Raw genomic sequence first — 46,330 nt, 5'->3', positions numbered from 1 at the left:
CACGTCTTCAACCGGCATCAGGAAGGGCTGATCCACGGCGCGCGCAGGGGTCGGGATGTAGGTGTCGACCTCTTCCATCAGCTTGCGGATCGAGTTCTCGCCGATTTCCTCGTCACGGCCTTCCAGAGCGGCCAGGGCCGAACCGGGCACAACCGGGATGTCGTCGCCGGGATATTCGTAATCGCTCAGCAACTCGCGGATTTCCATTTCCACCAGTTCCAGCAGCTCTTCGTCGTCAACCTGGTCAACCTTGTTCATGTAGACGACCATGTGGGGGATGCCCACCTGGCGGCCCAGCAGGATGTGCTCGCGGGTCTGGGGCATCGGGCCGTCCGCGGCGTTCACAACCAGGATCGCGCCGTCCATCTGGGCGGCACCGGTGATCATGTTCTTGACGTAGTCGGCGTGGCCGGGGCAGTCGACATGCGCATAGTGACGCGCGTCGGTTTCGTATTCCACGTGGGCCGTCGAGATGGTGATCCCGCGGGCTTTTTCCTCGGGCGCGCCGTCAATCTGGTCATAGGCCTTGAAATCACCGAAATACTTCGTGATCGCAGCCGTCAGCGTCGTCTTGCCGTGGTCAACATGCCCAATCGTGCCGATGTTCACATGCGGCTTTGAGCGATCAAACTTTTCCTTTGCCATGATAGTGGCTCCTCTTTCTTTGTCTGGGCGGAATTCGTGTCTGCATTGTCAGTTGCTGTTTTGGGCTGCCTCTTTGTCGTAGGCTTCAGCAGCCTCTTTTCCGGCGCGTGCCACCGCTTGCTCGCATGCTAAACGGGCGCAATGCGTACGATACTTTCGCTCGGCCCGAAGTTCGGCACGACGGATCGCGGCATCTCGATCAGAGCTTTGAGTTGCGTTGGACTGCGAAGCCTCGGTGGTGGTTTGCGTCGTCGAATTGGAGGTTTTGTCCGCATCGCCAAACAACAGCCGCTCCACATCCGACACAAATCCTGCAACCGTGCTACGATAGTCATCATCTACCTGCTTGGTCAGCGCCACACCAATTAGCCCGCCAGGCGCATAGTTGCCCTTTGCGGTCCCCGCAATTTGAGTAGGTTCAAGCACCAGTTCGCCGGTTCTTGCATCCGTGACATTTATAATGCCCATGATGGTACTCACGCCACCTACTAAAAACGACTGCCCAGGCGAAACCAAATTCACAGAAGTGATCGACACCTTCAAATCCACAGGGGTTTCACCGCGACTACGAGCGCGCAACTTGTTGGTCAGATTTGCATCGATGTCCCTTGCAACTTTGCTTGGGGAAATCTCATTAACACGGCCTCGCACACCCTTTTTGAGCTGCACCGTATCGACGCTGACATCGCGCACGTTAAACGTATTGGCAGCGCCTTCTTCAAGAAGCTGAGTGTTCATGCAGCCGCAAAGTAACAAAGCAGCCAGAAGAACCCCGAATGGGCGAGGATTGAACATGTTAACCACTCCTTATTGTATCAACCCAGCCTGAATTCGAGCGAGATTTTGGCGCGCATCTAGGCAGAACAGCCACGGAAATCAAGCAAATCATGCATCTCCCCTGTGGTATCCGCGTCCTATCCTATTCCGTGGCGGGGGCCAGGGCGATATCAGGCTCGACAACGACGTCTTCGATCGCAGCGGCTTGCTCGGCGGGAGTCAATTCCTGATCCGCGGCCTGATCGACAGGTGTGTCCGTTGTGTCATCGGTTTCCTCGGTCAAAGCGGGCGTTTCGGCCGCCGCCGGTTCATCCGTTTCGGCGTCAGCGGATTCGAGCGCAGCGTCGGCATCTGCCTTGGCCTTCAGAGTCTCTTCTTCAGCCGCGATTTCGGCCGCGCTGCGCGGTTTGCCATCTGCCTCGAACCAGCCATTCTTGGCGTTTTCACGCACCAGCCAATTCTGGACCAGCTTGGCCGCGTTGCGGCTGAGGTTTCCCATCTGCTTCTCTTTAGACTGTGTCAGGCCTGACCCCAGCACCGTATTGGTCGAAAAACTCTCGATGACAGTAATCTGCTCGGGTTCTTCATTCAGTTTCTTGCCCGCAGCGTCATCCCAAACCGTGACCCTCAGGATCAACGCCGATTTCGGAGCGGCCACAATTGGCACACCGGTTACCGCAAGCACATATCCTTCAACGCTGATACCAAGGTGATAAAGCTTGTCGCCATCCTGCGGGCCAAAGCGTTCGTCAATGGCCAGTTTCATCGACTCGATCCATTCTTCCTTGGTCGCATCCCGCGAGGCGGGGCCCTTGGTCAGATTGGGGGCCACCACAACGTTATGGCCAAGACTGAAATTGCCCAGATAAACGGGTCCTTTATCCAGATCGTTCGGATTGGTACAAGCGGCCAGCATCAGGCCCGCCATCAGAAACGCAAAAAAACGGTGCATCATGTCCCCCTCAGGATTGTGCTGCGAGACCGGATAACGAAAACCACAGGCCTGCGCAACGATTTGCCGAGCCTCCACACAAGCCCTATCTAATCAGTGGAAAATAGGAGACATCCCATGGCGCCCACATCCCCCCCGGTTTTCGTGCCGCTTGTGACCGAACCCATGGGCATCTGGGCCAGCCTGCAGGCATCGCGGCGCAACCTGCTGAGCATCATTCCCCGGATTGCCGTTAAGCAGCCCATGGTGTCCGGACGGACGGGCAAGCGGTGGCATATGGTCATGGATCCTGGCGCGATCCGGAAAATGCTGCTGGAGAACCTGGATAACTACCCGAAATCGCTTGTTACCAAGAACCTGTTACGGCCAGCGATTGGGGATTCCCTGTTTATTGCCGAAGGCGCGCATTGGCGTTGGCAGCGCCGCGCGGCCGCACCGGTGTTTTCACATCGCAACGTCACCAACCTGGCGCCGATCATGTCGGCAGCGGCCGAGCGGAGTTGCCAGCGGATTGCTGCCGCTGGCCCGCGCGCAATTGATATGGCCGATGACATGGTGCGCACCACTTTTGACGTGATCAGCGAGGTCACGTTTTCTGGTGAAGGCGGGATGGAGGCCGAAGCGGTGCACAAGGCCATCGACGCCTATATCGCGGATGCGGGCAAGATCTCCCTGTTCGATATACTGGGCTTTCCCGATTGGGTGCCGCGCCCGGGCCGGGTGTTTTCCGGTCAAGGCGTCAAGACGATGAAAAAGGTCGCTGACGAGGCGGTTGAGGAACGACGCGCGCGCGGATCGAAAGATATACCTGATCTGCTGGATCTGCTGCTGGCCGGGGAAGACCCCGAAACCAAACGCACCATGAACACGGCCGAGCTGCGCGACAACCTTCTGACCTTCATCGTCGCCGGGCACGAGACAACCGCGCTGACATTGGCGTGGTCGCTTTACCTTTGTGCCTATGATCAGGACGTACAGGACAAGGCCCGCGCCGAGGCGCAATCGGTCTTGCAAGGCCGTGTTGCGACCGGCGAGGACGTGACCGACCTGCCCTATATCCGGATGATCGCGGATGAGGCACTGCGCCTCTATCCTCCGGCGGCGATGGTCTCGCGCACGGCGATGGTCGACGACACGCTGTGCGGCCGCGAGGTGCGCGCGGGCGACACAGTGATCATCCCGATCTATGCGCTCCATCGCAGCGAACTCCTTTGGAAAGACCCCGATATGTTCCGCCCGGAACGCTTTGCCGACCGCAAGGCGATTGAACGCTATGCCTACCTGCCCTTCGGGGATGGGCCGCGTATCTGCATCGGGGCCAGCTTTGCGCTGCAGGAGGCGGTGATCATTCTGGCGACGTTGTTTTCCCGGTTCCGGTTCAAGCCCGTCGCAGGACGTGATCCCGATCCCGTTCTGATCCTGACCTTGCGGCCCGAGGGAGGCGTTTGGCTGGAGGCCGAAGCCGTTTGAGGTGCTGCCAAAAGACCGCTTTATGCCAACAGTAAACCCGGCCCGGTTGACAGGCCTCAGGCCTTTCACAAAAAACTTTGCGGGTCGATATCGACGGACAGGCGCGTCTGGTTTGGCACCCGCACCTGCGCAACCCATGCGGCCAAAGCGTTTTGCAGGGCGACTCCTTTGGGCGCTTTGACCAGAAGGCGCACGCGATGGCGGCCCCGAATTCGGGCGATGGGGGCCGGGGCCGGGCCAAAGACCTGCGCGCCAACCTGGCGCAGGGGGGCATCGCGTTGGGCCAGAGCATTGCCCAGATCATGCACCTGTTGCAGGTCAGGCGAGGAAAGGATGATCCCGGCCATCCGCCCATAGGGGGGCACACCGGCCTGGCGGCGTTCCTCGGCCTCGGCACTCCAGAAGCCTTCTTCGTCGCCTGACAGGATGGCGCGGATCACCGGATGTTCAGGCTGGAAGGTTTGCAATAACGCGGTGCCGGGTTTGTCGGCCCGTCCTGCGCGACCGGCAACTTGGCGCATAAGTTGAAACGTGCGTTCCGCCGCGCGCAGGTCGGACCCTTGCAGGCCCAGGTCGGCATCAATCACCCCCACGAGCGTGAGAAGGGGGAAATTATGCCCCTTAGCCACCAATTGCGTGCCGATGATGATATCCGCGCCACCCTCGGCGATCTCGACAATCTGATCCTTCAGGGCACGCGCCGAGCCGAAGAGATCGGACGAAAGCGTGGCAATCCGCGCGTCGGGAAACAGCGCCTCAGCCTCTTCGCTGAGGCGTTCCACACCGGGACCCACGGCGGCCAGACGATCCACCGCCTCGCAAGACGGGCAGGTCTCGGGCATCGGTTTGCTTTCGCCACATTGATGGCAGACCAGCCGTTTCAGGAACCGGTGTTCCACCATCCGCGCATCGCAATGATCACAGCCGATCTGATGCCCGCAGGCCCGACAGAGCGTGGTGGGCGCATAGCCGCGACGATTGAGGAACAGCAACGATTGTTCGCCCTTGGCCATGCGCGCCCTCACCTGAGCGGCCAGACTGGGCGAGATCCAGCGGTTCGACGGCAGGGTTTCCCCGCGCATATCAATCGCGCCCAACGTGGGCATCACCGCCTTGCCGAAGCGATTGGGCAGGTCGAGGCGGATGTATTTGCCCGCCTCGGCATTGCTCCAGCTTTCCAAAGACGGTGTGGCCGAGGCCAGAACCACCTGCGCGCCACAGATCGAGGCACGCAGCACCGCCATGTCGCGGGCATTATAAAGCACGCCGTCTTCCTGTTTGTAGGAACTGTCATGTTCCTCATCGACAACGATCAGGCCGAGATTCTGAAACGGCAGAAATAGGGAAGAACGCGCGCCAACCACCAGCTGCGCCCCGCCCTGCCCCGCCATTTTCCAGATGCGGCGGCGTTCGGTCATGGTGACGCCCGAATGCCATTCGGCGGGGCGGGTGCCAAACCGGGCCTCGACCCGCGTCAGGAATTCCGCCGTCAGCGCGATTTCGGGCAACAGCACCAGCGCCTGCCGCCCCTGACGCAGGGTTTCGGCGACAGCCTCAAGATAAACCTCGGTCTTGCCCGAGCCGGTGACGCCGCGCAGCAGGGTGGTGGAATAACCTTGCGTCTTGGCCGCCGCGGCCAGTTGCGACACGGCGCGGGTTTGATCCTCGGTCAGGTCTTTGCCTGCTTTTGCGGGGTCGAGCTGCGGGTAAGGCAGATCGCGCGGCGCGTCTTCTTCGGCAACGACGCCCTGTTTCACGAGGCCTTTAACCACGGAAGAGGTAACGCCGGCCTGTTCGCTGAGCTCTTTCAGGGTGAAAGCCAGCCCGCCATAGTCGTTCAGGACCTCAAGCACCTTGCGCCGCGCGGCGGTATCACGATCAGGCGCGCCCTGTCCCAGCCGATAAATCTTGCGCATGGACGGCGGATCGCCCAGGCCCGGCGCGCGGGTAGCAAGGCGCAGCATCGCAGGCAGGGGCGTCAACGTGTATTCGCCCGCGCGGATCAGAAAACTTTGCATTTCCTCGCGCATGGGAGGGACATCCAGCACCCGGATAATGCTGCGCGCCTTGGACAGGTCGAACCCACCGATTCCCGGCCCCCAGACCACGCCAATCACCTTTCGCGGGCCCAACGGCACCTCGACAAACCCGCCCAGATGGCACCCGCCTTCGGGGGCCTTATAATCCAACGTGCTCTCAAGGGGCTGCGTGGTCAGCACGGCCACCAGATCGCCTTCGTTGAAAAAGGACTGGGTCACGGGGCAGCGGCTCCTTCATCAGGGGTTTCGGCATCGGCCCTCATGGGGTAAACGCTTGGACGACAAACGCCAACCCGAGCAAGGACCGCGCCGATGAAATTTTTCGTAGATACCGCCGAAGTTGATGAGATTGCCGAGCTGAATGATCTGGGCATGGTTGATGGGGTGACGACCAACCCGTCGCTGATCATGAAATCGGGGCGCGATATCTTGGAAGTGACCAAGGAAATCGCCGGGATGGTCGATGGGCCTGTGTCCGCCGAGGTTGTCGCCACCGAGGCCGATCAGATGATCGCCGAGGGGCGCAAGCTGGCCAAGATCGCTGACAACATCGCGGTGAAAGTGCCGCTGACATGGGACGGGCTGAAGGCCTGTAATGTGCTGACGGATGAGGGCAATATGGTCAACGTGACCTTGTGCTTCTCGGCCAATCAGGCGCTTTTGGCGGCCAAAGCGGGGGCGACCTTTATCAGCCCCTTCATCGGGCGTCTGGATGATATCAATCTGGATGGTATGGACCTGATTTCGGACATCCGCCAGATTTACGACAATTACGGCTATGACACGCAAATCCTGGCCGCGTCGATCCGGACGGTCAATCACGCCTATCAATCGGCCATGATCGGGGCCGATGTGATGACCGCCCCTCCGAAGGTGATCAAGCAGATGGCGCAACATGTGCTGACCGACAAAGGGCTGGCGGCGTTTTTGTCAGATTGGGAAAAAACAGGTCAACAAATCCTGTAAACCCATGTTATAAGAGCGCCAATTAATCAGAGGCGACAATGAGCAGTAAGCCCGAAATGAACGACACGCTGCGAGAGCGTATTATCTCGCAGCCTGATGTTATCCTTGAAGATCAAGACCTTATGAGGGCTCTGATCTCGGCCAACGAACGTGCGATGGGCGGCAATATCGTCGATCTGCGCGGCATCGCGATGGAGCGGCTTGAGGCGCGGCTGGACCGTCTGGAAGACACCCATCGCAGTGTGATTGCCGCCGCTTACGAAAATTTGGCAGGTACGAATCAGGTGCACCGGGCTATTCTGCGGATGCTGGACCCTGTGGAGTTTGAAAACTTTCTCAAGGATTTGGGCACGGATGTGGCCGCTATACTGCGGGTCGATACCGTCAAACTGGTGCTGGAAACGGTGCAGGAAGATGATGATCCGGCCGTGAAAAAGCTGGGTGATGTGCTGTCTTTGGCTGAACCGGGGTTTATCAAAGCCTATCTGAGCGATGGTCGCCGCCCCGAGGCACGTCAGGTCACGTTGCGCCAGATTCACGAGGGTGACATGCGCATTTATGGCCGCGACGCCGAATTTGTGCGCTCCGAGGCCTGCCTTCTGCTTGATTTCGGCGAAGGCCGCCTGCCCGGTATGTTGGTGATGGGGGCCGAAGACCCGCATATGTTCACCCCGCAACAAGGCACCGATCTGCTGGCGTTTTTCGCAGGTGTGTTTGAACGGGCCATGCGCCGCTGGTTGTCATGATCAGCCCCGCAGCCCGCGACGCGTTGCAGGGCTGGTTGAACGCGCAAAAGGCGCTGAAAGGCGCGTCCGAGAACACGATCACGGCCTATTCTCGCGATGTCGCTGATTTTCTAAGCTTCATGACCACGCACAAAGCCGAGTCCCAGGGGTTGGCCCCGCTGGCCCGCATCACCGTATCGGACATGCGCAGCTGGATGGCATATACGCGCGGCACGGATATTGGCCCAAGGTCGCTGGCGCGCAAACTGTCTGCCGTCAAAAGCTTTTATCGCTGGCTGTCCGAACGGGAAGGATTTGACCCCTCTGCGGTGCTGTCCACCCGCTCGCCCAAGTTCCAACGCAAACTGCCCCGCCCACTGGCCGAAGATGCCGCCAAGGAGATGATCGAGACGGTCGAAATGCAATCGGCCACACCTTGGGTCGCGGCGCGGGATCAGGCGGTAGTGACGCTGCTTTATGGCTGTGGCTTGAGGATATCCGAAGCCCTTGGCCTGACCACGAACGACCTCCCGCTTGGTGATACCATCCGTATTCTGGGCAAGGGCGGTAAAGAGCGTCTGGTGCCGGTGATCCCGGCGGCGCGCGCTGCGGTGAACCACTATCTGCGCCTGTTACCCTATGAGCTGCCCGAGGATGGCCCCCTTTTCATCGGCGTGCGTGGCCGCAAGCTGAGCCCGCGGATGGTGCAGAAGGTGGTTGAGAAAACGCGAATGCAGCTGGGCCTGCCGTCCAGCGCCACACCCCATGCCATGCGCCACAGCTTTGCCACACATCTGTTGAATGCGGGCGGTGATCTGCGCGCTATTCAGGAATTGCTGGGCCATGCGTCGCTGTCGACAACTCAAGCCTACACCGCCGTGGATACCGCGCGCCTGATGGAGGTTTATGAACGCGCCCATCCCAAGGCCAAAGCTGGGTCACGGTGAGCGCGCGCCAGTCGCCAGAGATGCAACAGTTTGATTGCACCCCCTTCGAATTTACGGCAAAGAGCGCGTCATGAGCAAATCCCTGAAAGCCTATGCCGTCCATCTGTTCACTGCGACAGGTGCTGTTTTCGCCATGCTGGCCATGCTGGCGGCCGTAGATGGCAAATGGGACATGATGTTCCTGTGGCTGGTGGTGGCCTTCGTGGTCGATGGCATCGACGGGCCACTGGCGCGCCGCTATCAGGTCAACAAATACGCGGCGAATATCGATGGCAATATCCTGGATATGATCATCGATTACATGACCTATATCTTCATTCCGGCCTTTGCCCTGTTCAAATCAGGGCTGTTGCCGGGCTGGACGGGATGGTTTGCGATCATCGTGATCACCTTTGCCAGCGCGCTATACCTGGTTGATACACGCATGAAAACAAAAGACAAATCCTTTTCCGGCTTTCCCGGATGCTGGAACATGGTGGTGTTGGTCCTGTTCGCGATTGAGCCCAATTTCTGGATTAGCCTGGTGTTGGTGGCGGTGTTGGCCGTGGCAATGTTCACACCGCTCAAGTTCATTCATCCGGTGCGCACAGTGCGCTGGCGGCTGCTGTCTTTGCCCATGGCGCTGGCCTGGACATTTTTTGCTGGCTGGGCCGCATGGGTCGAGTTCCATCCCGAAAGCTGGGCGCATTGGGGGCTGATCATCACCTCTGTCTATCTGTTGGTAGCAGGGGTGTTGCAACAGATCATCCCCGAGCGTGACGCCCACTCGAAGGTCGAATAAGCAAACCACCCTCTTGCCAATCCCGTCTGCACATGGTCTCGATTTCAGCAATTGCTTTTGATTGTAAGAAAATCGCCATGTCTCAGCCGCTCAAAATCATCGTCATCGGCGCCGGTATCTGTGGCCTGAGCAGCGCGATCTGGCTGCGACGGGCCGGTCATGACGTGACCCTGATCGACAAAGACGGCCCCGGCGCGGGTGCATCTTATGGCAATGCCGGGCTGTTGGCGCAATGGGGGATCGTGCCGATCAACACGCCCGGATTGGCGCGCACAGGTCTGAAATACCTGTTTGACTCCAACGCCCCGCTGTTCATGCAATGGGCGCATTTCCCGCGCCTGATCCCATGGTTGATGAAATTGCTCAGCCACGCCAATGACCGGGGTGTACAGCATATGGTGGGCGCCTTGCACACGCTGTTGAATGACAGCCTCAGCCAACATCAGGCGCTGACCCATGGCACCTCGGCCGCGAAATGGGTGACGCCCAGCGACTTCCTATATGCCTATGGCAACCGCAGTGAGTTTGAGGCCGACAGCTACACCTGGGCCAAACGCGGCGAGGTCGGGTATCATGTTGAGGTGATCGCAGGCCCTGCCGTTCAAGAGACCGAGCCTATTCTGGGGCCGAATGTGGGCTGCCTAGCCTTGACCAAAGGGCACGGGCATATCCTCAATCCGGGGGCCTATATGCAGGCGCTGGCGGATGTGTTGGTGGAGGAAGGTGGCAGTTATCGTCAGGCCGAGGTTCTGGATTTCGCCCTGAGCGATGGCAAGATCACCGAGGTGCAGACCGATCAGGGCGCCCTGCCCTGTGATCACGCGGTGCTGGCAGCGGGTATTTGGTCAAAACCTTTGATGAAGAAGCTGGGATTGAAAGTGCCGCTGGAGGTCGAGCGCGGACACCACCTGCAATTCACCAACCCGTCGCAGAAACCCAATACGCCGATGATGATCGCCAGGGGAAAATTCGTGGCAACGCCTATGGAAATGGGTCTACGCTGCGCCGGCACCGTGGAGCTGGGCGGACTGGATGCCACACCATCAAAAGCACCACTAGAGTTGATCCGTAAAGGGACGACATGGGCGTTTCCCGATCTGACTTATGATGGCGTTGAGGACTGGGTGGGCTTTCGCCCCTCAACACCCGACAGCCTGCCTTTGATCGGAGATATCAACGGTACCGGAATTTATGCCGCTTTCGGGCATCAACATATCGGGCTGACAGGCGGGCCTAAGACCGGGCGCTGGGTCGCCGACCTGATCTCCGGGAAGCGGCCCAACGAGGATCTGGCGGCATTTGATGCCAACCGGTTTGGCTGATTTCAGCCAACTTCCGTTTTGGCGATCACGCGGCGGCCTGCGGGTCCGAATGCGCAAATCAAGAGCGGGCGGCAAAATGCACCTATGATGCGCTAGCAGCCCAGTCCCAATAGAGATCGCGCACCCGGCGCGTGATTGGCCCGATCTGATACTGCCGGTCATCAAACGCTGTCACTGGCGTGACCTTCATCATGTTGCCTGACAGGAAGACTTCGTCAGCATCCTCGAAATCGGCGAAACTCATGACGGTCTCATGTACGCGAACCCCGTCGGCACGCAGGTTTTTGATATGGCGCGCGCGGGTGATGCCCGCCAGAAACGTCCCGTTGGGGACCGGCGTGAAAACCTCGCCATCCTTAACGGCAAACACATTGGCAGTCGCGGCTTCGGCCACATTCCCCAAGGCATCGGCGACCAGCGCATTGTTGAAGCCCTTGGCCTTGGCCTCGGCCAGCATCCGGGCGTTGTTGGGGTACAGGCAGGCGGCCTTGGCGTTGACCACCGCGTCCTCCATCACAGGACGGCGAAACCGCGTGCGGGTCAGGGTTGCCGAGTCTTCGGGCCGGGCCATGGGAATCTCTTCCAGGCAGATGGCAAAACCGGTTTCGCCGCCGTCTTTGGGCACGATCGCGGACAGACCCCCGTCCAGCGCCCAATACATCGGCCGGATGTAAACCGCCGCATCTTTTGGGTAGGCCTTCAACCCGTCCTTGACGATCTCCACCATCTCTTCGGTGCTGACGGTTGGTTCCACCATCAAGGCACGGGCCGAGGCATTCACCCGCGCGCAATGCTTGTCCAGATCCGGGGTCAGCCCATGCGCCATGCGCGCGCCATCAAACACGTTGCTGCCCAGCCACATGCCATGATCGGCAGCCTTCATCACCGCGATGTCACCCTCATGCCAGGTGCCATTGTAATAGGTGCGGATATTGGTGCCGGTTGCCATGCCTGCTCTCCTCATGGGGTGTCGGGCGCAACACTAGGCCCGGCGGGCTGGGCCGTCCAGAGGCGGATCAGTCGGGATCGCGGTGCAGTTCATGGCACGAGCAATGCACCCCGCCGCCGCCCAGTGCGAACATGTCATAGTCAATCGCCGTGACGGTGAAGTCCAAGTTTTCCAACTGGCGATTAACATTCACGTTATGGCTCATCGACAAGACGCGTTTGTTGCCCAAAGACACGACATTACCGCCCAGCTGAACGCAATCAGCATAGGCAACCTTGACCACGTCGGTCCCGTGCCGGTCTTTCAGATAGTCCAGCGCATAAGGCTGCAACGCGTCCTCACACACAAGTGCCAGGCCCTTTTCCAACATCACCACCACCGCATCCATATGCACGAATTGCGGCGGGATGGGTGTGACAAGAACCTCCCAATCCTTTTCGCGCAGCCAACCTGCCACCTGATCCGCCCCCTCCTTGGTCGAACGATCGCCGGACCATCCCAACAGGGCGACACCCGGTTTCAGGATCACAAAGTCACCACCTTCAAAATGCCCCGCAGTGACCCATTTCCAAATCGGGATGCCGACATCGTTGTAGAACCGGCTGGCCACAGCATAGTCACGCCTGCGCGGTGGTGTTTGGATCGAGGTGATCACGGCCCCCCACGGCGTCATGAAGCTGCTGTCACGGGTAAACACAGATGAAGGCAGCCCTTCATCGGCTTCGACAAAATGTACCTTCACACCATTTTGTTCGTACACCTCCACCATTGCACGGTGCTGCTTCTGCGCCAGTTGCGCATCAAAGCTGTGACCCATCTGTTCCATATTGGCGAACGTCACTGCGGAAATGGAATTCAGCGGCACCCAACGGAAATGATCGGGCTTGCCCAGCAGAACATCGGTGAGAACGCCGGTTTGTGCCGTAACGCCCCAACGGAGTTGATCAGTATCTGGCATCGCATGGCCTTTTCGCGTCATCCGGATAAAGCAGACCAGAGAAACGTTTCACAATCAACGCTAACGACATCATGTAATCTGCGCCAATGCGCCTTTGGCGACCTGCATCAAAACATTGCGCGGCAGGCCCGCTGCCGCCATCACCCGCAATCCGTGGTAACTCGCCTGTAGCGCAGCGGCCTCGTGTTCTCGCCCTGGCCCCAGGGCTTTCTTGAAGGCTTTGAGACTGGAACGCATCATCGCCTGAACGGCCTCATGCGTGGCCTCATCGCTTTGAGCCTGATCAATGCTGGCATTGCACATAAAGCACCCGCGCGGGTCGGCTTCTTTCGCGGCGGCGTAAAAGAGTGTTTCAAGTCGCTCGCGCAATGGCTCTGACGCTGCCAAAACCTTCGCCGCCGCCGTCATTTCCTCGCGCGCGTAGGACTGAAGGGCAGCGAGATACATCCGCCGTTTATCACCCCACTGGCGATAGAGGCTTTGTTTGTTCAGGCCGGTGGCCTTTTCAATGTCCTGCATCGAAGCCCCGTCATAGCCATTGGCCCAGAACAGGGCCTTTAGCTCCAGCAGGGTGTCGTCGGGGTCGAAAGAGCGTGGTCTTGCCATAAAGTTCCCATTTCCGTGAGGGCGATGAAATATGCGGATCAAGTTGTTGACCAATCGGTCCGTAACTTCATATGACATTCACATTCGGGATGCAACAGCTGCTCCCATTCAGACAGAAGACAACAGGAGATACACAATGCATCCCGTCCTCGAAACCCGCCCCTCACTGGCCGAACTGACCGAAATCGAACGCCTCGACTCAATCCTCGCCCGCCTGTCACGTCGTGCTGACAATGGCCCACGTGGGCTGGCGCATGCCGCTCTTGCGGCTGGGCTTTCAACCCAGTCACACGGCTAGCCTTTCTTTTACCCAGAATGTGACCGATCGGTCCGAAACTAACCTTAATCCGATATAAGGAACCCTGAAAATGACTGTTTTTGAAACCACAGCCCCCTCGCAATCCCGCCTTCTGGATGTGGTGGCCGACAAGGCCATCTTTGTCGCCCTTCCCATCGTCTTCCTTTGGTTCGGTGCCATGAAGTTCACTGCTTACGAGGCTGGCGCCATCGAAGGCCTTGTTGCCAACAGCCCGTTTCTTGCTTTGCTTTACAACATCTTGAGTGTTCAGGCCGTGTCGAACCTGATTGGTACGGTTGAACTGATCATCGCCGCCCTTTTGGCGCTGCGTTTTGTCGCCCCCAAGCTAGCTGCGATCGGGGCCGCCGGGGCTGTTGCCACTTTTGCCGTAACCTTCAGCTTCTTTCTCAGTACGCCGGGAGTTTTCATTCCCGAACACGGTACGCTGGCCATTTCGGTTCTGCCGGGTCAGTTTTTGCTGAAAGACATCGTTCTTCTGGCCGCATCAATCTGGGCGTTGCGCGACGCTCTGCGCGCTTGAGGCGTTAGTCTCCTGAGATGGCGCGTCGCCATGGCGACGCGCCTGCAATCAGGTCGCAATCACCATCTTTCGTCCACGGCCAAATAGCCCCCGGGCGAACCGCTTTGGTACTTTGGCCAGTTCAGCCCTGGTTGCTGACAAGAACGTCGTCCCTTGGCGCATCCGCAAACATCATCCCGCCGTCATGAGCGCATTCGAGAGTTTGTCGAAAGCCTGCTGCCAACCGCCTTCGCCGGGAGACCCCTCCGGGATACCGACATGGGTCATTTTCATATGCGTTCCCTCTTCGGTCGCTTTCAATTCGACAATGACCTCGGTGAAATCCGGCGTCCCCTCGGGCATCCCCATACTCGTCGGCGATATGAGTGTGCCGTCCGGCTGACACATGCTTTCGGTGTAAACCAACCTGAACGGCGGATCGATTTCCTTGTAAACGCCTGTGAACCACATCGACATGGTCTGACCCGGGCGGTCCAACTGCATACACACTTTCCGCGTGCCGCCGATCTTCACGTCCATCTGTGCGACAGGCACGCTCATCCCGTTGGGGCCAAACCACTTTTTGAACAGGCCGGGATCCGCCCACATCGCCCAGACCGCCGCCACCGGTGCGGCAAAGCGGCGTTCAATCGTTATCCATTGCGATGTATCAGTCATCGGCCTCTCCCCATGTTGTATTGCCCTTGGTAAGATAAAACGCGCTCAAAGGACAGCGCTAGAGAGGGGCAAACCACCGTTATGGGGAGGGGTATCAGGCCCCGACCATTCCCACGATTTCATAGGTCTTCTTCAGGATTGGTGCGGCAATCTCGCGGGCCCGCCCTGCGCCATTGGCCAGGATTCGGTCAATCTCGGTCACATCCTGCATCAGCCGGGCCATTTCGTCTGAGATTGGCGACATCTTGGCTACCGCCAGATCGGCCAGCATCGGCTTGAACTCGGAAAAGGCCTTGCCGCCCACCTCCGCCATCACCGCCTCGACGCTTTGTTCGCTCAACGCCGCGTAGATATTGACCAGATTACGGGCCTCGGGGCGGGTTTCCAACCCGTCAACTTCGCTGGGCAGGGGCTCGGGGTCGGTCTTGGCCTTGCGGATCTTCTTGGCGATCATGTCGGCATCATCGGCCAGGTTGATGCGGCTGAGGTCCGAAGGATCGGATTTTGACATCTTCTTCGATCCATCCCGCAGGCTCATCACCCGTGTCGCGGCACCCTCAATCACCGGTTCGGTGATGGGAAAGAAATCGACGCCATAATCGTGATTGAACTTGGTGGCGATATCGCGCGTCAGTTCCAGATGCTGTTTCTGATCCTCGCCCACCGGCACATGAGTGGCGTGATAGGCCAGAATATCGGCGGCCATCAGGGCCGGATATCCAAACAGCCCCAGCGAGGCGTTCTGCGCATTCTTACCCGCCTTGTCTTTGAACTGCGTCATCCGCTGCATCCAGCCCATGCGGGCGACACAATTGAAAATCCACGCCAGTTGCGTGTGCTCGGCCACCTGGCTTTGGTTGAACAGAATGGATTTCGCCGGATCAAGGCCACTGGCGATGTAACCCGCGCAGAGTTCGCGCGTGGCATGGCGCAGCTTGTCAGGATCCTGCCAGACGGTGATCGCATGCAGGTCGACCATGCAGTAGATCGTCTCGATCCCGTCATTCTGCATGTCGACAAAGCGCTTCATCGCGCCCAGGTAATTGCCCAGTGTCAAACCGCCCGAGGGCTGGATGCCTGAGAAAACGCGGGGTGTGTGGACCACCTCGGTCATGGGATACTCCGTCTGGATTAATTCATCCGCCTCGCTTACTTGTGGGTCAGAGCGGCGTCAAGGAGAGCGCGCATGAGCAGTGACGATCAGCACCACACACCCCCGGTCAGCCCGGTGAACGCGTTGCCGCCGGTGGTGGTGGCCTTGTTCCTGGTAATCATCGGTGTCGAGGCGATGTTTTCCTTTGGCGAACAGGGCCTGATTGGCGGCCCCGCCGCAGTGGGGTGGCGCAATAACGCCATTCAGGCCTATGCCTTTAACAGCGATGTCATGGCGTGGATGCTGGGCAACGGGATTTATCCGGCCGAGCATCTGCAGCGGTTCGTCACCCATATCTTCATTCATGGCGGGTTCACCCATGCGCTGTTTGCCGGCGCGATGGTATTGGCTTTGGGCAAGTTTGTGGGCGACGTGTTCAATCAATGGGCGACTTTGGCGCTATTCCTCATTTCGTCGGTAGTTGGCGCCGTGGTTTACGGGCTGATCGCCCCCGAGCAGCCCTGGCTTTATGGCGCGTTCCCCGGTGTCTACGGGTTGATTGGCGGGTTTACCTACCTGATGTGGTTGAAGCTGGGGCAGATGGGCGCGCAGCAATTCCGCGCCTTCACGCTGATCGGGTTTTTGCTGGGCATTCAACTGGTCTTTGGGCTGCTGTTTGGCGGGAACAGCTGGTGGCTGGCGGATGTGGCCGGTTTCGCCGCCGGTTTCTGTGCGTCCTTTATCCTGAGCCCAGGGGGCTTTCACAAGCTGCGTGAGAAGCTAAAGCGTCAATAAAGGCTTAGCGCCGAAACGCCTCGCGCAGCTCTCCCCGGCGGAAAGCGCCAAGCATCAGGCCCACGCCGAAATAGGTGCCCGCACCGATGGCGATCAACAGCAACAGGGCCAGCCAGCGCAGCACCGGGATCAGGATAAACGCGTTCAACGCAAGAGCCGCAAACCACAAAACCCCTCCCATGACCAACGAGGCAATGACAATCCGCCAGATGCGGCGGCGGAAACGGTCGTCGAACCGTGCAACCTCGCCAAACGGGCGCGCACCGCGCATCAACAGCCAGACCATCGCCCAGCCTGCCGCCGTGGTCGCAATAGCTGCCGAAACCCAGCCGATGTAGAAGGTCAGCCCAATGGCCAGCACCGCATTGATCACCATCGCCACCACCGCATAGCGGAACGGGCTTTTGGTATCTTCGCGGGCGAAAAACAGCGGCTGCAGGATTTTTTGCAGCACGAAGGCTGGCAGACCAAGGCCGTAGATTGCAACCGCCAGCGCCGTGGCCGCCGTGTCATCAACACCGAACGCGCCGCGTTCAAACAACACGGTGACCAGTGGGATCGGGATCACCATCAGGGCCACCGCCGAGGGAATGGTCAGGGCCAGTGAAATCTCGCCCGCCCGGGAAAACGCCTCGCGCGCACCGGTGTGATCTTCGACCTTCAGGCGGCGAGAGAGATCAGGTAGCAAAACGATGCCTACGGCAATGCCCACCACACCCAGTGGCAATTGATACAGCCGGTCTGCCGAATACAGCCAGCTGACCGCCTTGTCGTAATGCGAGGCCACCTGTTGGCCGACAAGCAGGTTAATCTGCATGACACCCCCGGCCAGTGCGGCAGGTATCGCGATGCGCACCAACTGTGCCATTTCGGGAGTCCAGCGCGGGCGCACCGGACCGATATGCAGGCCTGCTTTGCGCGCAGCAATCCAGACCAGCGCCAGCTGCGCCACCCCGGCGAAGGGAATGGTCCAGACCAGCGCCAGAACCACCTCGCCGCCCATGTACCACGCCACGCTCATAGCTGTCACAAGCATGATGTTCAGGATCACAGGGGCCGCCGCTGCAGCGGCAAAGCGCCCGGCGGCGTTCAGAACACCGGAAAACAATGCCGCCAGCGAAATGAAGAAAATATAGGGAAAGACAATGCGACCGAATTCAACGGTCATGCCAAACCGCGCATCGCCCGAAAACCCTTCGGCCGTGGCCCAGACCAGCGCGGGCATGAACACCATCGCCAGCCCTGTCAATGCCAACAGGATCAGGGCAAGACCCGACATCGCCAGCGAGGCAAACCCTTCTGCGTCCTCATCTGCCTCAAGCCGCTTGGAAAACATCGGCACAAAGGCGGCGTTGAACGCGCCTTCGGCAAAGAACCGGCGGAACATATTGGGCAGGCGGAAGGCAGCCACAAACGCGTCCATCGCGGCACCCGGTCCCAGCCAGCTTGCGATCAGAACATCGCGCAGAAAGCCCAGGATCCGGCTCATCAGCGTCCAGCCGCCGACGGTCAGAATGCTGGACAGCATGCGCACAGGTCTCATGAAACAGCCTTCGTCACAAAGTTACTGTGCGAGGGATAGCGGATTGACCGGAGGGTGGAAAGGGCCGGGTGCACTTGGTGATGTCGCTCCGAAGCCAGTGGGTCTGCTTCGGGCCTGAAGCGGCCATCACTGTAATGCGCCCAGCCGGTGAACAGCCGTGCAGCGGCCCGGCCAGAAATCTTTGAGGCGAACCAAAATCTCTATGCCCAGTTTCTAGGTAAACCGATTGTCCCGCGGGAATCCGCGCGGGGCCATTCGCCCGGCGCTGGCGCGTTTGCCTTGCCATTCGGCCAGTTCCGTCTCGGTGCGGGTGCGCCCTGCCGGGTCCAGCCAGCTCAGACCATCCTCGAGCGTAAAGGTGGTGGCATCTGACAGCCCACCGTCCTTATATTTCTGCAGGCGCACGCCCTTGCCCCGACCCATCTCGGGCAGCTCATCCAGGCCAAACAACAGCACTTTGCGATTTTCCCCAACGCAGGCTACGTGGGTGCCGGTGACCGGTTTACACACCTTGGCGCGCACATCTTCTTTGACGTTCAGAACCTGTTTACCCGTGCGGGTCTGGGCCAGCACATCGTCCTCGGGCACCACGAACCCATCGCCTGCCGATGACGCGACCAACAGCTTGCGCCCCTGCGCATGGATAAAGAGGTCGACAATCTCGCACTCGTTGGGCAAATCCACCATCAGGCGCAGCGGTTCACCCATGCCGCGCCCACCGGGCAGGTTCGACGCCGAAATCGTGTAGAATCGCCCGTTTGATCCAAACGCCAACAGGCGATCCGTGGTCTCGGCATGGAACATGAACCGGGGACCGTCGCCGTCTTTGAACTTCAACTCCCGGTCCAGATCAATGTGGCCGGTCATCGCACGAATCCAGCCCATCTGCGAGCAGACAACGGTAATCGGCTCGCGATCAATCATCGCCTCAAGCGGAACCTCTTCGACTTCGGCGGCCTCTTCGATCAAAGTGCGGCGCGCGCCGCCCTCGTAATCCTTGCCGAAGGTCTTCTTGACCTCCTTGAGCTGTGTCGCAATCGCGTCCCATTGCTGAGTCTCGCTCTCCAACAGGTCTTCAAGCCCGACGCGCTCTTCCATCAGGGTATCGCGTTCCTTGACCAGCGCATCCTCTTCAAGGCGCCGCAATGAGCGCAGGCGCATGTTCAGGATCGCCTCGGCCTGCACGTCCGACAGGCCGTTTTCGCGCCCGTCATAGCTGTGCGGGATGGCGCGGGTCTCGCCGCTTTCTTCCAGCACGCCGGTGGCCACGGCCCCTTCGTCGGCAACAAGGCGGAGGCTGTCCATATCCACCCCGTCCAGCGGCGAGACATAATCGGCCTCGTGCAACGCGCGGCTCAGCGTCTCTTGATGCGGGCGGCTCCAATCCTCGTACATCAGCGCCGCCTTGGGGTCATCGTCGTAGCGGATGATCTCGATCACGCGGTCGAGGTTGAGAAAGGCGGTGATCAGCCCCTGCAGCACCTCAAGCCGGTGGTCAATCTTGTCCATCCGGTGCCGGGCGCGGCGCACCAGCACGTCGCGCCGAAAATCGAGGAAGGCCCGCAACACTTCCTTCATCGAACAGACCTTGGGCGTCAGCCCGTCGATCAGCACGTTCATGTTGAGCGAGAAGCGGGTTTCCAGATCGGAATTGCGATACAGCATGCCCATCAACACATCCGGCTCCACGTTCTTGGAACGCGGTTCAAGGATCAGGCGGATATCATCGGCCGATTCATCGCGCACATCCGCAAGGATCGGGATCTTCTTAGTCTGGATCACCTCGGCGATCTTCTCGATCAGCTTGGATTTCTGCACCTGATAAGGAATCTCGGTGACCACGATCTGCCACTGCCCCCGGCCCAGATCCTCGACCTCCCATTTACAGCGTAGCCGGAAACTGCCGCGCCCCGTGCGATAGGCCTGCGCAATATTCTCGGGCGGTTCTACGATCACGCCGCCGGTCGGGAAATCGGGGCCCGGCACATAGTTCAGCAACGTATCGTCGCGGGCATCGGGCGTCTTGATCAGATGCAGGCAGGCATCGACCAGCTCGGCAATGTTATGGGGCGGGATATTGGTCGCCATGCCGACCGCGATCCCGGAGGAACCATTGGCCAGAAGATTCGGAAAGGTGGCCGGCAGCACGACCGGCTCGGTCAGGGTGCCGTCGTAATTGTCGCGGAAATCTACGGCGTTTTCATTCAGCCCTTCCAGCAGCGCCTCGGCCACGGCGGTCATGCGCGCCTCGGTATAGCGCGAGGCCGCCGGGTTATCCCCGTCGATATTGCCGAAATTCCCCTGCCCGTCGACCAGCGGATAGCGCACGGCAAAATCCTGCGCCAGACGCGCCATGGCATCGTAAATCGCCGCGTCGCCATGCGGGTGATAGTTGCCCATCACGTCGCCGCTGATCTTGGCGGATTTGCGGAAACCCCCTGTCGAGCTGAGCCTCAGCTCGCGCATCGCGTAGAGGATTCGGCGGTGAACAGGCTTCAGACCGTCTCGTGCATCCGGCAAAGCGCGATGCATAATCGTGGACAACGCATATGTCAGATACCGCTCGCCAATGGCGCGGCGCAGCGGTTCAGCCACTTCATCAGGGCCTATATTGGGGTCGTCGACCAAATCACTCATAGATGATGTGATACCCAAGCACGGATTCGGCGTAAATCCCCAAATACGCCTCTTCACATAAAGTGGCTGTCAGGAAACAGATCACCCTGGGGAGGGAAAGATTCCAGAAATTCCCATGAAGCGAGGGAACGAATCGTATAGAAAAGAGTTCTGTCGGTAAGGGAATCCTGGGGGATCCATTTTATGTGGCGTTTTATGCTTTTGACTTTCGCGTTTTTGGGCTGGTCGTTCTATGTACTGAGCGGCGGGTCCGAGTATGAGCCCGTGGCCAATTCGATTCAGGCCCGTGCGGCCAGCGGAATAGACACCGTCGCCGAGGTTCAGGTGGCCACGCTGGACCCCGTTGAAAGCGCCGAAACCGACGCCCCCGAAGTGTCCCGCGCTGCAACGCTGAGCGATCTTGCCGCCAATTCAGAGTCAGGTGATGACCGCTTTCAGATTACCTTGGCCTCGACCAGTGGGTCTGATGCGGTGATGCCGGCGCTCACATCTGCCGAACCCGAAGTGATTTCGGCCTCTTATGACACACCTGTCGAGGACGCCGCGCAACCGTCGCAGGACGCGCTCAATGCCGCCGTGGCCGATGCCCTGTCCGGCGATGTGGCCCGGGCCAGCTCGGACACCAGCACCTGGAGCGAAAACGGCGTGTTGCAAACCGAAGTGTTCAGCCTCGAGACCTATTCTCAAGCGGTCGACAGTGGCATCGTGATGGCTTCAAGCAACGCTGTGCTGGCCTCCGAAAGCACCGATCATCGCGAGGTGACAGGCAATGTGGTCAATATGCGCGCCGGGCCAGGCACCGAGTTTCAGGCGGTTGGCAAGCTGAGCAAAGGCACAAAGATCGCCGTTCTGGACGAGCCGGGCAACGGCTGGATCATGTTGGAAGTGATCGAAACCGGGGAAACCGGCTGGATGGCTGACTGGTTACTGACGGCTTCAAACTAAAGCGCGAACCAAGGCATCTAGCCCGTGTCATGGCCTGCGGCGGACAATACCGCCGCGGGTTTTCCTGTTTTTCAGGCACAGGGCGCTTCTGAATTGCTGGCCGTAGATGTCCGGGTCTGCACGTTAGTTGGAAAGGACAAAAAGACGCGGTTGTTGGTTTTGGAATGTTGGCATCTTGATTCCCTAACCCCACTTCATACGTCAACCTTGAGAGGCGAGGGGCAACCACCCTACTGCTCTCACGGGTTGGCGACACTTCCCGTGGATCGCCCCCGTTCCCCTTATCTGAAAGGAGCAAACGATGGGGCGTGAAGTCACGCTATTCAGCAGCAAAGAAACCAAATCTTCTTCCGAAATAGCCACGTTCCTGCGTGATCTGGCAAGCCGATTGGAGGCAGGTCAGGTGACGTTGCGGCGCGGGACCGACGAAATCGTGTTGAATTTGCCTGAGACCTTGGTGCTGGAACTCAAGGTTGAAGATGAAGAGAAACGTCACAAAGGGCCCCAGCACAGTCTTGAGGTTGAGCTAAAATGGTATGATGGAATGGCCCCGACGGATCCCGTGCAACTCGGCTAGGTCTCGCTATTTCAGCTGACTGTCTTTTGACCCTCGGCGGTTGATCCCGCCACGGGCCTTATAAGCGCTGTCACGGTCCTGCGCACAATCAATGCACAGTTTCACCCCCGGGATCGCATCACGCCGGGCCTGGGGGATTTCCTCGTCGCATTCGGCACAATGGCTCAGGCTTTCGCCCTGCGGCGCAGGCCGGGATTTCAGCCGTTTCAGCTCGTCCTCTATCGAGGCTTCGATCTGCTCACTGACTGCGCCATCGCGCGCCCATCCACCGGCCATGATGCCCTCCTGCTGTCCGCAGGCATCCTACCCAACACGTCACCCACTGGGCAAGCCATCAGGGCTTCGCGGTCAACACAGTATAGTCTCGAAAAGGCGTTTCACCCGCCTGGGTCTGCGCAATCATGCCCTTTAGCACCGAAATCGCAGCCGGAGAGGTGAACGGTACGTTGTGATTTAGCTCCTCTCCGTCGCCCAGCGCTGTGAAGTCAATGACCTTCACGTCCAGACCCGCCACGGCATCAGTGCTGTCAATCACGCCCAGTCGCGGCTTGCGCCCCGTCAGCAAACCCGCAAGCGACAAAGCACGATCCTGCTTGGAAATAAAAATCAGGAAGGGGTCAGGCAACGTGCCGATCGCCTCGGCTTGGCTACGAAACACATCCGGGTCGATATCCGGCGACATCAACACGACCGCATTGATCCTGTTCAGGAGCCGCCGGTTGCCGCTGAGGGCCGCCTGCCGCAAGGTCTCCATCACCAGATGCGCCCCCATCGAGTGAGCCAGCAAAACCACAGTTTTGTTTGAGCCCTGGGTCAGCGCATTCAGCGTCGCTTCAAAATCATCGCGGGCCGTAAGGACACTGTCCCGATCATAGGCATATCCCCGCGGGTCGCCGGCGGAGGGCCATGAGTACAGCATGCCCGGCTCGGAGCCGCCAAAATCTGCCCGGATTTGTGCGAAGCGGTACACCGATTCCGAGAAAGTAGAGTTATATCCATGCACATAAACAAGGGTTTCCTCCCCCGGCATATCGCGACGCATAGAACCGATCATCGCCGGGGCATTGCGGTAGACCTGCAAATCCGTGACCACAAAATCGGTTGCCGCATCCGGCGGGCCCTTTGGCCATGAAATCTTGCCCGGCTTGTGCGTGGGCGGGATCGACACGTCAACATGCATGTAATTCTGGCCCTTGGGGCGATTCTCGCCAAAGATCGGGCCAAGGTTGTCCAACGCCAGTTCTGTGGTCACATAAATCCGCTCAGTACTGGCAAGCGGGCTGGGCGGCGCAAGTTTTGCAGCCTGACGCGGCGCGCAAGCCGACAAGGCCAAAACCAGCATCAGACACGCAACTTTACTCAGGCGTGGAACATAACAATGATAAAGACGTGACGCGGACATAAAAAAAGCCCCTCCCGCAGATGGGGAGAGGCTACTTTTTTATCCCGCAAAGGGGAAGCGGTTACGCGGTGGCCAGCATTCCTTTTTCATCGGCCAGCGCACGCATGCGCTTTTGCAGCTTTTCAAAGGCACGCACCTCGATCTGGCGGATGCGTTCGCGGCTGACATCATACTGACTGCTGAGGTCTTCCAGCGTGATGGTCTTTTCGCTGAGGCGACGTTGAGTCAGAATGTCTTTTTCGCGGTCATTCAGCACATCCATCGCCTCGGCCAGCAATTCGCGGCGCGCTTCCAGCTCGTCCCGGGCCTCGTAATCGCCCGCCTGGTCGGCATCCTCATCTTCCAGCCAGTCCTGCCATTGCATGGACGCGCCGTCTTCGCTGCCGATCGTGGCATTGAGCGAGGCATCGCCGCCAGACATCCGGCGGTTCATCGAAATCACCTCGGTCTCGGTCACCCCCAGGTCTGTGGCAATCCGCTTGACGTTGTCGGGGTGCAGATCCCCCTCCTCCAGCGCGCCAATCCGTGCCTTGGCCTTGCGCAGATTGAAGAACAGCTTCTTCTGCGCGCTTGTCGTGCCCAGTTTCACCAGTGACCAGCTGCGCAGGATGTATTCCTGAATGCTGGCCCGGATCCACCACATCGCGTAGGTGGCCAGACGGAAGCCTTTTTCCGGATCAAACCGTTTGACGGCCTGCATTAGGCCCACATTGGCCTCGGAAATCACCTCGGCCTGGGGCAAACCATAGCCGCGATAGCCCATGGCGATCTTGGCGGCCAGACGCAGATGCGACGTCACCATCTTGTGTGCCGCTTCGGTATCCTGCTTTTCCACCCAGCTTTTGGCCAACATGTATTCTTCTTCCGGCTCCAGAAGCGGGAATTTACGAATCTCTTGCATATAACGGTTCAGACCGCCCTCCGGCGTCGGTGCCGGCAAATTCTTGTAATTGCTCATAGGACTGCCCCTCCCAATGTTTATGGCGTTAACATGTATATAGGTGAGCGTTAACACCCCTTCAAGGTGTACTATTCGGTTTAGTTAAGAGAATATCATCATAATTGCCTTGTTTTAAAGCTTTGTGACAGGGGTCTCACGCAACTGTGCGGGGTGTTTCATCCCCGCAGATCGGCGATCAGGGCTTTCATATCACCGGGCATTGGCGCTTCAAACCGGATCTTCTCGCCGCTGACGGGGTGCTCGAACCCCAAAACAGCCGCATGCAGCGCCTGCCGGGGGAACCCGGCAGCCGCCTCGATCCCCTTGGGCGGTACAGCCTTCATCGGCAATTTACGCCGCCCGCCGTAAACCGGATCGCCAATCAGCCCATGGCCCGCATGCGCCATATGCACGCGAATCTGATGGGTGCGCCCGGTTTCCAGCCAGCATTCCAGCAGCGCGGCACGTTCGGGCTTGCCGAAGGCCTCCACCACTCGGGCGCGGGTCACCGCGTGGCGTCCACCTTGAAACAGCACCGCCTGCTTTTGCCGATCCGTTTTGTGGCGCGCCAACTGCGTGGTGATACACAGCACATTTCCCGGCTCAAAGCTGACCCCACGCAAACCACGCAAGCGCGGATCATTGCCATCGGGCACACCATAAACCACCGCATGATACTTGCGCTCGACGCTATGCGCCTCAAACTGCGCGGCCAGCCCGTGATGCGCGCGGTCCGTCTTGGCAACCACCAGCAAGCCACTGGTATCCTTGTCAATTCGGTGCACGATTCCCGGCCTCTTTAAGCCGCCCACCCCGGACAGACTATCCCCGCAATGATGCAACAGCGCGTTGACCAGCGTGCCCGACGGCGTGCCCGGTGCAGGATGCACCACCATTCCCACGGGTTTATTGATCACGATCAGGTCGTCATCCTCATAGACCACGTCCAGCGGGATATCCTCGGGGCCAATATGGGTTTCAGTCGCCTCTGGTATCGCGATTTCGATAAGGTCATCTTCGACCAGCTTCACCTTTGCATCGGTGATCACCGCGCCATTCACCCGCACCGCGCCGTCGCCAATCAGACGCGCCAGGCGCGTGCGCGACAGGCTGGCCTGCTCTGGCACATCCCGCGAAAGCGCCTTATCAAGACGCGGCGGCGGGTTAACCCCGATGCGGAACGACAGAATGGATTCAGTGATGTCAGACAACTCAAATCCTCAACCGGTTGACGCAGGTCTGGTGAAATATCTGCGCATCCTGGTGACCGTTCTGACCGTCACCATGATCGTTGGGTTTCTAGTGATCGTGTTCCTGTTTGTCACGAAATTCTCCGAGGCATTTGGCCCCGAACTGCCAGACGAAATCACCCTGCCCGGCGGGGCCGAGGCCACTGCCTTTACGCAGGGCGACACATGGTACGCGATCGTCACTAAAGATCAGAAAATCCTCATTTTCGACCGGGACAGTGGCACAGTGACACAGGAAATCACCATAACCGCCGGAGAATAAAGGGAAGGGATGGTACCACCTCCTGGTCTCGAACCAGGGACCTCTTGATCCACAATCAAGCGCTCTAACCAACTGAGCTAAGGCGGCACTCAACGCTGAATTAGCTATTGCGGATTTAAAATGCAAGCCCGTTGAGGGCGTTTTGCGCGAAACTTTGGGGCTCTTATTTCGGGTCTGGCGCACCTTCTGACAATGCAATCTGCCAGCTTTGCTCGATCATATCATGCCCAAAGGCGCGTGCGGGTTTCGAGTCGGTCAGAACGAACCCCACGCGTTGGTAAAGCGCGCAGGCAGCGGCATGGCGGGAATAGGTCGACACTTGCATGGCCTGGTATCCGGCATCCCGCGCAAACCCCATCGCGTTGGAAAGAAGCGTTTGGCCAAGCCCCCGGCCCCGCAATTCAGGCATCAGCAGGAAAAGCCGCAGCTTTGCAGTTTCTTTCGACAGACGGGTGCAAAAAAGCGATCCTGCCCGCCGATCCCCCTGCATCACGACCCAGCCGCGCTCACAAACCGGGTCGTGGTCGGCGATGAAGCCCTCCAGAACGCTCTGAACCAGAGGCTGAAAACCGTCGTCAAATCCTTCATCCCGCCGATAGAGCGTGCCGTGGATTTGCGCAATCCAGTCGACATCCTGCGCTGTTGCAATGCGGATTGATACATCCGTCACGGCCGCGCCGGGGCAGGTTGGCGGGCCTCAGGTGTCATTCGACAGATACTGAATCGCCGTAAACCCTTCAAAACGGGGAGCGCCGTCATGCAGTTTGCGGCTGTCACCCGCCTTAGCATGGGCATCGCGGAACTGCTGCGACCTGGTCCAGCCCAGAAAGGCTTCTTCGCTCTCCCAGACCGTGTGCGAGGCATAAAGGCGCTTGCCGTCCTCTTCGGGGCCCTTGAGCATATGAAATTCAATAAAGCCCTCCATATCCTTGAGGTGGCTGTCACGCCCCAGCCAAAGCGCCTCAAACTCAGCAGCATTTTCCAGCGGGACGGTAAAGCGGTTCATAGCAAGATACATCAGACATCTTTCTTTGATTTGAGAAGGGTCTCATCACGGGACGAGAGACCAAAAAAGGCTGGCGCATCAACAGCTGGCACCCGTATTTTAATCCCTTTTGAGGGGGATGCAATCTCCCGACCGCTTGCCAAAAGACGTGGAACCCGCTAGGTCCAAAGCGCATTTTTCGGAGGCGATCATGGGCATCAACAGCGAAAGCAATATCGAGGCCAACCTGCAGATCGGGCCCACCGATCAGGGCATGGTGCGCCTGTTTGTCGAGGCGCAAAATATTGAAATCCCGATGGATTTTGACCCCGAAGAGGCGCGTGAGATTGCCGAGGAACTTCTGGCGGCGGCCAAAGCGGCCGAACTTAAAGTCTCGTAAAACCCGGGTCGCGCAGGCCGTGCAGGCGCAGCGCCGCGTGCCGGGCAAACCGGCGCGTCAGGGCAGTGCGCCGCGAAGCGGGCAATTTGGTCTCAGGCGCCATGCGAATGATCTCGGCGTTGTAGGCGTCGGCGATGATCAGGCCCGTCCCGTCGGGCAACAGATCGGTGGGAAACGCCTCATCCACCGCCCAGAAATAGCGATCGCACCACTCCAGGTATCCTTCCCATTTCGCATCCGACGTAAAATCGGCACGCGAGGATTTGCACTCGATCACCCAGACCTCGCCCTTGGGTCCCAGTGCCATCACATCCACGCGCTTGCCACGCTCGGGCGTGAATTCTTCAATGGATACAAAATCATAACCCTGCAAAGCACGGCACACACCGCGCGCCAGAAGCTGTCCGGGTTGCAGAACGGTATCGGCGAGTTGCTCCATCCGGCGATTATGAACAAAAGATGAACATATGCAAGCCCTTGCCGCAGAGCCTTGTTGCCACTAGGTAGGGCAGTGGCGGGTTCTGCCCTTCTCGTTCACGGTTGCATTCCGGTGGCCTTAAACAATTCCGAGGGAGCTGGCTCTGTCCTGGCCCTGGCCTGGTTACCCGGCGCCCACCTGTACATACAGGTCCTCGGGAATGAGATAACCCAACGGTTGCGTGCGGTCCCGCCACATTATTCCATCCACCATACAGACATCGGGCCTTGCAGATCACCGCAAGGCGTAACTGGCTTTAAAAACTGAGAAAAATCAGTGCTTGTTCCAGAATTGACGTGCGCCCTGATCGGCGCGCACCGGAATAGCGGCATGTTCGCGCTGCATCACGCGCTCGCGCAGACCGCCCCCAGGGCCGTCATCATCGTCGTCATCCTTCATCCGCATCACCGCGATGCCGAACTGTACGCCTGCAAAGATGATCCCGTTCGAGATCCAAAGGATCAGAAGGGCCAGCCAGCCCTTGTCAGATGTCGAAATCAGATGCCACAGATTTGCGATGTTGAACCACAACAGCATCCCCACAAAGACCGCGGCCAAGGCAAAGCCGATGGCAACATTCACAATGTAGAGACGGATCAGTTTCGGCATGGGTCGATTCCCTTTGCGGAGTACGCCTTAGATTTTAGCACACTCAGCGGCCCAAACAAGGGGATGGGTAAAGAACGGCCGCGCCGGGGCCATCGCCAAAGCCATTATCCGCTAAAGGAAATTCTTGTGAACGTCCGGCACAAATTCCTGATCATCCATGGGCGGGCGCACATAGCCGCGTTGGGCTGGTCGCTCTTCCAATACCACTGGATCCCGCTGAACATCCTCATAGGGGATCAGCGACAACAGATGGTTGATGCAGTTCAGACGGGCGTGCTTTTTCACATCGGAAGACACCACATACCAAGGCGCCTGCTTGATGTCGGTGTGAGAGAACATGTCATCCTTGGCCTTTGAGTAGTCCACCCAGCGTTTGCGGCTTTCCAGGTCCATCGGGCTGAGCTTCCACTGTTTTGTGGGGTCGGTCAGACGTTTCTGAAAACGGCGCTCCTGCTCTTCGTCGCTGACCGAGAACCAATACTTGATCAGTTGGATTCCAGACCGCACCAGCATCCGCTCAAATTCGGGGCAAGAGCGCATGAACTCTTTGTACTCGTCGTCGGTGCAGAAGCCCATGACACGTTCGACCCCGGCGCGGTTATACCACGAGCGATCGAAAATCACGATTTCGCCCGCGGCAGGAAGATGTGCGACATAGCGCTGAAAATACCATTGCGTCTTTTCGCGTTCCGTCGGTGCGGGCAAGGCCACCACCTGACAGACCCGGGGGTTCAGCGCCTCGGTGATGCGCTTGATCGTCCCGCCTTTCCCGGCCGCATCGCGCCCTTCAAAAATGATCGCCACCCGGTGGCCGGTCTCCTTGACCCATTCCTGAAGCTTGACCAGTTCGATCTGCAAACGGGCCAGTTCGGCCTCGTAATCATCGTTTCTGATCTTAGTGCGTGGTGCCTTGGCTTTGTCTGACATGGTGGTCTCTCCCTCGACGACGTCTTCGCGCATCGCAATAAGGGTCTACCCTGCACCAATTACGGGTAAGCGGTCAAATCAGAACGCGTCGGGCCGGGCCTCGCGGGCCATATGATCCAGCACCGCGTTGACAAAGCTGGGCTCCTTGCCCTCGGGGTAAAAGCTTTTAGCGATATCGACGAATTCCATGATCACCACTTTGGGGGGTGTATCAGATTGCGTCATCTCGGCCCCTGCAGCGCGAAACAGGGCGCGCAGCGTAGGGTCGATCCGCGCGATTGGCCATTTGGCCACCAGCGCCCGGTCCGTCATCTGGTCGATCAGGGCCTGATGGTTCACCGCATCGCGCATGAGGGCCTCAAACAGCTCGGGATCTCCCTCGGCCATATCGCCCTCGTCATATTCCGCGCCAAAGCGGAAATCTTCAAATTCCTGGATAACGCGATCCACGGTCTGGCTGGAATGCTCCATCTGGAACAGCGCCTGCACCGCATAAAGCCGCGCGGCCGAGCGCATCTTGCGTTTCTGATTACCGGAAAGTTGGGTCATGCCTTGGGATTGTCCTTCAGCCCACCAGCGAGCTTGTATTCTTCGGCCTCGGGCAGAAAGCCGACACCTTTGCGCGCCGATCCCCATTTACGGGTCAGGGCAATCAGGTGCAAAGCCGCCGCTGCGGCCCCTGCCCCTTTGTTCATCTTGTCGGGGTTGGCGCGGGCCTCGGCCTGATCACGGTTCTCAACGGTCAGGATGCCATTGCCGATGCACAGCCCTTGCAGCCCCAGCAAAGTGATCCCGCGCGAACTGTCATTGCAGACGGTTTCGTAATGCGTTGTCTCGCCCCGGATGACACAGCCCAGCGCGACATAGCCGTCAAAATTGCTCAGCCGCCCGGCGATACCAATCGCAGTGGGCACCTCCAATGCGCCGGGCACTTCGATCAGTTCATATGTGGCACCCGTGGCTTCGATTTCGGCCGTGGCCCCGGCGATCAGCTGATCCGCCAGATCGCGATAAAACGGTGCAACCACGATCAGAAGCTTCACAGGTTTATCGAATTCCGCGCGCGGCATGGTGTATTCGGTTCCAGCCATCAGCCTTCCCCTTCGCTCAGGGGCCGAGTGCCCACAATCGAAATACCGTAGGCATCCAACCCCAGATATCGGGTACTTGGGCTGTCGGTCAGCAGAATCAATTGATGAATGCCCATGGTCGACATGATCTGCGCGCCAAGCCCGGTCTGTTTGATCGTGCGCGGGGCGTCGTCATCCTCCACCTCAGAGGCCAGCGTTGGACGAGGTTGGCGGAACAGGAACACAGCGCCCCGCCCCTCGGCGGCAATGATCTCCATTGCACGGGGCAGCTTGCCGGTGGGGGCGCCTTTACGGGCCACCAGCCCAATGCCCAAAACGTCTTCGAGCGCATTCAATGCGTGGGTGCGCGCCAGAACGGGCTGGCCGTCGGTGATATCACCCTTTGTCAGCACCACATGTTCGGTATTGGTGATCTGATCCGCCCAAATCCGCATTTCCCATTCTCCGCCATGGGATGAATGGATCGTCTCGCGGCACATTTCGCGAACCAGGTTGTCGTGTTTGTGGCGATAGGCGATCAGATCGGAAATCGTGCCGATCTTCAGCCCATGTTTCTGCGCAAACTCCACCAGATCGGGCAGGCGCGCCATGGTGCCGTCTTCCTTCATGATCTCACAGATCATGCCCGAAGGGTGCAAACCCGCAAGGCGAGAGATATCCACCGCTGCCTCGGTATGACCCGCCCGGATGAGCACCCCGCCATTGCGTGCGCGCAGCGGAAAAACGTGACCCGGCGTGGCAATATCTGCCGCCGTGTTCTGGTCATTGATCGCCGTGGCAATGGTCAGAGCGCGATCAGCCGCGGAAATGCCAGTGCTGACCCCTTCGCGCGCCTCGATCGAGACGGTAAACGCGGTTTCGTGGCGTGAGGAATTGTTGACGGCCATCATCGGCAGGCCAAGATGGTCAATCCTGTCGGACGTCATCGGCAGACAGATCAACCCACGCCCATGGGTGGCCATGAAATTGACCGCATCGGCGGTGGCAAACTCGGCCGGGATTACCAGATCGCCCTCGTTCTCGCGATCCTCATGATCGACGAGGATGTACATGCGCCCGGCCTTCGCCTCGGCGATGATTTCCTCGGTCGGGGCTATTGCGGCGCGCAGGCCGTGCTCAACGGGGCCGGGTTTCTCGAATGGCAGGCTGTCGGACATCTTAAGGGGCCTCTGTGGTGCAATGCGCGAGATAACGCAGGCGCGCGCCATTGACCAGAGGCGATATCTGTCGCCAGATGGCCAAAACCACATCGGGGGAACATCAGATGACGCTCACACCAAGGGCCTGGGTGCCTGAGCCCTGCGAGGCACGCGTGCAACAGATCGCCACACAAACCGCCGGAACGACAAGTGATCAGATCGCCGCGCGCCTTGACGCGCTCACGGTCGAAAACCAGCGCATTCACGAGCGTGAGTGTTTCAACCTGAACCCGGCCACCAATGTGATGAACCCCAAGGCCGAGGCATTGCTCGCCCGAGGCCTCGGATCACGGCCCTCGCTGGGCTATCCGGGGGACAAATACGAAATGGGGCTGGAGGCGATTGAAGAGATCGAGGTGATTGCCGCACGACTGGCCGCTGAAGTATTTGACGCAGGCTTTGCCGAAATCCGGGTGCCGTCCGGTGCGATTGCCAATCTTTATGGCTTCATGGCGACCTGCCGTCCCGGCGATACGATCATCGTACCCCCGGCCAGCATCGGCGGACACGTCACGCATCACATGGGCGGCTGCGCCGGGCTTTACGGGTTGCGGATCTTTGAAGCGCCAGTTCTGGAGGATGGGTATACCGTTGATGTGGCGGGGTTGGCCAAGTTGGCCGAGGTCGAAAAACCCAAGCTGATCACCGTGGGGGGCAGTCTGAATCTTTTCGAGCACCCGGTGCGCGCCGTGCGCGAAGTGGCAGATAAGGTAGGGGCCAAGGTCCTGTTTGACGCCGCCCATCAATGCGGAATCATCGCCGGACGGGCGTGGAAAAACCCACTGAAAGAAGGCGCACACCTGATGACGATGAGCACCTACAAAAGCCTCGGCGGACCGGCGGGCGGGCTCATCGTGAGTGACGATTCCGAGATTGCCGCGAAGTTGGATACCATCGCCTTTCCAGGCATGACGGCGAACTTTGATGCCGCGAAATCGGCAGCCTTGGCAATGTCCTTGCTGGACTGGCGCGAGGTGGGACAGGATTATGCGGCGGCGATGATTGCGTTGGCAAAGGCGCTGGCCGAGGCGTTAAAATCGCTTGGCATCCCGGTTTTTGCCACGGCGGACGGTGTCACCAACTCGCATCAGTTCGCGATCGAGGCGGCTCGATATGGTGGCGGCCAAGCAGCCTCGAAACATCTGCGCAAGGCGGGGTTTCTGGCCTGCGGGATCGGCTTGCCCATCGCGCCGGTTAACGGCGACATGAACGGGTTGCGCATCGGCACCCCGGAACTGGTGCGATGGGGTGTCAAAGCTGCGCATGCCGAACGCTTGGCAGGATTGATCGCCGCGGCCCTGAATAGTGATACGCCCGAGACGCTCTTGCCCGAAGTGTCAGACTGGCGGCAAAGCTTTGACAGGCTGCGCTACGTTCTGTGATGCGCGCCCTACCCTTTGATCGGATACCTGTCCGGTTCTGAAAATACATCGATCACCCGCGTGCCCGCTTTGATCACAGCGCCATGTTCGACACCGGACCCAATCGAATAGCTGTCGCCGGGGCGGTAGGTCTTGGTCTCACCGCCGATGGTGAATTCAATCTCGCCCTCCACTACCGTGCCCCATTGCGCGCCATGGGAATGCGGCGGCAGCACCATGTCCTGCAGGAAAGTGAAAAACACCGTCAGCCCTGCGTCCGAGCGGATCGCACGGGTTTGCACCACCTCCTCGGAAAACGGCACGTCAATTGGTGGAAAGTCCATGATGAAATCCGGGAAGGGCATATCAATATCCTTTATGGCTAAAGGAAGCGACTATGCGGGCTTACATCCTGCGACGCAATATTGCTGTGTCAGTTCATTTTCTTGTGGATACGACGGACCATCCACCAGACGAGAGCCACGATGGGCAAGGTCACCGTAGCGGTCAGCATTCCCTTGGTAATGCCCAGCGGCTCGGCCAGCGGATAAACCACATAAGAGGCCAGCGACACGGCATAATAACTGATCGCCACCACACTAAGCCCCTCAACCGTCTTTTGGAGCTTGAGTTGCAGATCGGCGCGTTTGTCCATGCTTTCCAGCAAAGCCTGGTTCTGGGCGCTGCGCTCTACGTCCACCCGGGTGCGCAGCAGCTGCGCGGTACGGCTGGCCCTGGCCGACATCGCCTCAAGCCGATCCTTGGCCGACAACACGGTGCGCATCGCCGGCAGATAGCGGCGCATCATGAATTCGGCAAAGATTTGTCGCCCCTCAAATCGCTCTTCGCGTAACACCTCGATCCGCTGATTGACGATCTTCTCATAGGCCATGGTGGCCGCGATGCGGAACGAGGAATGTGCGATCATGCCTTCCAGTTCGGTCGAAATGGTCAACAACTCTTCCAGAGCATCTTCGGGTTTGTGCACTTCGCCTGCCAGACTGCCGGTCAGGTGATTGAGCTGATCGTCCAAGGCGCCCATTTGCGCGCCCATTTCGCGCACCCGTGCAAAGCCCAGCATCGACATGGCCTTGTAGGTCTCTATCTCGCAAAGGCGCTGCACAATCCGCCCAATCCGGCGGTCTCCCGTATCGGGCGCTACCGAGACCGCAAAGCGCAGATGACCCGCCGGGTCGATCCGAAAGTCACCTGCTAACACTGCGGCGTCATCAAGCACACGGGCCACGGCCACGCTTTCTGCCACGAACCAATCGGCGATATTCTGGCGGAATTCTTCTTTGTTGCTCCACGGTGAGACCCGGATCAGAGCCGAGGTGATCCGCTGACCCGGAGCCGCCGCAAGCCAATCGTGCGGGAACACCTCGAAATCTGCGGGATCAAACGGGCGATCACTGACCCCATCGATGAACACCGTGTAGGTCATGAATTCGGTATGGCTTTCCCATTTCAGGTGATGCCGCCCGATCTTGCCGAAGTAATGCGTCGCCCCGGGTTGCGGATGGCTGGCCCCGTGACGATCCAACAGGTCAATCAAATGCGCCATATCGGCGGCGCGATCCCGTTTAGCCGCGTCCTGTTCAGGTTTGATCGCCAGGTAAACCGCTGTCGCGGGCGCATCCAGTGACGGGAATGGGCGGGCGTGCAGCTCGTTGGCAAGGTCGTAACGCAAGGCGTGGTCTTCGATGGGGGGCATGGGCCGATCCTGTTAGCTTCGCTCTTGTATGTAGCGTGATCAACGCCTCTTTGGAACAGATTTAATTTTCACATCAAAGGGTTAGCGGAATGCCACTGCATACCGTTCAGGCCCTTCAAGCCCATCCGGGTCAAGAACATGCGACGTCAATATCTGTCGCCCTTCGCTGCTTCCGGACAGGGCGCATCAAGGCCTGCGCCCTACCCTACCATGTCAGGTGTCACGTAGATCAATGTCGGGCCATCCGCCTTGAACGCCTCCAACACCGCCTTCTGCATCGCGGGGATATCCTTAGGCGCTTGCGCACGCGCACCATAAGCCTTTGCCAAAGCACAGAAATCAGGATTATGCGCAATCACCGCGTTGGGGGCGATCTGGGCACGCACCATGCTGTCTTCGATTTCTTTCAGTTTGCCATTGTCCCACAGGATAATCGGCAAAGGCAGTTTCATTTCGACCGCCGCCCCCAGTTCCTGCAGCGTGTATTGAAACCCGTAATCCCCGGCGATGGCCAGTGTCGGCTTGCCCTGCCGCGCCATGCAACCACCAATCGCCGCAGGCATCGCATAACCCAACGTGCCAAAGCCATAAGGATGATGCCAATGCCCCGGGCGCGGCATGGTCCAGACCTCTTTCGAGACATAGGCAAACTGGGTCATGTCGGAATAGATCATCGTGTCATCGGGCAGAACTTCCTCCAGCGCGCGGGCCAGGGGCACGATCCCCGGGCGCTCGGCGTCGGTGTCGGCCTCCCACCGTGCCCGCATCGCGGCAATGTCTTTGGCAACCCAGCCCTCGGCCTGCGTCAGGTCATGGATCAGCAACCCTTCCGCCAAAGCAGCGCCATCGCATAGAATGCCATCCGTGGTGCCGGGCATGGAGTTCAGCTGTTCAGGGTCGATATCCACCCGGATCATGCGGCCCTCGTGGCCCAGATCAACGCGCCACAGATCATTCTCGGACAGCTCGGTGCCCACGGCCAGCACCAGATCGGCTTGCCCAATCACCCCGGCACTATCGGGCTGCGCCAGATAGGTGCCAAAGGCCAGCGGATCGTTTGCGGCGATGATCCCGGTGCCGGCATAGGTGGTGAAACTGGCCGCGCCGCAGCGTTTGACCACCTCGCGCCACGCTTCAGCGCCCGGCACAGCCCCTCCCCCCAATACAATCATCGGTTTCTTGGCGGCGTTCAGCGCCTCGGCCACCAAGGCAACCGCCTTTAGCGGAGCTGAGCGCGCCATTTGCGGTGCCGGAGCAGCGGGGGCTGCCGCGGCCTCGCCTTCCAAGGCCCGGATCGGGACCTGGATGTGTTTTGTCCGTGGTCGTGCGCCTTCAAACTCGGCCAAAGCCCGGTCAATCAACTGATAAGCGGCCCCTGCATCACGCGCCTCATAGCTCCAGTCACAGACTGTGCGGGCCGCGCCTTCCTGATCCAGCATCTGGTGCAACTGCCCGCGCCGCGCCGCCGTTTCATCCAGACAGGACGAAATCACCAACACCGGTACGCTGTCCGAATAAGCCTGACCCATCGGGGTCATCACATTGCACAGGCCCGGCCCGGTGATCACATAGGCCACGCCCGGCTTGCCGGATGCGCGCGCATAGCCATCTGCCATGAACCCCGCGCCCTGTTCGTGACGCGCCAGCACGTGGGTGATGCCGGCTTCTTCGATACCGCGATACATTTCCTGGTTATGCACCCCTGGAATGCCGAAAATCACATCCACACCGCGCGATTTCAGCATATGGCTGATCTGTGCGCCCAAAGGTCTCGTTGTCATCATGCTCTCCAGAAACTGATGGTGAAAATTGCATAGACGGCCAGCAATTCCAGACGTCCGATCAACATGGCTGCCGCCAACACCCATTTCGCCGTGTCATTCAACGATGCGAAATTGCCGGCCGGCCCGATCGTGTCGCCGAGGCCCGGACCGATATTAGCCAGCGCCGCCGAAGCCCCGGACACGGCGGTGACGAAATCAAGGCCCGTCAGGCCCAGCACCACCGAGATCACGCCCAACGTGACCGTGAAGAACACGAAGAACGACATTACCGAGTTCAATACATCATCGCCAACCGGGCGCCCCTGATAACGCGGGGTGAACATGCCATGGGGCGTCAGAATGCGTTGCAGCTGGGCCTTGATTGAGGCTAACAGAAGTTGATAGCGGAAGATCTTGATCGAACAGGCGGTCGACCCCGCGCAGCCTCCGATCAATCCGACAAAGAACAGCATCGCCACAGGGAAACTGCCCCATTGCATGTAATCGGCGCTGGCATAGCCGGTGCCGGTCAGGATCGACACCGTGTTGAACAGCACTTTGCGGAAGGCCGCCTCGCTGGGATTTTCGTTCTGCCAGAACTGCCAAAGCGTGACGATCACGACCAGCACAATGGCAGTGGCGAAAAACCCACGGACCTGCGGATCGTGGATCAGCGGCTGGGCAGTGCCCGCCGTGATTTGCACAAAACGCACGAAGGGCAGCGCAGCCAGCATCATGAAGATGACAGCGACATATTCAGTGGTCCCGCCAAAAGCCCCAAAACTGGCGTCGTAATTGGCAAACCCGCCGGTGGCGACCGTGGTCATGGCATGCACGGTGGCGTCAAACGGGTCCATCCCCGACAGCACGTAACACAAGACACATAGCAGGGTGAGCGCCAGGTAGATCACCGAAATACGCGAGGAAATCTCGGTCGCGCGTGGCAGGATCTTGCCAAAGGTGTCAAACCCTTCGGTGCGGAAAATCTGCATCCCACCGACGCGCAGTTCGGGCAGGAACACCATCGCCACAACGATAATCCCGATGCCACCCAGCCACTGCATCAGGCCCCGCCACAACAACAGCCCCTTGGGCAATTCCTCCAGCCCGGCAAGTACCGTGGATCCGGTAGTGGTCAGGCCCGACATCGCCTCGAAAAACGCATCAACGAAGCGCAGATCGGTATCACCCAGCATGAAGGGCAAAGCGCCGAACAGCGGCAGGATCACCCAGACGCCCGTCGTCAGCAAAAAGGTCTGTTGAATCGTCAGCCCCTCTTTGACGCCGTTCTTACAGGTCAGCGCCACCAAACCGCCCACCAGCACGGTCAGAATCGCGCATTCGGCAAACACGTTCCAATGGCCCCGGCCTTCTGCAATATCGACCATGAACGGCAGGATCATGGCGAGACCCAGGGCCATCACCATCAATCCAACCACATATCCGACGGGACGCAGATCCACCATGCGGCGCAGCGTTGGCCGTCCCGCCCCCCGGTGTCAAGCAGGTCTGATCATGTCACGTTACCCGGGCAGGATGTCTTCAAAGACAAAGGCCGGGATTTCATCGCGTGTCAGGCCCATCTCTGCCAGTTCCTTGTCACTCAGAAGATGCAGCCGCGCCACGCTGGCAAGCCGCGAGCGGTTGAGCATATAGCTGTTCATGCCATGGGCACGCTCAGCCAGATAACGATCCAGCGAACTGCGCCACTCCGAGGTGCAGAATGCGATGCCGATCGGTGTTTCCGTAAACTTGTCTGTCATGGACGTGCCTTTCCCTGATGGAAATGTCGTCCTCCCGCTCTCAGCTTACAGGAATTCTGTCGAAGATAAGAATGGCCTGGCACGGATGCGCGAGATTTTGCTGCAATGCAGCATTCTCGCATCATCCGTTTCTGAGGGGTCAGGCGTAAAACAGGTCGTGAAACACGTGATAGGCAATCTGATCGCGTTTCAGGCCCATTTCGGCCAGTTCCGCGTCCGATTTCGCCTCAAGCGCTTCGATTTGCGCGCGCCGCGACATGTGATGGGCGTGCCCTTCCATGCCTGTTGTCATGCGATCGAACAGCTTGCTGAAAAAAGCTGACAGACCGGTTGTGGCGGAGATGTTTGTTGCAAAGAACGTCATTTGGAAACCTCGTTTGGTTGGTTTGGTTTCCTCCCAACACCAATATTAGGTCAGGATTTATGACGCACAACAGCCTAATTGGAATGGCAGGGTTGCACGATCTGCAACCCCGCAGGTCAGCTCTTATTCGGCGGGGGCCGTCGAGGTAGATTGCGGCATCGCAGGGGGTGCCGAGGGTTGGCGTTTTGATTTGTTGTTTGCCTTGACCGGCTGTGTCGACATAGCTGGTTTGGCTGCTGCGGCTTTGGCGGGTGCGGCGGCCTTGGACACAGGTTTTGCTGCTTTCACCGGTGCCACTTTGGCGGGTTCGGCTTTCTTCACAGGAACCTTGGCAGACGCGGCAGGCTGGGCTGTCTTCGCGGCGGCCTTGGCGGGTTTCGCAGTCACTTTTGCGCCCGTCTTGGCCGGTGTTTTGGCAGGCACCTTCGTTGCAGCCTTCGCAACAGGTTTGGCACGGGGCTTGGTTACGGTATTGGCCGCAACCGCCTTCTTGGCGGCAACCGGTTTCTTAGCGGATTGCGCCGACTTGGACACCGGGGCCGGTTTGACCTTAGGCGCGACTGCCCGCTTGGCCCTGGCAACTGGCTTGGATGCTTTCAATGCAGACGCAATCGGCATATGAGGCATGAACGGATTGGCCTGAAGCACGGCCTGACCAAGAACTTGCGCAACGCGCATGTTGTTTTCGATCATGTAGCCGGTCAAACGAATCCCGGCCACTGAAAGCTTAAGTGGTGCTGAAACGATTTGCATTGGGTCGATCCCTTTCTGTGACGGCGACCAGATGTAATGAATTTCTGTGACAACGCTGTAAATCTTTTCGCAGGTGCAGAAAAGTACACAGGTGCCTTCTGCGGCAAACTGCTGCGCTTTTCGGCGATTTCGCGCCAAAGCGTGCGCGATCTGCCCGCAAAACAGGCAAATCGGGTCTGTTCAGGGGTTATCCGACGTGGAACAGCGTATTGAACAGCTTGGGATCAATGCTGTCGCTGGCAAAGCTGTCGCCATGGGTCAGAATGCTGACCGCATCATGGCTGTGCAGGCTTTCCTGATGGCTGGCCATCACCCGGAAATCGCCGATCCGCTCATCCGCTTCCAATTGTTCACAGAACAATCGGGCGGCGTCCTCGACAAAGATCGGATTGGCAGCGTTCAGCTCGGCAAAGGCCTGTTCATCTTCGCGTTTGACCATAACCTGCGTCTCTGTCGGCACGGCATTGCGGGCCATGTCGATCAGATCTTCAAACCACAGGCAATCGCCACACAAAACCTCGACCGAGATGCGCGCGACAGACCGTTGCGAATGCGGCGTGGCCAATTGCCCCCGCGCCTGACGCGCGTGCTCGCTCAACTCAAGCGAACACGGGCAGGTCGACGAATAGACGTAATCGAGATGCATGAACTTGCGGCGCACACCGTCCCGTTCGATCAGCTCAAGCGCGATGTCGTAATACTGGTAGCCCTCCAGCCCCGAGCGCAGGGATTTCACCTTGGCCGGATAGCTGAACCGCATCTGAAGCCGCGCATCGATGCTATCGAGATCGCTGATATAGTCATCCAGCGCCGCCTCAATCACCTCGAAACTAAAGGTTTTCTCAGCATGCTTATAAAAGCTGCGCATGATGCGCGACATGTTGATGCCTTTTTTCTCGGCCTCAAGGCTTACCGTGCCGGTGACAGAGGTTTCCAGCCGGATATCGCCATTGTCGCGGGTATGATAGCTGATCGGCAGGCGGAAATTCGAGATGCCCACATGCTGCAAATCCTGACGTGATCCACGGATCAGCGAGCTGGGACCGTTCTGCAAGTCTGGCAGAGTGGCCTTGTAGGCCGCATCAGCGATGAAATCCCGGGGATAGTCACGCTTGAGCACCGGATAGTTCGATACTTCGCTGCGTGTCAAAATACGGGCCACGGCAGGGTCTAAATCGGCCACTTCTTCGGGGGATGCCGACTCGGCCCATGTGCGCAACAGATCCAATGCTTGCTTGGCGTCATCACGATCAGGGGCGGGCACAAACTCATCGGGTTTGTAGTTCATAAACACTGTCCTCCGGGCATCCTGCCTATGACTACATAAACCAAGGCGGCGCGCATTACCAATTTCGATAAGGAATACGCCAAAAACGACCTTATGGATCAATCACCGGTTGACACAATTGGCTTCATTCCGCCTTAGCCCTTCAAAAACAGGGCCAAGCGCAGCCATTCGCCATGATCAAACCGCCTCAAGCGCCTGCAGGATATCCGCGATCAAATCCTCGCTGTCTTCGATCCCCACGCTCAGACGTACCAATCCCGGGTTGATCCCGAGGCGCGCGCGTTGCTCATCTGACAGGCGCTGGTGAGTCGTGGTGGCCGGGTGTGTGATGATCGACTTTGCATCACCCAAGTTATTGGAAATCAATACAATATCCAGCGCGTTCAGGAATCGGAATGCCGCCGCCTGTCCCCCCTCCAGTTCAAGCGAAACGACTGTACCCCCTTTGCCCATCTGCCGCGTCACAAGGGCGTTTTGCGCATGGTTGGGATGGCCGGGATAGATCGCGCGGCTCAACTTTTCGTGACCTTGCAGCACATCCGAGATTGCCAGCGCCGACGCCGCCTGTGCCTGCACGCGCAAATCAATCGTCTCAAGCCCCTTGAGCATGACCCAGGCCGTGAAGGGCGACATCGATCCACCGGTGTGCTTCATGTAAGGTTCGACCGTTTTGCGGATATACTCGCGGGTGCCCAGGATCACCCCGCCAAGGGTGCGCCCCTGCCCGTCGATATGCTTGGTCGCCGAATAGACCACCACATCGGCCCCTTGCGATATCGCGCGTGAAAAGACCGGTGTGGCAAAGACATTATCCACCACAACGGTCGCATCCACCGCATGGGCCAGCTTTGAAACCGCCTCGATATCAACCACTTCCAGCGTGGGATTTGCAATGGTCTCAAAGAAAACAACCGACGTTTCGGGCCGGATGGCCCCGCGCCATTCATCAAGGTTCGTGCCGTCGACAAATGTCACCTCGACCCCGAAACGGGTCAGAATCTCTTCCAGCACGTAAAGGCAGGACCCGAACAAGGCCCGCGCGGCCACCACGTGATCACCCGATTTCAGCATCGCGGTCAGCGCGCCACTGACGGCGGCCATGCCGCTGGCCGTGGCAAAGGCATCTTCGGCCCCTTCCAGGGCTGCGATCCGCTCTTCAAACATGGCCACGGTGGGATTGCCGTAACGGGCATAAATAAACTCATCCGGACCCGCATCGAGGAACCGTGCTTCGGCATCCTCGGCCGTGTCATAGACGAAGCCCTGGGTGAGGAAAATCGCCTCGCTCACCTCGTTGTACTGGCTGCGGCGCGAGCCACCATGCACCAGTTTTGTCCGTGTTTTCAAATCTTTCGTCATCTTAGACCTCCGGGCCCTCGCCCAATGAAAAACCCCCGTGCGCGGTCAAGCGAAAGGGGGCTTTCATCCTGACCTTTTAGCGGTGTTGTTTAGCGTGGCCCGCAATCCGGTAACAAATCGCCACGTGATTTTCGTTTATCCAAGCTGAAAGCGCAGGTCAACATGTGTCGACCGCTTGGAACTGATCATTCAAAAACCTGTTTGAAGCATATACCGAAGATTTCAGGCGCGTGATCAACTAAGGCGCCTCAGGCAGATCAGGCCGGTGTTGCGTCGTTCGTGTCAGGGATGGTGAGCAGAACCAGAACCCAGTAGATCGCATGCAGAACCAGCATGAAGAGTGGCATCACGGTGATCCACACTCCCGGGCTTTCGTACATGATCAGCACCTCGTTCGCGACGATGATCAGTGCGGCCATTGTGGCATTGACCCTAAGCAGGCTGACCGGAGCCGAATGACGTCCATTTGCCGGCATCGTCTTGCGCAGCCGCTCAAGCACTTCTCGTTCACGCAGGATACCAAGCACCATGACCACCAGGAAAAAACCGCAAATGACGGTCAAAACCCGCTGGGTAAAGATCGGGCTGCTCAGCCACAATTGCAGCACTGCGATGGCGAGCGTCAGGCCCACTGCACCGTGCAGCATGCGCCGCTTGGCGCTGCCCATTTTCACCAGATTTGCACCTGCATTCGGCAGGTTGCGCCACACCAGATAGGCCTGCGCAGATACCACTGACACCACGAAGGCGGGATCTTGGGAAACGCCTTGTGCCCGCAGCACCATCCAAAGTCCGATCATGATGACAAAGGGCAGCATGTTATGCGGCTGGATCGGAGGGATCGAGGCGCAAACCTCGAACAGGCGGGAGGGCAGAGTCTTTTTCATGCCGTCGTTCTAGAAAACAAATAAGGCAAAAGCCGGGCACGGACGGGAGAATTGCGCGATATTTTACACCCTCAGTTTGGGGGTGTTTCCTCGTCTTCTTCGGTTGAGTGTTCCGAGAACACCTTGCCTTGCGTCATGAAGAAAACGAAGATTGCAAGAGTCAGGCCGAAGGTTTTGAAATAGACCCAGGTTTCTTCGCTTTGGGTCCGCCAGACCAGTTCGTTCAACACGGCCAGCCCGAGGAAAAACAAGGTCAGGCGGCGCGTCAGGATCATCCATCCCTCTTGCGTCAGAGGCATCATGCTGTCCATCACGACCTGCAGATAGGACTGTCCCCGCATCAACCCAAACCCCAGAATCCCCACGAAAATCAAATAGATAATCGTCGGCTTCATCTTGAAGAACCTGGGGTCGTTGAACCAAACGCTGAGGCCCCCGAACAGCACGATCAGCACGGCGGTGACCATCTGCATTTTCGACAGGTGCCCCGTCAGCTTCCAAAGCGCGGCCATGGACAACAGGAACACAGGGATAAACCCGGCGGTGACCACGACAAAGCCGTCATAGTCAGTGCCCCCAAAAGTGAAGACCCGGTCTTTCAGCCACAGATAGGCGACGAAGAAGCCAAGGATCGGGCCGAACTCAAGGGCGGGTTTCAACCAGGATGGGTGGGCAGGTTCGTCCATGAACAGCTCCGATATAGGTGCGTCTTGCGGCGCGGGTGGGTCCAAGATTGGGTCTTATCCGCCCATTTCAACTATCACAGCCCCCGCTGCGATCAATGCCATCAATGCAATTCGTCGCGGGCCCACCGTTTCGCGCAACGCCAGCCAGCCGATCAGGGCCGCAAACACCACCGAGGTTTCGCGCAGCACCGCCGCCTCGCCCACCTGATCCAAACGGGTGGCCAACATGATCGAGCCGAAGGACAGGAACGCCACGATCGCGCCGACAAAGCCGCGTTGCAACAATGGTCCGAGGGCCGGCCGGTTGAGCGTACGCCGCCAACGCATATAAGCCACCCCCGGCAGGGTCATGCCTTCAAACATGAAAAACCACGCCAGAAAGGTGAACGGATCGGCCGTCGCCCGGATGCCATAGGCGTCATAGGTGGTGTAAATCGCCACCATCAGCCCCGTTGCCACCGCCAAAGCGAGGGCCGTGGGCAACATATGCCGGTCCACCTCCAGAAAGATCAGGTTGTAGACCGCAAGGCCAAAAATCCCGCTCAGCAGAACCGCAACGCCCAACCACTGGGTCAGCGTAAAAGTCTCCTGAAACACCAGATAAGCCCCTATGACCGCGAATAGCGGCCCGGTGCCGCGCACCACCGGATAAACTACGGTGTAGGCCCCCTTGGTATAGGCCTGCGCCTGCAGGCATTTGTAGATCACATGGATCACCACCGCCCCGGCAAAGATCGGCCACATATGCGGCTCGGGTAAAGGCACGACAAACAACGCAAAAGGCATCGCCAGAACAAACAGCCAGACATCAATCGCCCCGCGGGTCAGCCAAGGATCATGCCGTCCCTTTTGCAATGCGCCAAAGACCGCATGCAAAAAGGCGGCGAGGAGCGCCAACCCAAGCGCCAGATTATGGCCTGCTTCGGTCCCTTCCAGAGAGATCAGCCAATCGCTCACGCGTCAGACGGGGAATATGAAATTATTTTCGAAACCATCGACTGTCTCAACAGTCTGCAACCGCGATATTATAAAGAATACCCGGCTTCGCCCCTCGTCTCCTTTACCGCGGTAAGGACGCTCAACCACTTCAATCTTTTCCACTGTGTCGTGACGCTCAAGATACTCGACCACGGGTTTGGGATCACCTTCGACCTCTATGAAAAACTTGAACTGGGTACCAAGGCGCTTGTGAATCTTTAGGCGAACCTTGATCGGTCCGTCACCGATGCGAGTGGCATCGACATCGATTTTTGTGACCTTATTCCTGAGGCGACCGTGATATCTTTCCTGATCACTGGCAAGCTCCTTCAAATACGTATCGTTGCCATAACGAATGAACAACAAATATAGTTCTTTAATCTCTTTGGGCACCTCGGGCAGCGGGCTAAGCTCGATTTCAATTTCTCGAGTTCTGAGTGAAAGCTGAAAGTAGAGCTCCTGGCTAATCCGGCGCGCGAAAGTCCATACGACCCCGGCGATAGCCACCAACAAAGTCACATCAAGATAGACCTCCAAGGAACCGACGCGGGCAATCATATCGTCGGTCATGTGGGGTCCATTCCAGTCAGGGCAGCCGCAAATTCCTCGGGGTCAAACGGGGCCAGATCGTCAATCTGCTCGCCCACGCCGATGGCATGGATCGGCAGGCCGAACTTGTCGGCCAGCGCCACCAGCACGCCGCCCTTGGCCGTGCCATCCAGCTTGGTCATGACAAGGCCAGATACATCGGCCAGTTTCTGGAACGTCTCGACCTGGCTCAGCGCGTTCTGGCCTGTCGTGGCATCCAGCACCAAGAGGGTATTATGCGGCGCGCTGTCGTCCTTCTTGCGGATCACGCGGACGATCTTGGCCAGTTCCTCCATCAAATCCTGACGGTTTTGGAGCCGCCCTGCGGTGTCGATCATCAGCAGATCCGCACCATCGGCCTCGGCTTTGTCCATGGCGTCGAAAGCAAGGCTGGCCGGGTCGGACCCTTCGGGCGCGGTCAGAACCGGCACGCCTGCACGATCCCCCCAGACCTGCAACTGTTCCACGGCGGCGGCCCGGAAGGTGTCACCTGCGGCGATGACTACCTTTTTGCCCGCCGCGCGGAACTGGCTGGCCAGTTTGCCAATCGTTGTGGTCTTGCCCGAGCCGTTGACGCCGACCACCAGAACCACCTGCGGTTTCTTGGGGTAAAGCGGCATGGGGCGGGCCACAGGCTCCATGATGCGGGCGATCTCGGCGGCCAGCAACTGTTTGATTTCCTGCGTGGAAAGCCGCTTTCCCATGCGTCCTTCGGCCATGTTGGCGGCCACGCGCAGGGCCGTGTCCACGCCCATATCGGCGGTGATCAACAGCTCTTCCAGCTGCTCGACCATGTCGTCATCCAGCACCCGGCGCGTGACGGTTTTGGCCTCGCCGCGCCCAAACAAGCGGCCCAGAATGCCCGGCTTCTGCTCCGGTTCCGTGGCTGGCTCGGACAAGGCTGGCGTCAGATCCACCTTGAGCGGGGCAACGGGTTCGGGTTCGGGTTCGGGTTCGGGTTCGGGTTCGGGTTCGGGTTCGGGTTCGGGTTCGGGTTCGGGTTCGGGTTCGGGTTCGGGTTCGGGTTCGGGTTCGGGTTCGGGTTCGGGTTCGGGTTCGG

At 58.9% G+C, this 46,330-nt stretch carries 51 protein-coding genes, 1 tRNA gene and 1 riboswitch; of the genes, 14 read left to right on the top strand and 38 right to left on the bottom strand.

The window, feature by feature from the left end; translation table 11 throughout:
* The 3 genes from V6N02_RS20350 to V6N02_RS20340 form a co-directional block, all read right to left on the bottom strand.
* Positions 1 to 645, bottom strand: a 645-nt coding sequence (locus V6N02_RS20350) for a GTP-binding protein (protein WP_371228871.1), incomplete at its 3' end; no start/stop codon positions are given.
* 48 nt (positions 646 to 693) lie between these two features.
* Entirely contained in the window at positions 694 to 1,440 is a 747-nt protein-coding gene (locus V6N02_RS20345; protein ID WP_371228868.1) for a hypothetical protein, read from the bottom strand.
* 124 nt (positions 1,441 to 1,564) lie between these two features.
* A complete protein-coding gene (locus tag V6N02_RS20340; RefSeq protein ID WP_371228865.1) occupies positions 1,565 to 2,374 on the bottom strand; it encodes a hypothetical protein in 810 nt (269 codons plus the stop codon).
* A gap of 117 nt (positions 2,375 to 2,491) precedes the next feature.
* Between V6N02_RS20340 and V6N02_RS20335 the strand changes: the two genes are divergently transcribed.
* Positions 2,492 to 3,844: a cytochrome P450 gene (locus V6N02_RS20335; protein WP_371228862.1), complete on the top strand. Its 1,353-nt coding sequence runs from the start codon at positions 2,492 to 2,494 to the stop codon at positions 3,842 to 3,844.
* A 65-nt stretch (positions 3,845 to 3,909) separates the two neighbouring features.
* Here the strand turns inward: V6N02_RS20335 and V6N02_RS20330 are convergent, their stop codons facing one another.
* On the bottom strand, positions 3,910 to 6,102 hold the full coding sequence (locus V6N02_RS20330; RefSeq protein ID WP_371228859.1) for a primosomal protein N': 2,193 nt from the start codon (positions 6,100 to 6,102) through the stop codon (positions 3,910 to 3,912).
* A gap of 93 nt (positions 6,103 to 6,195) precedes the next feature.
* Here V6N02_RS20330 and fsa point away from each other — a divergent pair, with 93 nt between their 5' ends.
* The 5 genes from fsa to V6N02_RS20305 all read left to right on the top strand — a co-directional run bounded on the left by fsa (position 6,196) and on the right by V6N02_RS20305 (position 10,624).
* Complete coding sequence (gene fsa, locus V6N02_RS20325) at positions 6,196 to 6,849, top strand: fructose-6-phosphate aldolase (protein WP_371228857.1); 654 nt, start codon at positions 6,196 to 6,198, stop codon at positions 6,847 to 6,849.
* Positions 6,850 to 6,887: 38 nt separating this feature from the next.
* A complete protein-coding gene (locus tag V6N02_RS20320) occupies positions 6,888 to 7,595 on the top strand; it encodes a DUF484 family protein (protein ID WP_371228855.1) in 708 nt (235 codons plus the stop codon).
* The gene (locus V6N02_RS20315) at positions 7,592 to 8,521 is read left to right on the top strand and encodes a tyrosine recombinase XerC (RefSeq protein WP_371228852.1); all 930 of its coding nucleotides are present in this window, start codon (positions 7,592 to 7,594) and stop codon (positions 8,519 to 8,521) included. The genes V6N02_RS20320 and V6N02_RS20315 overlap by 4 nt, the downstream gene beginning before the upstream one ends.
* A 70-nt stretch (positions 8,522 to 8,591) precedes the next feature.
* Complete coding sequence (locus V6N02_RS20310; RefSeq protein ID WP_371228849.1) at positions 8,592 to 9,302, top strand: CDP-alcohol phosphatidyltransferase family protein; 711 nt, start codon at positions 8,592 to 8,594, stop codon at positions 9,300 to 9,302.
* A 77-nt stretch (positions 9,303 to 9,379) separates the two neighbouring features.
* The gene (locus V6N02_RS20305; RefSeq protein WP_371228847.1) at positions 9,380 to 10,624 is read left to right on the top strand and encodes an NAD(P)/FAD-dependent oxidoreductase; all 1,245 of its coding nucleotides are present in this window, start codon (positions 9,380 to 9,382) and stop codon (positions 10,622 to 10,624) included.
* Between the two features lie 82 nt (positions 10,625 to 10,706).
* On the opposite strand, the gene V6N02_RS20300 is transcribed toward V6N02_RS20305, so the two are convergent.
* The 3 genes from V6N02_RS20300 to V6N02_RS20290 all read right to left on the bottom strand — a co-directional run bounded on the left by V6N02_RS20300 (position 10,707) and on the right by V6N02_RS20290 (position 13,137).
* Entirely contained in the window at positions 10,707 to 11,573 is an 867-nt protein-coding gene (locus V6N02_RS20300; RefSeq protein ID WP_371228844.1) for a branched-chain amino acid aminotransferase, read from the bottom strand.
* A gap of 67 nt (positions 11,574 to 11,640) precedes the next feature.
* The gene (locus V6N02_RS20295; RefSeq protein ID WP_371228841.1) at positions 11,641 to 12,531 is read right to left on the bottom strand and encodes a dimethylarginine dimethylaminohydrolase family protein; all 891 of its coding nucleotides are present in this window, start codon (positions 12,529 to 12,531) and stop codon (positions 11,641 to 11,643) included.
* 69 nt (positions 12,532 to 12,600) lie between these two features.
* Positions 12,601 to 13,137, bottom strand: a complete 537-nt coding sequence (locus tag V6N02_RS20290; RefSeq protein ID WP_371228838.1) for a TetR/AcrR family transcriptional regulator — start codon at positions 13,135 to 13,137, stop codon at positions 12,601 to 12,603.
* A gap of 136 nt (positions 13,138 to 13,273) precedes the next feature.
* Between V6N02_RS20290 and V6N02_RS20285 the strand changes: the two genes are divergently transcribed.
* Together V6N02_RS20285 and V6N02_RS20280 are read left to right on the top strand one after the other, a co-directional pair.
* Positions 13,274 to 13,435 carry a hypothetical protein gene (locus tag V6N02_RS20285; protein ID WP_371228835.1) on the top strand — a complete coding sequence of 54 codons (162 nt, stop codon included), beginning with the start codon at positions 13,274 to 13,276 and terminating at the stop codon, positions 13,433 to 13,435.
* 70 nt (positions 13,436 to 13,505) lie between these two features.
* Positions 13,506 to 13,976, top strand: coding sequence for a DUF417 family protein (locus V6N02_RS20280; protein WP_371228832.1), 471 nt, complete (start codon positions 13,506 to 13,508; stop codon positions 13,974 to 13,976).
* A gap of 171 nt (positions 13,977 to 14,147) precedes the next feature.
* Here V6N02_RS20280 and V6N02_RS20275 read toward each other — a convergent pair whose 3' ends face one another.
* Together V6N02_RS20275 and trpS are read right to left on the bottom strand one after the other, a co-directional pair.
* Positions 14,148 to 14,633, bottom strand: a complete 486-nt coding sequence (locus V6N02_RS20275; RefSeq protein ID WP_371228829.1) for an SRPBCC family protein — start codon at positions 14,631 to 14,633, stop codon at positions 14,148 to 14,150.
* Between the two features lie 94 nt (positions 14,634 to 14,727).
* The gene (trpS, locus tag V6N02_RS20270; RefSeq protein WP_371228826.1) at positions 14,728 to 15,747 is read right to left on the bottom strand and encodes a tryptophan--tRNA ligase; all 1,020 of its coding nucleotides are present in this window, start codon (positions 15,745 to 15,747) and stop codon (positions 14,728 to 14,730) included.
* Between the two features lie 72 nt (positions 15,748 to 15,819).
* On the opposite strand from trpS, the gene V6N02_RS20265 reads away from it, so the two are divergent.
* A complete protein-coding gene (locus tag V6N02_RS20265; protein WP_371228823.1) occupies positions 15,820 to 16,521 on the top strand; it encodes a rhomboid family intramembrane serine protease in 702 nt (233 codons plus the stop codon).
* A gap of 4 nt (positions 16,522 to 16,525) precedes the next feature.
* On the opposite strand, the gene murJ is transcribed toward V6N02_RS20265, so the two are convergent.
* The gene (gene murJ / locus V6N02_RS20260; protein WP_371228820.1) at positions 16,526 to 18,064 is read right to left on the bottom strand and encodes a murein biosynthesis integral membrane protein MurJ; all 1,539 of its coding nucleotides are present in this window, start codon (positions 18,062 to 18,064) and stop codon (positions 16,526 to 16,528) included.
* Between the two features lie 213 nt (positions 18,065 to 18,277).
* The gene (locus V6N02_RS20255; RefSeq protein WP_371228817.1) at positions 18,278 to 20,701 is read right to left on the bottom strand and encodes a DNA topoisomerase IV subunit A; all 2,424 of its coding nucleotides are present in this window, start codon (positions 20,699 to 20,701) and stop codon (positions 18,278 to 18,280) included.
* A gap of 195 nt (positions 20,702 to 20,896) precedes the next feature.
* Here V6N02_RS20255 and V6N02_RS20250 point away from each other — a divergent pair, with 195 nt between their 5' ends.
* Positions 20,897 to 21,646, top strand: a complete 750-nt coding sequence (locus tag V6N02_RS20250; RefSeq protein WP_371228813.1) for an SH3 domain-containing protein — start codon at positions 20,897 to 20,899, stop codon at positions 21,644 to 21,646.
* A gap of 301 nt (positions 21,647 to 21,947) precedes the next feature.
* Complete coding sequence (locus V6N02_RS20245) at positions 21,948 to 22,223, top strand: amphi-Trp domain-containing protein (protein ID WP_371228810.1); 276 nt, start codon at positions 21,948 to 21,950, stop codon at positions 22,221 to 22,223.
* Positions 22,224 to 22,229: 6 nt separating this feature from the next.
* Here the strand turns inward: V6N02_RS20245 and V6N02_RS20240 are convergent, their stop codons facing one another.
* The 4 genes from V6N02_RS20240 to V6N02_RS20225 all read right to left on the bottom strand — a co-directional run bounded on the left by V6N02_RS20240 (position 22,230) and on the right by V6N02_RS20225 (position 25,767).
* A complete protein-coding gene (locus V6N02_RS20240; protein ID WP_371228807.1) occupies positions 22,230 to 22,499 on the bottom strand; it encodes a DksA/TraR family C4-type zinc finger protein in 270 nt (89 codons plus the stop codon).
* 58 nt (positions 22,500 to 22,557) lie between these two features.
* Entirely contained in the window at positions 22,558 to 23,625 is a 1,068-nt protein-coding gene (locus V6N02_RS20235; RefSeq protein ID WP_371228804.1) for an alpha/beta hydrolase, read from the bottom strand.
* Between the two features lie 61 nt (positions 23,626 to 23,686).
* Entirely contained in the window at positions 23,687 to 24,583 is an 897-nt protein-coding gene (gene rpoH, locus V6N02_RS20230) for an RNA polymerase sigma factor RpoH (protein WP_371228801.1), read from the bottom strand.
* A gap of 158 nt (positions 24,584 to 24,741) precedes the next feature.
* Complete coding sequence (locus V6N02_RS20225; RefSeq protein WP_371228882.1) at positions 24,742 to 25,767, bottom strand: RluA family pseudouridine synthase; 1,026 nt, start codon at positions 25,765 to 25,767, stop codon at positions 24,742 to 24,744.
* Here V6N02_RS20225 and V6N02_RS20220 point away from each other — a divergent pair.
* Positions 25,766 to 26,077 (top strand): DUF6476 family protein, encoded by a 312-nt coding sequence (locus V6N02_RS20220; protein ID WP_371228798.1) that lies wholly within the window; start codon positions 25,766 to 25,768, stop codon positions 26,075 to 26,077. The two genes, V6N02_RS20225 and V6N02_RS20220, sit on opposite strands and share 2 nt — an antisense overlap.
* A 10-nt stretch (positions 26,078 to 26,087) precedes the next feature.
* Here the strand turns inward: V6N02_RS20220 and V6N02_RS20215 are convergent.
* The 3 genes from V6N02_RS20215 to hmuQ all read right to left on the bottom strand — a co-directional run bounded on the left by V6N02_RS20215 (position 26,088) and on the right by hmuQ (position 27,095).
* Positions 26,088 to 26,164 (bottom strand) — tRNA-His (locus V6N02_RS20215).
* A gap of 76 nt (positions 26,165 to 26,240) precedes the next feature.
* Positions 26,241 to 26,747 carry a GNAT family N-acetyltransferase gene (locus tag V6N02_RS20210; RefSeq protein WP_371228796.1) on the bottom strand — a complete coding sequence of 169 codons (507 nt, stop codon included), beginning with the start codon at positions 26,745 to 26,747 and terminating at the stop codon, positions 26,241 to 26,243.
* Between the two features lie 27 nt (positions 26,748 to 26,774).
* Positions 26,775 to 27,095 carry a heme-degrading protein HmuQ gene (hmuQ, locus tag V6N02_RS20205; protein ID WP_371228793.1) on the bottom strand — a complete coding sequence of 107 codons (321 nt, stop codon included), beginning with the start codon at positions 27,093 to 27,095 and terminating at the stop codon, positions 26,775 to 26,777.
* Positions 27,096 to 27,273: 178 nt separating this feature from the next.
* On the opposite strand from hmuQ, the gene V6N02_RS20200 reads away from it, so the two are divergent.
* Positions 27,274 to 27,462 (top strand): DUF6324 family protein, encoded by a 189-nt coding sequence (locus tag V6N02_RS20200; protein ID WP_371228790.1) that lies wholly within the window; start codon positions 27,274 to 27,276, stop codon positions 27,460 to 27,462.
* On the opposite strand, the gene V6N02_RS20195 is transcribed toward V6N02_RS20200, so the two are convergent.
* From V6N02_RS20195 to ribB, 6 genes are all read right to left on the bottom strand, one after another.
* Positions 27,449 to 27,901: an MmcB family DNA repair protein gene (locus tag V6N02_RS20195; RefSeq protein WP_371228787.1), complete on the bottom strand. Its 453-nt coding sequence runs from the start codon at positions 27,899 to 27,901 to the stop codon at positions 27,449 to 27,451. The two genes, V6N02_RS20200 and V6N02_RS20195, sit on opposite strands and share 14 nt — an antisense overlap.
* A 312-nt stretch (positions 27,902 to 28,213) precedes the next feature.
* On the bottom strand, positions 28,214 to 28,549 hold the full coding sequence (locus V6N02_RS20190) for a hypothetical protein (protein ID WP_371228784.1): 336 nt from the start codon (positions 28,547 to 28,549) through the stop codon (positions 28,214 to 28,216).
* A gap of 111 nt (positions 28,550 to 28,660) precedes the next feature.
* A complete protein-coding gene (gene ppk2, locus V6N02_RS20185) occupies positions 28,661 to 29,476 on the bottom strand; it encodes a polyphosphate kinase 2 (protein ID WP_371228781.1) in 816 nt (271 codons plus the stop codon).
* A gap of 78 nt (positions 29,477 to 29,554) precedes the next feature.
* Entirely contained in the window at positions 29,555 to 30,025 is a 471-nt protein-coding gene (gene nusB, locus V6N02_RS20180) for a transcription antitermination factor NusB (protein WP_371228778.1), read from the bottom strand.
* A complete protein-coding gene (locus tag V6N02_RS20175; RefSeq protein ID WP_371228775.1) occupies positions 30,022 to 30,567 on the bottom strand; it encodes a 6,7-dimethyl-8-ribityllumazine synthase in 546 nt (181 codons plus the stop codon). Before V6N02_RS20175 ends, nusB begins: the two co-directional genes overlap by 4 nt.
* Positions 30,567 to 31,724, bottom strand: coding sequence for a 3,4-dihydroxy-2-butanone-4-phosphate synthase (gene ribB / locus V6N02_RS20170; RefSeq protein WP_371228772.1), 1,158 nt, complete (start codon positions 31,722 to 31,724; stop codon positions 30,567 to 30,569). Before ribB ends, V6N02_RS20175 begins: the two co-directional genes overlap by 1 nt.
* 107 nt (positions 31,725 to 31,831) lie before the next feature.
* On the opposite strand from ribB, the gene V6N02_RS20165 reads away from it, so the two are divergent.
* On the top strand, positions 31,832 to 33,148 hold the full coding sequence (locus V6N02_RS20165) for a serine hydroxymethyltransferase (protein WP_371228769.1): 1,317 nt from the start codon (positions 31,832 to 31,834) through the stop codon (positions 33,146 to 33,148).
* A gap of 8 nt (positions 33,149 to 33,156) precedes the next feature.
* Here V6N02_RS20165 and V6N02_RS20160 read toward each other — a convergent pair whose 3' ends face one another.
* From V6N02_RS20160 to ftsY, 14 genes are all read right to left on the bottom strand, one after another.
* Positions 33,157 to 33,492 carry a cupin domain-containing protein gene (locus V6N02_RS20160; RefSeq protein ID WP_371228767.1) on the bottom strand — a complete coding sequence of 112 codons (336 nt, stop codon included), beginning with the start codon at positions 33,490 to 33,492 and terminating at the stop codon, positions 33,157 to 33,159.
* A gap of 68 nt (positions 33,493 to 33,560) precedes the next feature.
* Positions 33,561 to 34,841, bottom strand: a complete 1,281-nt coding sequence (locus V6N02_RS20155) for a DUF3422 family protein (RefSeq protein WP_371228765.1) — start codon at positions 34,839 to 34,841, stop codon at positions 33,561 to 33,563.
* Positions 34,842 to 35,041: 200 nt separating this feature from the next.
* Complete coding sequence (locus V6N02_RS20150; RefSeq protein ID WP_371228764.1) at positions 35,042 to 36,622, bottom strand: thiamine pyrophosphate-binding protein; 1,581 nt, start codon at positions 36,620 to 36,622, stop codon at positions 35,042 to 35,044.
* Entirely contained in the window at positions 36,622 to 38,070 is a 1,449-nt protein-coding gene (locus tag V6N02_RS20145) for a TrkH family potassium uptake protein (protein WP_371228761.1), read from the bottom strand. The genes V6N02_RS20150 and V6N02_RS20145 overlap by 1 nt, the downstream gene beginning before the upstream one ends.
* 57 nt (positions 38,071 to 38,127) lie before the next feature.
* Positions 38,128 to 38,367 carry a DUF1127 domain-containing protein gene (locus V6N02_RS20140; RefSeq protein WP_371228758.1) on the bottom strand — a complete coding sequence of 80 codons (240 nt, stop codon included), beginning with the start codon at positions 38,365 to 38,367 and terminating at the stop codon, positions 38,128 to 38,130.
* A 139-nt stretch (positions 38,368 to 38,506) separates the two neighbouring features.
* Positions 38,507 to 38,731: a Rossmann-fold NAD(P)-binding domain-containing protein gene (locus tag V6N02_RS20135; protein ID WP_371228755.1), complete on the bottom strand. Its 225-nt coding sequence runs from the start codon at positions 38,729 to 38,731 to the stop codon at positions 38,507 to 38,509.
* Positions 38,732 to 38,854: 123 nt separating this feature from the next.
* Positions 38,855 to 39,484: a hypothetical protein gene (locus V6N02_RS20130; RefSeq protein WP_371228752.1), complete on the bottom strand. Its 630-nt coding sequence runs from the start codon at positions 39,482 to 39,484 to the stop codon at positions 38,855 to 38,857.
* A gap of 187 nt (positions 39,485 to 39,671) precedes the next feature.
* Positions 39,672 to 40,772: a GTP cyclohydrolase FolE2 gene (gene folE2, locus V6N02_RS20125; RefSeq protein ID WP_371228749.1), complete on the bottom strand. Its 1,101-nt coding sequence runs from the start codon at positions 40,770 to 40,772 to the stop codon at positions 39,672 to 39,674.
* A gap of 177 nt (positions 40,773 to 40,949) precedes the next feature.
* A complete protein-coding gene (gene metZ, locus V6N02_RS20120; RefSeq protein WP_371228745.1) occupies positions 40,950 to 42,131 on the bottom strand; it encodes an O-succinylhomoserine sulfhydrylase in 1,182 nt (393 codons plus the stop codon).
* 56 nt (positions 42,132 to 42,187) lie between these two features.
* A riboswitch (SAM riboswitch) is annotated at positions 42,188 to 42,265 on the bottom strand.
* A gap of 123 nt (positions 42,266 to 42,388) precedes the next feature.
* Entirely contained in the window at positions 42,389 to 43,018 is a 630-nt protein-coding gene (locus V6N02_RS20115) for a hypothetical protein (RefSeq protein ID WP_371228742.1), read from the bottom strand.
* Positions 43,019 to 43,089: 71 nt separating this feature from the next.
* A complete protein-coding gene (locus V6N02_RS20110; protein WP_371228739.1) occupies positions 43,090 to 43,704 on the bottom strand; it encodes an inner membrane-spanning protein YciB in 615 nt (204 codons plus the stop codon).
* A 54-nt stretch (positions 43,705 to 43,758) separates the two neighbouring features.
* A complete protein-coding gene (locus tag V6N02_RS20105; protein WP_371228737.1) occupies positions 43,759 to 44,661 on the bottom strand; it encodes an EamA family transporter in 903 nt (300 codons plus the stop codon).
* 3 nt (positions 44,662 to 44,664) lie between these two features.
* Complete coding sequence (locus tag V6N02_RS20100; protein WP_371228734.1) at positions 44,665 to 45,252, bottom strand: hypothetical protein; 588 nt, start codon at positions 45,250 to 45,252, stop codon at positions 44,665 to 44,667.
* A partial coding sequence (ftsY, locus tag V6N02_RS20095; protein ID WP_371228731.1) for a signal recognition particle-docking protein FtsY occupies positions 45,249 to 46,330 on the bottom strand: 1,082 nt, incomplete at its 5' end. The genes V6N02_RS20100 and ftsY, both read right to left, overlap by 4 nt.

This window comes from Roseovarius conchicola (genome assembly GCF_041403425.1).
Lineage (GTDB): Bacteria > Pseudomonadota > Alphaproteobacteria > Rhodobacterales > Rhodobacteraceae > Roseovarius > Roseovarius conchicola.
This window is presented reverse-complemented; position numbering and strand designations above follow the sequence as displayed.

What these genes read in the sequence shown, in the direction of transcription:
- V6N02_RS20110 (WP_371228739.1), bottom strand. Translation starts at nt 43,704, where the DNA reads ATGGACGAACCTGCCCACCCATCCTGGTTGAAACCCGCCCTTGAGTTC.
- folE2 (WP_371228749.1), bottom strand. Translation starts at nt 40,772, where the DNA reads ATGAACTACAAACCCGATGAGTTTGTGCCCGCCCCTGATCGTGATGAC.
- V6N02_RS20130 (WP_371228752.1), bottom strand. Translation starts at nt 39,484, where the DNA reads ATGCAAATCGTTTCAGCACCACTTAAGCTTTCAGTGGCCGGGATTCGT.
- metZ (WP_371228745.1), bottom strand. Translation starts at nt 42,131, where the DNA reads ATGACGAAAGATTTGAAAACACGGACAAAACTGGTGCATGGTGGCTCG.
- V6N02_RS20255 (WP_371228817.1), bottom strand. Translation starts at nt 20,701, where the DNA reads ATGAGTGATTTGGTCGACGACCCCAATATAGGCCCTGATGAAGTGGCT.
- V6N02_RS20295 (WP_371228841.1), bottom strand. Translation starts at nt 12,531, where the DNA reads ATGCCAGATACTGATCAACTCCGTTGGGGCGTTACGGCACAAACCGGC.
- V6N02_RS20340 (WP_371228865.1), bottom strand. Translation starts at nt 2,374, where the DNA reads ATGCACCGTTTTTTTGCGTTTCTGATGGCGGGCCTGATGCTGGCCGCT.
- V6N02_RS20265 (WP_371228823.1), top strand. Translation starts at nt 15,820, where the DNA reads ATGAGCAGTGACGATCAGCACCACACACCCCCGGTCAGCCCGGTGAAC.
- hmuQ (WP_371228793.1), bottom strand. Translation starts at nt 27,095, where the DNA reads ATGTATCTTGCTATGAACCGCTTTACCGTCCCGCTGGAAAATGCTGCT.
- V6N02_RS20140 (WP_371228758.1), bottom strand. Translation starts at nt 38,367, where the DNA reads ATGACAGACAAGTTTACGGAAACACCGATCGGCATCGCATTCTGCACC.
- V6N02_RS20195 (WP_371228787.1), bottom strand. Translation starts at nt 27,901, where the DNA reads ATGGAGCAACTCGCCGATACCGTTCTGCAACCCGGACAGCTTCTGGCG.
- trpS (WP_371228826.1), bottom strand. Translation starts at nt 15,747, where the DNA reads ATGACCGAGGTGGTCCACACACCCCGCGTTTTCTCAGGCATCCAGCCC.
- ppk2 (WP_371228781.1), bottom strand. Translation starts at nt 29,476, where the DNA reads ATGTCAGACAAAGCCAAGGCACCACGCACTAAGATCAGAAACGATGAT.
- V6N02_RS20235 (WP_371228804.1), bottom strand. Translation starts at nt 23,625, where the DNA reads ATGTCCGCGTCACGTCTTTATCATTGTTATGTTCCACGCCTGAGTAAA.
- V6N02_RS20290 (WP_371228838.1), bottom strand. Translation starts at nt 13,137, where the DNA reads ATGGCAAGACCACGCTCTTTCGACCCCGACGACACCCTGCTGGAGCTA.
- V6N02_RS20335 (WP_371228862.1), top strand. Translation starts at nt 2,492, where the DNA reads ATGGCGCCCACATCCCCCCCGGTTTTCGTGCCGCTTGTGACCGAACCC.
- rpoH (WP_371228801.1), bottom strand. Translation starts at nt 24,583, where the DNA reads ATGAGCAATTACAAGAATTTGCCGGCACCGACGCCGGAGGGCGGTCTG.
- V6N02_RS20190 (WP_371228784.1), bottom strand. Translation starts at nt 28,549, where the DNA reads ATGCCGAAACTGATCCGTCTCTACATTGTGAATGTTGCCATCGGCTTT.
- V6N02_RS20300 (WP_371228844.1), bottom strand. Translation starts at nt 11,573, where the DNA reads ATGGCAACCGGCACCAATATCCGCACCTATTACAATGGCACCTGGCAT.
- V6N02_RS20345 (WP_371228868.1), bottom strand. Translation starts at nt 1,440, where the DNA reads ATGTTCAATCCTCGCCCATTCGGGGTTCTTCTGGCTGCTTTGTTACTT.
- ribB (WP_371228772.1), bottom strand. Translation starts at nt 31,724, where the DNA reads ATGTCCGACAGCCTGCCATTCGAGAAACCCGGCCCCGTTGAGCACGGC.
- V6N02_RS20115 (WP_371228742.1), bottom strand. Translation starts at nt 43,018, where the DNA reads ATGAAAAAGACTCTGCCCTCCCGCCTGTTCGAGGTTTGCGCCTCGATC.
- V6N02_RS20250 (WP_371228813.1), top strand. Translation starts at nt 20,897, where the DNA reads ATGCTTTTGACTTTCGCGTTTTTGGGCTGGTCGTTCTATGTACTGAGC.
- V6N02_RS20100 (WP_371228734.1), bottom strand. Translation starts at nt 45,252, where the DNA reads ATGACCGACGATATGATTGCCCGCGTCGGTTCCTTGGAGGTCTATCTT.
- V6N02_RS20175 (WP_371228775.1), bottom strand. Translation starts at nt 30,567, where the DNA reads ATGGCTGGAACCGAATACACCATGCCGCGCGCGGAATTCGATAAACCT.
- V6N02_RS20320 (WP_371228855.1), top strand. Translation starts at nt 6,888, where the DNA reads ATGAGCAGTAAGCCCGAAATGAACGACACGCTGCGAGAGCGTATTATC.
- V6N02_RS20315 (WP_371228852.1), top strand. Translation starts at nt 7,592, where the DNA reads ATGATCAGCCCCGCAGCCCGCGACGCGTTGCAGGGCTGGTTGAACGCG.
- V6N02_RS20240 (WP_371228807.1), bottom strand. Translation starts at nt 22,499, where the DNA reads ATGGCCGGTGGATGGGCGCGCGATGGCGCAGTCAGTGAGCAGATCGAA.
- V6N02_RS20245 (WP_371228810.1), top strand. Translation starts at nt 21,948, where the DNA reads ATGGGGCGTGAAGTCACGCTATTCAGCAGCAAAGAAACCAAATCTTCT.
- murJ (WP_371228820.1), bottom strand. Translation starts at nt 18,064, where the DNA reads ATGAGACCTGTGCGCATGCTGTCCAGCATTCTGACCGTCGGCGGCTGG.
- V6N02_RS20275 (WP_371228829.1), bottom strand. Translation starts at nt 14,633, where the DNA reads ATGACTGATACATCGCAATGGATAACGATTGAACGCCGCTTTGCCGCA.
- V6N02_RS20145 (WP_371228761.1), bottom strand. Translation starts at nt 38,070, where the DNA reads ATGGTGGATCTGCGTCCCGTCGGATATGTGGTTGGATTGATGGTGATG.
- V6N02_RS20280 (WP_371228832.1), top strand. Translation starts at nt 13,506, where the DNA reads ATGACTGTTTTTGAAACCACAGCCCCCTCGCAATCCCGCCTTCTGGAT.
- V6N02_RS20200 (WP_371228790.1), top strand. Translation starts at nt 27,274, where the DNA reads ATGGGCATCAACAGCGAAAGCAATATCGAGGCCAACCTGCAGATCGGG.
- fsa (WP_371228857.1), top strand. Translation starts at nt 6,196, where the DNA reads ATGAAATTTTTCGTAGATACCGCCGAAGTTGATGAGATTGCCGAGCTG.
- V6N02_RS20220 (WP_371228798.1), top strand. Translation starts at nt 25,766, where the DNA reads ATGTCAGACAACTCAAATCCTCAACCGGTTGACGCAGGTCTGGTGAAA.
- V6N02_RS20150 (WP_371228764.1), bottom strand. Translation starts at nt 36,622, where the DNA reads ATGACAACGAGACCTTTGGGCGCACAGATCAGCCATATGCTGAAATCG.
- V6N02_RS20155 (WP_371228765.1), bottom strand. Translation starts at nt 34,841, where the DNA reads ATGCCCCCCATCGAAGACCACGCCTTGCGTTACGACCTTGCCAACGAG.
- V6N02_RS20160 (WP_371228767.1), bottom strand. Translation starts at nt 33,492, where the DNA reads ATGCCCTTCCCGGATTTCATCATGGACTTTCCACCAATTGACGTGCCG.
- V6N02_RS20165 (WP_371228769.1), top strand. Translation starts at nt 31,832, where the DNA reads ATGACGCTCACACCAAGGGCCTGGGTGCCTGAGCCCTGCGAGGCACGC.
- nusB (WP_371228778.1), bottom strand. Translation starts at nt 30,025, where the DNA reads ATGACCCAACTTTCCGGTAATCAGAAACGCAAGATGCGCTCGGCCGCG.
- V6N02_RS20285 (WP_371228835.1), top strand. Translation starts at nt 13,274, where the DNA reads ATGCATCCCGTCCTCGAAACCCGCCCCTCACTGGCCGAACTGACCGAA.
- V6N02_RS20135 (WP_371228755.1), bottom strand. Translation starts at nt 38,731, where the DNA reads ATGACGTTCTTTGCAACAAACATCTCCGCCACAACCGGTCTGTCAGCT.
- V6N02_RS20305 (WP_371228847.1), top strand. Translation starts at nt 9,380, where the DNA reads ATGTCTCAGCCGCTCAAAATCATCGTCATCGGCGCCGGTATCTGTGGC.
- V6N02_RS20310 (WP_371228849.1), top strand. Translation starts at nt 8,592, where the DNA reads ATGAGCAAATCCCTGAAAGCCTATGCCGTCCATCTGTTCACTGCGACA.